The sequence below is a fragment of the Sphingobacterium alkalisoli genome (genome assembly GCF_005049105.1).
Classification (GTDB): Bacteria; Bacteroidota; Bacteroidia; order Sphingobacteriales; family Sphingobacteriaceae; genus Sphingobacterium; species Sphingobacterium alkalisoli.
The window spans coordinates 115,344-173,014 of record NZ_SUKA01000001.1 but is presented as its reverse complement, the minus strand read 5'-3'; the positions used below and the strand labels follow the sequence as shown (position 1 = coordinate 173,014).

At 41.3% G+C, this 57,671-nt stretch carries 45 protein-coding genes (2 of these 45 cut by a window edge); 23 read left to right on the top strand and 22 right to left on the bottom strand.

The genetic code is table 11. From position 1 onward, the window contains the following. From FAZ19_RS00760 to FAZ19_RS00735, 6 genes are all read right to left on the bottom strand, one after another. Positions 1-1,439, bottom strand: the 5' portion of a protein-coding gene (locus FAZ19_RS00760) for a fibronectin type III domain-containing protein (RefSeq protein ID WP_188876073.1). Its footprint begins 574 nt before the window's first position; only the first 1,439 of its 2,013 coding nucleotides appear in the window; the start codon lies at positions 1,437-1,439; its stop codon lies beyond the left edge, outside the window. A 12-nt stretch (positions 1,440-1,451) separates the two neighbouring features. Next, positions 1,452-9,506 carry a hypothetical protein gene (locus tag FAZ19_RS00755; protein ID WP_136818693.1) on the bottom strand — a complete coding sequence of 2,685 codons (8,055 nt, stop codon included), beginning with the start codon at positions 9,504-9,506 and terminating at the stop codon, positions 1,452-1,454. After that, positions 9,503-11,212, bottom strand: a complete 1,710-nt coding sequence (locus tag FAZ19_RS00750; RefSeq protein WP_136818692.1) for a hypothetical protein — start codon at positions 11,210-11,212, stop codon at positions 9,503-9,505. The genes FAZ19_RS00755 and FAZ19_RS00750 overlap by 4 nt, the downstream gene beginning before the upstream one ends. A 25-nt stretch (positions 11,213-11,237) precedes the next feature. Continuing rightward, complete coding sequence (locus tag FAZ19_RS00745; protein WP_136818691.1) at positions 11,238-11,435, bottom strand: hypothetical protein; 198 nt, start codon at positions 11,433-11,435, stop codon at positions 11,238-11,240. A gap of 247 nt (positions 11,436-11,682) precedes the next feature. Continuing rightward, positions 11,683-12,885 carry a PorT family protein gene (locus tag FAZ19_RS00740; protein WP_136818690.1) on the bottom strand — a complete coding sequence of 401 codons (1,203 nt, stop codon included), beginning with the start codon at positions 12,883-12,885 and terminating at the stop codon, positions 11,683-11,685. Beyond that, positions 12,885-13,469 (bottom strand): RNA polymerase sigma factor, encoded by a 585-nt coding sequence (locus FAZ19_RS00735; RefSeq protein ID WP_229707335.1) that lies wholly within the window; start codon positions 13,467-13,469, stop codon positions 12,885-12,887. The genes FAZ19_RS00740 and FAZ19_RS00735 overlap by 1 nt, the downstream gene beginning before the upstream one ends. 147 nt (positions 13,470-13,616) lie before the next feature. Here FAZ19_RS00735 and FAZ19_RS00730 point away from each other — a divergent pair, with 147 nt between their 5' ends. The 4 genes from FAZ19_RS00730 to FAZ19_RS00715 are packed head-to-tail and all read left to right on the top strand — an operon-like array spanning position 13,617 to position 16,426. Next, positions 13,617-14,462: a hypothetical protein gene (locus FAZ19_RS00730; RefSeq protein WP_211245407.1), complete on the top strand. Its 846-nt coding sequence runs from the start codon at positions 13,617-13,619 to the stop codon at positions 14,460-14,462. 21 nt (positions 14,463-14,483) lie between these two features. Next, positions 14,484-14,894 (top strand): c-type cytochrome, encoded by a 411-nt coding sequence (locus FAZ19_RS00725; protein ID WP_136818688.1) that lies wholly within the window; start codon positions 14,484-14,486, stop codon positions 14,892-14,894. Positions 14,895-14,904: 10 nt separating this feature from the next. After that, positions 14,905-15,453, top strand: a complete 549-nt coding sequence (locus FAZ19_RS00720) for a YceI family protein (protein WP_211245406.1) — start codon at positions 14,905-14,907, stop codon at positions 15,451-15,453. Between the two features lie 22 nt (positions 15,454-15,475). Continuing rightward, positions 15,476-16,426 (top strand): DUF5777 family beta-barrel protein, encoded by a 951-nt coding sequence (locus FAZ19_RS00715; protein ID WP_136818687.1) that lies wholly within the window; start codon positions 15,476-15,478, stop codon positions 16,424-16,426. 103 nt (positions 16,427-16,529) lie between these two features. Here FAZ19_RS00715 and FAZ19_RS00710 read toward each other — a convergent pair whose 3' ends face one another. From FAZ19_RS00710 to FAZ19_RS00685, 6 genes are all read right to left on the bottom strand, one after another. Continuing rightward, positions 16,530-16,757 carry a hypothetical protein gene (locus FAZ19_RS00710; protein WP_136818686.1) on the bottom strand — a complete coding sequence of 76 codons (228 nt, stop codon included), beginning with the start codon at positions 16,755-16,757 and terminating at the stop codon, positions 16,530-16,532. Positions 16,758-16,973: 216 nt separating this feature from the next. After that, positions 16,974-18,986, bottom strand: a complete 2,013-nt coding sequence (locus FAZ19_RS00705) for a RagB/SusD family nutrient uptake outer membrane protein (RefSeq protein WP_136818685.1) — start codon at positions 18,984-18,986, stop codon at positions 16,974-16,976. A 19-nt stretch (positions 18,987-19,005) separates the two neighbouring features. After that, positions 19,006-22,311 (bottom strand): SusC/RagA family TonB-linked outer membrane protein, encoded by a 3,306-nt coding sequence (locus FAZ19_RS00700; protein WP_211245405.1) that lies wholly within the window; start codon positions 22,309-22,311, stop codon positions 19,006-19,008. A 618-nt stretch (positions 22,312-22,929) separates the two neighbouring features. Then, on the bottom strand, positions 22,930-23,832 hold the full coding sequence (gene miaA, locus FAZ19_RS00695; RefSeq protein ID WP_136818684.1) for a tRNA (adenosine(37)-N6)-dimethylallyltransferase MiaA: 903 nt from the start codon (positions 23,830-23,832) through the stop codon (positions 22,930-22,932). After that, the gene (locus tag FAZ19_RS00690; protein ID WP_136818683.1) at positions 23,829-25,001 is read right to left on the bottom strand and encodes a Gfo/Idh/MocA family protein; all 1,173 of its coding nucleotides are present in this window, start codon (positions 24,999-25,001) and stop codon (positions 23,829-23,831) included. The genes miaA and FAZ19_RS00690 overlap by 4 nt, the downstream gene beginning before the upstream one ends. 133 nt (positions 25,002-25,134) lie before the next feature. Beyond that, a complete protein-coding gene (locus FAZ19_RS00685) occupies positions 25,135-25,890 on the bottom strand; it encodes a hypothetical protein (RefSeq protein WP_136818682.1) in 756 nt (251 codons plus the stop codon). Positions 25,891-25,967: 77 nt separating this feature from the next. Between FAZ19_RS00685 and def the strand changes: the two genes are divergently transcribed. Next, on the top strand, positions 25,968-26,555 hold the full coding sequence (gene def, locus FAZ19_RS00680) for a peptide deformylase (protein ID WP_136818681.1): 588 nt from the start codon (positions 25,968-25,970) through the stop codon (positions 26,553-26,555). Positions 26,556-26,605: 50 nt separating this feature from the next. Here def and FAZ19_RS00675 read toward each other — a convergent pair whose 3' ends face one another. Further along, positions 26,606-27,658, bottom strand: coding sequence for a sugar phosphate isomerase/epimerase family protein (locus FAZ19_RS00675; RefSeq protein ID WP_136818680.1), 1,053 nt, complete (start codon positions 27,656-27,658; stop codon positions 26,606-26,608). A gap of 130 nt (positions 27,659-27,788) precedes the next feature. Here FAZ19_RS00675 and FAZ19_RS00670 point away from each other — a divergent pair, with 130 nt between their 5' ends. After that, the gene (locus FAZ19_RS00670) at positions 27,789-28,214 is read left to right on the top strand and encodes a hypothetical protein (RefSeq protein ID WP_136818679.1); all 426 of its coding nucleotides are present in this window, start codon (positions 27,789-27,791) and stop codon (positions 28,212-28,214) included. Positions 28,215-28,254: 40 nt separating this feature from the next. On the opposite strand, the gene FAZ19_RS00665 is transcribed toward FAZ19_RS00670, so the two are convergent. Then, entirely contained in the window at positions 28,255-29,484 is a 1,230-nt protein-coding gene (locus FAZ19_RS00665) for a glycosyltransferase (protein WP_136818678.1), read from the bottom strand. A 201-nt stretch (positions 29,485-29,685) separates the two neighbouring features. Between FAZ19_RS00665 and FAZ19_RS00660 the strand changes: the two genes are divergently transcribed. The 3 genes from FAZ19_RS00660 (at position 29,686) to miaE (ending at position 32,710) form a co-directional block, all read left to right on the top strand. Then, complete coding sequence (locus FAZ19_RS00660; RefSeq protein ID WP_136818677.1) at positions 29,686-31,422, top strand: GMC oxidoreductase; 1,737 nt, start codon at positions 29,686-29,688, stop codon at positions 31,420-31,422. Between the two features lie 7 nt (positions 31,423-31,429). Next, positions 31,430-32,059, top strand: a complete 630-nt coding sequence (locus FAZ19_RS00655) for a gluconate 2-dehydrogenase subunit 3 family protein (RefSeq protein ID WP_136818676.1) — start codon at positions 31,430-31,432, stop codon at positions 32,057-32,059. A gap of 69 nt (positions 32,060-32,128) precedes the next feature. Beyond that, positions 32,129-32,710, top strand: a complete 582-nt coding sequence (gene miaE, locus FAZ19_RS00650) for a tRNA-(ms[2]io[6]A)-hydroxylase (protein ID WP_136818675.1) — start codon at positions 32,129-32,131, stop codon at positions 32,708-32,710. Here miaE and FAZ19_RS00645 read toward each other — a convergent pair whose 3' ends face one another. Next, complete coding sequence (locus FAZ19_RS00645; protein ID WP_136818674.1) at positions 32,711-33,349, bottom strand: DUF6266 family protein; 639 nt, start codon at positions 33,347-33,349, stop codon at positions 32,711-32,713. It lies immediately after the preceding gene. A gap of 289 nt (positions 33,350-33,638) precedes the next feature. Between FAZ19_RS00645 and FAZ19_RS00640 the strand changes: the two genes are divergently transcribed. The 6 genes from FAZ19_RS00640 to FAZ19_RS00615 all read left to right on the top strand — a co-directional run bounded on the left by FAZ19_RS00640 (position 33,639) and on the right by FAZ19_RS00615 (position 41,155). Next, the gene (locus FAZ19_RS00640) at positions 33,639-34,676 is read left to right on the top strand and encodes an LLM class flavin-dependent oxidoreductase (RefSeq protein ID WP_136818673.1); all 1,038 of its coding nucleotides are present in this window, start codon (positions 33,639-33,641) and stop codon (positions 34,674-34,676) included. A gap of 104 nt (positions 34,677-34,780) precedes the next feature. Next, positions 34,781-35,167, top strand: coding sequence for a Co2+/Mg2+ efflux protein ApaG (gene apaG, locus FAZ19_RS00635; protein ID WP_136818672.1), 387 nt, complete (start codon positions 34,781-34,783; stop codon positions 35,165-35,167). A gap of 173 nt (positions 35,168-35,340) precedes the next feature. Continuing rightward, positions 35,341-35,619: a Rossmann-fold NAD(P)-binding domain-containing protein gene (locus FAZ19_RS00630; protein WP_136818671.1), complete on the top strand. Its 279-nt coding sequence runs from the start codon at positions 35,341-35,343 to the stop codon at positions 35,617-35,619. Next, positions 35,616-37,484, top strand: a complete 1,869-nt coding sequence (gene abc-f / locus FAZ19_RS00625) for a ribosomal protection-like ABC-F family protein (RefSeq protein ID WP_136818670.1) — start codon at positions 35,616-35,618, stop codon at positions 37,482-37,484. The genes FAZ19_RS00630 and abc-f overlap by 4 nt, the downstream gene beginning before the upstream one ends. Before the next feature lie 53 nt (positions 37,485-37,537). Next, positions 37,538-39,397 (top strand): tRNA uridine-5-carboxymethylaminomethyl(34) synthesis enzyme MnmG, encoded by a 1,860-nt coding sequence (gene mnmG, locus FAZ19_RS00620; RefSeq protein ID WP_136818669.1) that lies wholly within the window; start codon positions 37,538-37,540, stop codon positions 39,395-39,397. A 201-nt stretch (positions 39,398-39,598) separates the two neighbouring features. Further along, entirely contained in the window at positions 39,599-41,155 is a 1,557-nt protein-coding gene (locus FAZ19_RS00615) for an Ig-like domain-containing protein (protein ID WP_229707337.1), read from the top strand. 22 nt (positions 41,156-41,177) lie between these two features. Here the strand turns inward: FAZ19_RS00615 and FAZ19_RS00610 are convergent, their stop codons facing one another. After that, entirely contained in the window at positions 41,178-41,696 is a 519-nt protein-coding gene (locus FAZ19_RS00610) for a gamma carbonic anhydrase family protein (RefSeq protein ID WP_136818667.1), read from the bottom strand. 3 nt (positions 41,697-41,699) lie between these two features. Further along, on the bottom strand, positions 41,700-43,292 hold the full coding sequence (nadB, locus tag FAZ19_RS00605; protein ID WP_136818666.1) for an L-aspartate oxidase: 1,593 nt from the start codon (positions 43,290-43,292) through the stop codon (positions 41,700-41,702). Between the two features lie 488 nt (positions 43,293-43,780). On the opposite strand from nadB, the gene nadA reads away from it, so the two are divergent. The 3 genes from nadA to FAZ19_RS00590 all read left to right on the top strand — a co-directional run bounded on the left by nadA (position 43,781) and on the right by FAZ19_RS00590 (position 46,367). Further along, a complete protein-coding gene (nadA, locus tag FAZ19_RS00600) occupies positions 43,781-44,779 on the top strand; it encodes a quinolinate synthase NadA (protein WP_136818665.1) in 999 nt (332 codons plus the stop codon). 31 nt (positions 44,780-44,810) lie between these two features. Beyond that, a complete protein-coding gene (gene thiL / locus FAZ19_RS00595; RefSeq protein ID WP_136818664.1) occupies positions 44,811-45,851 on the top strand; it encodes a thiamine-phosphate kinase in 1,041 nt (346 codons plus the stop codon). Positions 45,852-45,980: 129 nt separating this feature from the next. Beyond that, positions 45,981-46,367, top strand: a complete 387-nt coding sequence (locus FAZ19_RS00590; protein WP_136818663.1) for a lipoprotein — start codon at positions 45,981-45,983, stop codon at positions 46,365-46,367. A 51-nt stretch (positions 46,368-46,418) separates the two neighbouring features. Here the strand turns inward: FAZ19_RS00590 and FAZ19_RS00585 are convergent, their stop codons facing one another. After that, the gene (locus FAZ19_RS00585) at positions 46,419-48,026 is read right to left on the bottom strand and encodes an acyl-CoA carboxylase subunit beta (RefSeq protein WP_136818662.1); all 1,608 of its coding nucleotides are present in this window, start codon (positions 48,024-48,026) and stop codon (positions 46,419-46,421) included. A 233-nt stretch (positions 48,027-48,259) separates the two neighbouring features. Here FAZ19_RS00585 and FAZ19_RS00580 point away from each other — a divergent pair, with 233 nt between their 5' ends. The 3 genes from FAZ19_RS00580 (at position 48,260) to FAZ19_RS00570 (ending at position 51,152) form a co-directional block, all read left to right on the top strand. Further along, positions 48,260-49,411 (top strand): acyl-CoA dehydrogenase family protein, encoded by a 1,152-nt coding sequence (locus FAZ19_RS00580; protein WP_136818661.1) that lies wholly within the window; start codon positions 48,260-48,262, stop codon positions 49,409-49,411. Continuing rightward, the gene (locus FAZ19_RS00575; protein WP_136818660.1) at positions 49,401-50,255 is read left to right on the top strand and encodes a beta/alpha barrel domain-containing protein; all 855 of its coding nucleotides are present in this window, start codon (positions 49,401-49,403) and stop codon (positions 50,253-50,255) included. The genes FAZ19_RS00580 and FAZ19_RS00575 overlap by 11 nt, the downstream gene beginning before the upstream one ends. Before the next feature lie 192 nt (positions 50,256-50,447). Continuing rightward, on the top strand, positions 50,448-51,152 hold the full coding sequence (locus FAZ19_RS00570) for an enoyl-CoA hydratase/isomerase family protein (protein WP_136818659.1): 705 nt from the start codon (positions 50,448-50,450) through the stop codon (positions 51,150-51,152). Here the strand turns inward: FAZ19_RS00570 and FAZ19_RS00565 are convergent. Continuing rightward, the gene (locus FAZ19_RS00565) at positions 51,149-51,901 is read right to left on the bottom strand and encodes a segregation and condensation protein A (RefSeq protein ID WP_136818658.1); all 753 of its coding nucleotides are present in this window, start codon (positions 51,899-51,901) and stop codon (positions 51,149-51,151) included. The two genes, FAZ19_RS00570 and FAZ19_RS00565, sit on opposite strands and share 4 nt — an antisense overlap. A gap of 167 nt (positions 51,902-52,068) precedes the next feature. On the opposite strand from FAZ19_RS00565, the gene dxs reads away from it, so the two are divergent. Next, entirely contained in the window at positions 52,069-53,997 is a 1,929-nt protein-coding gene (gene dxs, locus FAZ19_RS00560; protein ID WP_136818657.1) for a 1-deoxy-D-xylulose-5-phosphate synthase, read from the top strand. Positions 53,998-54,357: 360 nt separating this feature from the next. Then, a complete protein-coding gene (gene dnaA / locus FAZ19_RS00555) occupies positions 54,358-55,785 on the top strand; it encodes a chromosomal replication initiator protein DnaA (RefSeq protein ID WP_136818656.1) in 1,428 nt (475 codons plus the stop codon). A 68-nt stretch (positions 55,786-55,853) separates the two neighbouring features. Here the strand turns inward: dnaA and FAZ19_RS00550 are convergent, their stop codons facing one another. From FAZ19_RS00550 to lpxK, 3 genes are all read right to left on the bottom strand, one after another. Then, on the bottom strand, positions 55,854-56,228 hold the full coding sequence (locus FAZ19_RS00550) for a hypothetical protein (RefSeq protein ID WP_136818655.1): 375 nt from the start codon (positions 56,226-56,228) through the stop codon (positions 55,854-55,856). Between the two features lie 180 nt (positions 56,229-56,408). Then, positions 56,409-56,798, bottom strand: a complete 390-nt coding sequence (locus FAZ19_RS00545) for a hypothetical protein (RefSeq protein WP_136818654.1) — start codon at positions 56,796-56,798, stop codon at positions 56,409-56,411. Between the two features lie 95 nt (positions 56,799-56,893). Continuing rightward, a protein-coding gene (gene lpxK / locus FAZ19_RS00540; protein ID WP_229707340.1) for a tetraacyldisaccharide 4'-kinase crosses the window boundary here: on the bottom strand, positions 56,894-57,671 show its 3' portion. The gene runs 266 nt beyond the window's last position; only the last 778 of its 1,044 coding nucleotides appear in the window; its start codon lies off the right edge, out of view — the gene reads right to left on this strand; its stop codon occupies positions 56,894-56,896.

Here is a 57,671-nt window from a genome sequence, read left to right as displayed (position 1 = left end):
AACCGCACGGTTTCGTTCGTACCAGACCGCAGTACTTCGATGACGGCGGAAGGTGGACTCAACGATTGGGTGGTAGATACGGCAGCAACCATGTAGTACGCATGGCCACCCGCTGCCCGTTGTGCAGTGTCTACATAAGTATTGAGGCCCGCCGTGGGGGGTAGCAGTCCGCTTACCTGCTCCAAGGGCGATGTGGGGGACGTGGTGCGATACACGTAAAAACCGCGCAGATTGACCGTATCAGCATAGTACCACGATAAACGGCAGCCTTCGGGCGTATCTTTGCCTTCGAGGTTCTGGGGCGGCAATAGCTTCACGACGCCCTGATAGATGCCAGAAACGCGCGGCGACGCTAGGGAAAAATTGGCCTCGCCCTGTATCAACAACTGGTAGTAATAGCTCTTTCCCCCGCGCACGTCGAGGTCTACGTAGGCGGTATCCGTTACGGGCACAGTAGCAATGGTTTCGTACCCCCCGTCGTACACAGCGCTTCGCAGGATGACGATGTTCTGCAGGCTATAGCGCTGCTCCAACGGCTCCCAATACAGCCGTATGCCGTTGTCTACCGCCTGGGTCTGCACATTGAACGCCGTTTCGATATTCCGACGCCCGCCTACCTGCAAGGTAACGGTATCCGAGGGATTGCCGGGGTTGCCAAAGATATCCCTGCTGGCAATGTAGTAATCGTACCGCACACCCGATAGCGCCGTGGTATCGGTGACCAAGTAGGTAAGCGAATCGCCCTTGGCATTCACGACTACGCCAGACGGCGTGAATAATTTTTCGAAATCGGTAGCCGTGCCGCTTACCCTTCGCCATATGTCAAATTGCATGGCCCCGTTCGCTTGCGCGGATTGCCATTCCAGGTATGGCCGGCTTTCTCCGGGGTCAACAATGGTGCTCCTCATCGGGGAAAATGCCGGCGATGTCCGTTCATAGTCCACCCACTCTGATCCAAAACGGGATCCATCGGCCTTGCCTGTGAATTGATAGGCATAGGTTTCGCCGCTTACAGCGCCGGTATCCAAAAAGCTCAGGCCCAGCGCCAAATGGATGATCGGACTACGCACACCCAATAACGAGGCCGCGTCCTGACCACTCCATACCTGCCACAGCGAATCCGCCAGCTCCGTAGCGGGTAGGCTGTATCCCGGAAACAAATCGACCACATCGCTCATCCGTCGGTAAAAATCAGCACCGCTGGTCGGCCGGGCAGTCCTTCCGACAGGCACATAATCGGCGTCCGCCTTGCTTTTCCGCATAACGGTCAGCCCCATCCGCGCCACCGCCACGTCATTGAACTCCACGTAGAGCCCTTGCACCGTACCGGTGAAGTAGGCCTTTTCGCCCGTCTTACGCTGCTGCGCCAAACCGACCGTGATACCGGCAAAGCCGGCCACCACTAACATCAACACACTTTTTATACTCGCAGATTTCATTGCTTTATCGTATTAATAATCAAAATCATTGCTTTCACTGCAGCTTTCATCGGAGAGGCGGGCATTGAAGTTCACGGTCTTTGTGCAATCCGCACCGACGCAAAGATCAAGCAATGCCAGGAATCCGATGTCAAACGATTTCTTTGCCACCAGCAAACAGGTAACCTCGGCCTTCATGTTAAGCGAGCCACACGCCCGGGCGTTGAACGTGACACCGGCCGGGCTGTTGGTAAAGGTGGTCTTCACACCCAACTCCGCTTTGACCTCGCCGGAAATGCCGCATCCCATGAGTAGTTGCGAAACCGGCGACATGCGGGCGTAAGCGCGCCCGAATGCCATCGCCCCGATACCCAATTCTTGCGAGGCTCCGCCGAAATTGGCATAGATACGGGCATCCAAGCCCGCCATGGCACCAACTTCGATCCCGATCCCCGGCACCTCGAATTTCACTTCCTCGATGATGTCTTTTCGCCCGGTCAGGAAGAAGCCCTGTATGCCGTTGGCCTTATACGTATTCGGCAGGCGCTTCACGTACGATACTTCGGTGATCCGCGCTTCCAGTGCCGGTGAAATCTCGGGATAGGAACCCACGCACATGCCTACGCCCAGTGGGAAAATCAGCGGCACGCCCCGTACGTTGATATTGGCGCCAGTGTAAAAATACCAGCCTTTGGGGTCAAACAACATTTCTATGCCCAGCTTGGTCAGCGTCACGGCACCTGCCTCCAGCTTGGGCATGCTGAGCGACCCGAACACGCGGCCATTAGCGAAGTCAAAATCAAACTTCATGTCTGAGAAGCCACCATTGCCTCCCGCTGCCCCGTCGGCGATTTTCTGTACCGGGATTTCATCCTGAATCCCTTTTAGCGCCTCCATGGCCACCATCTTGGCCGTTTGCTTTGCCTTGTCGGCAATATCGATACCCGAGAAGCCCTTGATGATGCCGTTTATCTGCATCGCGGCCCCGATGGGGTTATTGTCGATACCGTTGTTGACGATATCCATCCCCTCACCGATCAGCCGCCATTTGCCGGCAAGCTCCTGCATCGCCTGTTCGGCGGTTCCCCCCATCTGGAGCAACTGGTTGTAAGTGTCGTTTGCGCCACCCATGGCTTCTTCGAGTGTCCGGCGCGCTTCGGCCAGCGCGGGATCATTGGCCACCTCATCCACCAAATTCGCGGCCATCCGGCCTGCTTCTTCTTGATAGGCTCCCAATACGATCTCCGTTTGCCGCCGCGCTTCGTCGGCAGCCCCATTGAGGCCACCGGTGACCATGCTCACCAGGTTTGCCTTCAGCGTCGTGGACTGTCCAGGCAGCTTTATCGTGCCGGCAATCCCGATGCCCTTTTCATGAAACAGTTGTGCGTTTTCCTGCTTCAGGGTGGTGAACGTGGTGCCACCGCTGCCCGTAAAGGAAAATTCTAGCGGACTTACCACCAAGCGGTTGGTGCCGTTGCCTTCCGGATAGTAGGAAATGGTGGCCGACAGGTTGTCTGGCACATTGGGAATATGTAGACTAGCAGCTCCGGAAATGACCAGCCGGTCGAACGCGCTGTATATGCTTTGTGGTTTGAACGACAGTTGATTTTGGAACGTGATACCCTCCGCATCCGTGCTGAAGCCGAACACTTCTTCGTTGTTGCTCAACAGCGACATATATTGGATCTCCAACCGGTCATTCGGATTCGTCATCCCAGGAAGTCCTTTCAGGTGCGCCGCCTTTCCGTCATCGCTCCGCAGCGTAAACTTGAAATGCCCCTGTCCGGGTATACGGCCTACATCCGGATCGTAGACAAAAGCAATGTCTGCCCGGGGATTGACATGCAGCTTGATGTTCGCTTTGCCCCCCACCGTGAGGTTTTTGCGGAGATTTGCGGCCTCCGATCCGGTAGCGTTGTGGAAAATAAGCTCGCCGGGGATGATTGAGATCTTGCTCAATTTGATATCGGCTTTCCCGGTATACAGTGTATTGTTATTCAGCACGATACCGCCCGATGTATTAGACAGCGTCCATGACGTACTGTGCACCTCCCACTCCTCCAGCTTAAAGCGCACCTCATTGTCTGTCACCACCGGATCCATGCGGTCATGCCTGATTACGGCCTTGCCCGCCTTGAGGTCTAGGGTTATCCCACCCTGTATGCGCGCGGTTAGGTTCATGAACAGGTTCACGCTATCGCCCATCACAAAAGACTCCCGCTCGCCGGCGGTCTCCGTGAGTCCGTCGAAGCCGAGGTATTTGAATCGGATTGGGCTGCCATTGCCCGCGGTAATCGAAAATTTCGTCAGCGGATAAGGTTCACCTGTGCGGAAGACCGGAATGGTCAACTTCTGGGCCGTGTTGGCATTCCCATAATTCCCGACGTAAAAATCCGAATTACTGATGGTCATGTAACTCGTCGGGAAATTAAACGAATTGTCAACAATACGTACTTGTCCATTGAGTACGCCCGTGGTATCTGTCTGCCCCTTGGTCATCTTCAACTTACCGTTGCCCTGTTCAGCCAGCTGTCCGTTGAATACGTTAAACACACGGATCCGCAGCTGTTTCTGTTCAAACTGGATGTGGTCTTCCGTGGGTACAGCCAACGGAACTCCGTCATCATTTGTGATGGTGGAAGCGCCGACCTTGAGGTTTTCAAACGCCAGCACTTTCGGTCCCGATGCCGACCGGAGCGCAAAATTCGGGTTGTCTTCCAGGTCGTACAATTCACCGCTGACAAGGTATCCGCCGCTTGTCGGACGTAAATCGTTCAACCGCGCGGGGAATCCGTACAGCTTGCTGACATCGATGTCGCCCGCTTCGCGTATCGCGAAATCGACGGAAGTAGGCGCAGATTGAGGCACCTTGCCCCGCTTGGCCAACGATACGGTTTGGCCGATATAGGTGCGGCCCGGCGCCGAATAGGTGGCGGTAATCGCCTGTGGGAGCTGGCTATTGCCACTCGGGAATAATCCACTGGCGGCAGGTGCCGGGACAATTAGTTCGTAGGTACCATCCGAACGGGTTTCCGCCCGCATGTCTGACTCGCTGCCCCGCCCTTGGTCTATGTAGACCACGGCACCCCTTACCGGTGAGCTATCCGCGGCGAAGACCACACGGCCCGTCATCACGGTGGCGGGTTGGACAACGACCGTAACCCGGTGCACCACATTGTCATCGTTGCTCACAAAATTTTGCGTGCGGGGAACGAAAAGTACGTTTTGCCGCGTGGGGCTGACGATGTTGAGTTGCCCGTTCCCTGTTCCGTTAGCGTTGCCCACATTTCCGTCCGGCAGACGCAATCCACCGGTTTGCTGCGGCTGTGCACCTTTCGCTGGGGCCGTATCAGGGGCCGTTTCCCGTGCTTTACCTGTCTGCGAACGGGGTTGCGCGCCGTTGCTAACCCGCACGGTAAAGTTGTCGATGGAGTTATTTACATACGTAAACGATGCCAACCCCATGCTGTTCGTTTTCCGGAAATTATCGTCGCCCGCACCTTCTATTTCTACGTTCGCATTGGTCACCACTCCCCCGGTTGTTGTTTTCACCAGGATCTCAACGCGGTGCTCCCTCCGCTGCAATTTGAAATCGCCGAGATACGCGTCCGGACCGTCCGGATTCACTGCCACGGTTACGCCGATGTAGGCGGGATCATAGGGCAAGATCATGATCGAATCGGGTCTTGCCGGTAGGTCGATGTCAAACCGCTGTAGGTCGGTCACCCGGTTGAGTGCGGTGACGCCCACTGAAGGGCCCACCTGCATGTCCCGTATAGCCCCCATCACCTGAATATTGCTTCCCGATTCTTCCGACCGGGCCATGGCTGCCTGAACAATCGGTGAAACACTGGCTGCGGAGCTGGCTTTGAAGGTGGTTTGAGGTTTATTGTTTACCAAGGTGGTCACCAACATGCCGGCGTTGCCCAACGGTCGCGATACAGACTGAGTGCCACTTTGGGTGGCTAGTTGGATATTCGACTGCACCACAGCGTCAAATGAACTCGCGTAGTATCCATTGTACTCCATGTAATTCTTTTCTTTTGCGGGCTCATCCTTTTTTCCGGTGTAGGCATAGGTGTCTACCCAACGCCCGCGGTCTTTGATTTTCACCCGAGCGGTTACGCCCTTGGCTGGGTTCTCGGCGTCCACCACGTAGCCGAAGGCATTCCGCCCGAGCGGCTTCAGCGCGGTGGTATAATCTTCGCGCTTTCCGGTTACTCCCGGAGCGATCTGCACACCGTAGGGCTCGGCCGGCACTTCATATCCCGGTGCCGAAATTAAACGCACATAGAGGTAGCCTGTCTCTCCGGTTTTTTCCACACCATCGTTGCCAGCGTTGATCAGGAAATCCTTTATTTTCGAAGAGAAATCATAATACCCATCAGCATTCGTTTCCGTAAATTCAGAGAGGTAGTATGCATTATTGTTCACGCCGAAGCTGATGCTCACATGGAGCTTGACGCCTTTGATGCCTAACGTCGTAAAATCATCCGTAATCCGTCCACGAACTTCGGTGGGCTTGGCCAGTACGCGGAAGTAAACCGATTGATTAACACTCGGGTCGAACTCGCTATTGAAAACGAAGCTAGATGCATCCGTTCGGATAATCCCTTTATTATCCATGTCAATTCCGGGATTTTCCACTTCCCGCCGCGTAGGGATATTCTTCGTGGCCGGGAAATCGAGGTAGGCCGTCTCAAAAGCGGCCGCGGTAAGCCGGTCGCGGCCATCGGCTTCCAGCATAATCATGTCTTGGGTGATTGGCAGCGACTTTGGCACGTTTTCAAACCGTATATTCCCGTTTTCGTCACTGGCCCCCTGCCGATACAATACATAGGTTTGGAAATTCGTCACCACGGGCGAGGACACCAACGGCGCCGCAGACTGTAGTACGCCATATTGGGGCCGCATAGCCAGGACATTTGCAGCGGCCGGTTTACCGTCCGTCTGTCTGCCACTAAACGCGACCAAGCTGGCTCCGCTGTAAGTTGCATTGTAGTTGGGCGTAAACCGCGCGGTTTGGAACGCGTTGTTGAGCGTATTTGAATTGCCCGTATTGGCCATACTACCGGTCGCCATCGTTACAGTGCCGGCCAGCATCATGTTCCCTCCACTATTGAACGGATTCACTTCCCTGTTGATGTCGATACCCTGCATCACGGGCCAATATTTCCGGGTGGAGCTATAGGCGGGCTTATACAGGTTTACCGGCACGTTGGCAAAACCACCGAGGATATCCGGTTTATCCAGTCTGCCGATCTTTTCGACATGCACATCGATATTCACCGTTTGCACGAATGAAGTGAGGGTACCGCAGTCGGCATCCTCCCAAGGCTGTACGACGATGTTCTCATCCGGCGCGCAATAGTACCGCACGTCGGGAACGACGCGGTATACCCGCTTTACCTTTCCGTACGCCCGCAAGCCCGTCTGGTCCGGCACAGGCGTAGCCACCGACCCATCAAGCTCGGCCCCCGTAAATTCGCCGTTGGGAAAATCGAAGGTGAAGCGCCCTTCTGCATCCGTATACACCGTCTGTAGCACCTGCATATTGTCCTGGATGGTTTTACCGCCCACCTCGATATTGTTGCCGGCCAACCGCTCGTACCCATCCTCACTCCCTGCTTGAAGCTCGCCGTTCAACACGCCTTGGACAACCGAACTCGAACCGATGGCTGTAGCCCCCACCTCCGCGCTGATTCCAGGGACAAACAGTTTGGCGCCGCTTATGCTTCCCGACGCGCTGGCCTGTGGGCCTACCAAATCTTGATTGGCATACCGCATAGCGGCGGTTGAATAGAACGAGCTTGACGTCACGGCACCCACTTTAGCGGTAACTCCCTTTAATGTCTTGCCGGTCACCTCACGGCCCCTCTTATCAGGGGTCGACGACCCGTTCTCATCCAACAGGTAGAAGACCACCAACTTAACGGGCATATTCGCATATGGGGTAGCGGGCATGCTGCGGTCGGTTTTATAGGCATACTGCAATTTGCCGGTCAGCTTGGTCCTTGGCGGCGTCACCAGGTTTTTATCGAGCGTCAGCCGGGCCGTATCCGGCTCGTCGTTATACCGATAACTCAGCCAGCCACTCCTATTCGTGCTGGGCTTGGGTGTTGCGTTGGCAACACGGGCTTCTGCCTTGCCGTCCGATGTCTGCGCTTGAGGAGATTCGCCCTTGGGATTGCTAGGAGCCGGTTTGGCCGCCCCAGTTCCGAAAAGTGCAACGAGACCTTTTGTATCGATTGCCTTAGCCGTTTCCTTTCCGTCGGATTTTCCTTGCTTCGCGATGCGGTCGCCCAACGGCGAAACACCCAGCGCCATTTGCAGCTGGTCGAGCGAAGTTTCCATCAGTACCATGTTGCCGTTTTCGAGGCTGACCCGGTATCGGTACGGCTCGGCATCCAAGTTCCTGAATAGCCGTTCGAAATTGACCCGGAACGTTTCCGGATCGGCCGAACCTGAAGGGCTGGGCGTAGTACGCTCAGCGATCAGCACCTTATCAGCGGCCGTCGTGTTATTCAATCGCCCATCGTCCAACAGGTCGCCTTCGTATTTCGGGATACCGAGCCGCTTGTCGTTCTTGTCGGCCATATTCCGGTAAATCCGGATTTTAGCCCCCGCTACGTAATCGCCACGGAGTTGGTTGAACACCTCCTGCACATTTACGCTCAACGTATAGCTGTTGGCAGCTACCACCACGTCCGCCAGATCACGGGTACCGCCGGGGGTGATGGCCAGGTATTCTCCGTACGGTTTATAATGCGGATTGGTTGTCACCAACTGATACATCAGCACCAGGTTGTCAGGTACCTGACCGAAATTCCCGAATCCGGAAACCCGTGATTTCGTTGCTTGTCCGCCGGTAAACCAATCCCGCTTTCCGTCAGGGACGACCCCCGCGCTATCCAATGCCGACATCAGGCAGGTCAGTGTAAAGTTTCCATCTTCATCGGTTTCCACGGCCACACCGTCGAGCATGGCCGATTGGTCGTCGATGGCTAAAGACTCACGGGATGATAGCGGCACAAACCGCGCTACACCGTCGTCGTCCATTTCCTGCCGAGCGAACACCTTTTTCAGGTATACCCGCTCGTGGGCCACGGGGAATGTGCGCCCCTCGGCATCACCCGCAAAGCGATACCGGAGCCGCCCGCGGATACGCGTGGTATCTTTACGCAAGGTGTCTCCCTGATAGACAACGATGGGACCCGCCGGCTCCGCCTGCGTAGCACCATACGTGAATAGCACCACCTCGCTCATCCCTTGGTTGCGGAAGCTGATTGTGCCAAATGGGTCTATGGCCTGCACCATCAGTGCGTACTGCCTTCCCGGAGTTAATTGTGGGTACTGCGGGCCATACAACAACATGTTCATGTTGACCGTTTCCTCAAAAAAGGGCGGTGTAGTAGATGACTGAATGGCGTCGTTTGGGTTCCTGGGCACAATCATTTCCACCAACTTCACTTTATATTGCGTCATCGGCGATGCGCCCGGCGGTGTGCTCCATGTGATGGGAAACGCTTGCGGACCATCAGCGCGCAATTCTTGCTCGTTGAAAGGCGAAATGATCGTAGGTGGTTCCACACTGCTGATTACCAGCTGCGTGCAGCCGATAGGCTCTTCTGGACTCAGTGGATTGTGCGTATCGTAATCCAGCGCCTTCACACATAGTTGATAAGTTCCCTCCAACAACCCCACACCTCTTGTGAAATCCGCTTGACTGATGCCGGTATACTGGATCTGGTTATGGTCAAATAAAAAGGCAATGTCCGTCCCATTGAGGTTAAGCACTTGTCCCGGAGCCAGTTCGATAGCTTGTGGGCTGCGATACCCCGGCCTCACCCAAGCTCCCACTCCGTTGTCGCCACTTATGGATGCAGATAGTTGCACACGGCGTGGCGTGATGGATGTATTGGTGAGCGTGAGCAGCATTAGATCTGGCCGGGAGGCATACTCGGTGATCCGGCTTTGGTAAGGCGGTAACACCCTGATGTTTACATTGACCTGCGCGTCGACGTCATACGCCGTCAAAAACAACAGGATCAAACTAATATGACGAAATATCAATGGTAAGTTTTTCATAGTCCGAAGTTGATTTGATAGGCCAACTCACCACGTGTCTCGGTAAATGTAGGATTCACTCCCGTAATCACACTCCCTGGATTATTGTTGGTCAAAAAGAACGAGGCACGTATAGATTGCCAATTATTGACTCGATAGTTAAGATTCATCGATCCATTGATAATCATACTTTTGCCTGACGACGTATTGCCTTGCATCAGGCTGCCATTGAGGCCGGTCTGTAGCTTTTGCTTCGCCATACTATAGTTGCCCCCCAAGGTCACCCCGCTGTAACTCGTTTCCGTGCCTGCGCCTTCCATCGCGGTGTGGCTAAGACTTGCGAACACGCTCAATAGTTTGGAAGGGAAACTCACACTATAGTTCAGCAGGTATTGGCTGGTATTAATGTCCCGGTTGTTGGCCTCCTGCTCAAAGTAACTATTGTAATCTTTCATACCGCTTAGGTTTACAGAGAGCATGACCGTATGGGTCATTCGCTCCCCGATAATCGTGTATCGTGGCATGATATTCAGTGTCTGGGTAGTTTGCACGATCTTCAAGGAATCGGCGAACCGCAGCGTATTCGGCCGCTGGTTATTAGAGAAATTACTATAGTTGATATCTACACCCAGCTTATCGGTAATTTCCGCACCGATCACACCCGAACCGATAATCCGCTTATTGGTGGCTTGCTTTTGTAAATTCACGTTATCCTGTTGTATGCCTAGGCTTGCATTTACGCGTAGCTTTCCATTAGGCAGGGAGAAATTGGGGTTGATCGTCAAATTTTCCACATCATTGGCGAAAAAATAGGCACCCATAGTCTTAAAATCAGGCTCTATACGCCTGTAGTTTACCTTTATACCGTAGTTTTTCTCCCGGTAGCCGATGCCCGCATTAAATGCCAGAAACCATTCCGTTGTACCGTTGATGTCCAGGAGCCCTTTCATTCGCCGAAGCGTGGGGTCGGCTATGGAATCGAATGTAATCGGTGAATTTATGTCGCGGGTGTAGATACTTGCCGCACCATCGCTTTCTATAGAGAATTTCTTGAATAACGTAAACTTCATGCTATAACCCAACACCGTATTGGCCGCGGCCAGTACATTCGAACTGTCGGGTAACCGGACATCCGGCCGGGAAGTACTATCGTCCTTGGCATGCAGGAAGTTCAAGTCAAAATGGTTAGTGGAGGTTCCATACCCCAGCTTGGCAGCCATTCCCTTACGGCTAAAGGAAAACGGCACTAATGATTGCGTAGTTGTGTCTACAACAGTAGCTCGATTGAGTCGCCCGTACATGAATCCAACCCGCAATTTGCCAGGGTTGATCTCGAATCCCCCACCGAGCATCGTATGGCCTGCCAAGGTAAAGGGAGAGAAAGTCACATTTCTATACCCGGCATGCAAGGTGATCCATTTGTAGGTAGGGCTCATCCCAAATTGGTTGAAAGGCTGCCTAAACGCACGGTCATCTTTGCTCAGTGTAAAACTGAAGGGCACACTCCATCCGTAAAGACTCACCGTAGGGCTTCCACTCAGCAAATAGGTAAAAGGATCACGCCGATTGGCAATGCCGCTGGCATTGTAATAGATACCCCGAAGTTCGAGAGTGCCATTGAACCCGATGGGCTTCTGGGCTTGAAGGTTCGATAAGTCTTGGGCAAGTGTAGTCGAGGTCTTAACTATCAACGCTACCAACAGACAAAGCCAAAGGGAGAATTTCATGGCAAGGGGATTTTTTCAAACTAAATTAGTCGGCGACACGGAATGCCGCTTTTACACTCCTGTAATCGTGCCAATTAACAATGGCATTAGCGGAAAATCCACCATCTCCCCACTCACTTCGTTCGTCCCGGGGAACTGCCACACCTCCTTTTGTACAACTTAATGAATAGCTTCCAATGCGTATAACCATCGGGACAATCTTAATCAGGCTTTTAGTGTTCATAACAAATAGTATATTGCCACTATTTACATTACTTTTCATAGGGCTTGTTACATCAAAACAAACACATAAAATCCGAAAATATCAGGCTAATGAGCAGAGTGTGGCTTTCATCGAGCGAATGCGGTATATAAGTGAGTGAAAACAACTTATGTAATTTTATCTCTTTAACATCCGTATAAAGGAAGCACATCAGACCTACATTTCCTTGCGCCTTACTCAAATAAAAGATTAGAAAAACTTTAATTCATTATCGACCGAAAATATTCAATCCAACGGCTATAGCAACGCCTTTTGATTCTAAACGTGTCCGTCCATAGCCTATCCCGGTCAAAGGTAATTTCACAAAAGGTCTTATGCCGATATTGACTTTATCATTTATCTGACGATCAAAAGATATTGCAACGTCGGCTACCCCCATTATGTGTTTGTTCTCCCCGCGTACTTCGTAGTTATTGTACAACGTACTACTAGAATAACTAGGCTGTTCGTCATATGAAAAACGGTAATTTTCCCTCAACATAAAATAACTTGAAAGACCGGCGCTCAAGGTCACTTTCGTCTTTTTAAGATTTGCTACATTAAAATTAACCAATAGGGGGATATCGATCACATCACAAGAGGCATCTACATCAGAAGGAAGCTGAATACCTTCAGCTATTGACTTTGGTTTATAGAAACTATATGAAGATTCATAGTTTTTCTTCGCATAAAGGATTCCTGTCGAAATACTAATCTTCTTACTTAAAGAATGGGTATAAAGCAGACCGACGTTTTGACTCAATGAATACTGACCCGCACCACGGACATTAGACAAATCTGGAGCAGCTAATACACTCAATGTACCCTTTTGTTTAAAAGGGCTCTCTTTAATCAATTGCTTGGCAGAAATAGATCGTTGGTCTTGCTCTTCGAACACAAAGAGTGTATCCTCCGTGATTTGCATCTTTATTTCTCTCGGTGAAGCGGCAGGCGCGAGCTTTAAGTCTAATGAAGCTGCTGAAAGTCTATACGCCAAAGTTAGCTCCTGTATTTCCCCACGCCCAAAATACTGTCCTTCGCTTGCCGCAATTAGTCTGATTTTATTATCAAGCCCTTGACTCTTCTCTTTTTGTCCTACATTTCCTCTGTTCTTGACGACTTCATCTATCCTATGCCTGTCTTCAAATTTAGCATTCTTGGATACAACTGCTGTATCCGCAAGATATTCTGGTTTGCCTAACACAACATTTGAGCGGATAGGCGCGGGTTTGTCAATATGCAATAACAAAAATACAGCTATTGAGGCTGCAGTCATGGCAACAAATATACTCACTACTCTGGTCTTTCGTAGACGTCTCTTCCGCTCCAACTTCTGTTCCATCGCTTGCCAATTCATCTCATCAAAGGGTATTAATGGACGCTGCAATCCTTCTTGAAATAACTCATCAATATTCTTTCTTTTTTTCTCCATTACTCCTCCACATTCATTTTTTTTTCATTTGTCCCTAATTCCGCTAATTTGACCATTTCAGCCAGTTTGGCGCGCGCTTTAAATAAATTAGATTTTGATGTGCCTATAGAAACATTTAACATTTCGGCAATCTCGTCGTGGTTATACCCTTCAATGACATAAAGGTTGAAAACTGCTCGATAAGAAGGGCTAAGAGCATGAATCATGAGTATCAGATCATCATAGTGCAATTTGGCATATATCTGCTCGTAACGATCTCCGAGATGTTCATAATCGCTTATATCTGATGTATACGCAAACTTAAGATTGTGCCGATAAAAATCTATCGCGGTATTGGTCATAATTTTTCTAATCCAGGGCTCCATTGGTTTACTGGTATCAAATTTCTTGATTTGTGTAAAGATTTTATAGAAACCCTCGTTCATTATACTGGCCGCATCTTCTCTATTGTTGGCATATCTCGTACAGATAGCTATCGAAAATGCATAGAAAACACGATAGAGCTCTTTTTGAGATCTACGGTCTTCCTTTATACAACCCTTAATAATATTTTTGATGGAATTAATCTGCGTAATGGATTTCACCAATTCTCCTTTCTACTCTACCTACGTAAGGTAACTTCAAAAGGTTGCCTGCATTAGTAATTTTTTTTTAGAACTTTTTTTCTCCTCTTGGCAACCCTTTGTAATCCATCTCCGTACTGTATGTTACAACATTCAACATAGAAAGATATGATTAATTTTTTAAAAACGCCAGTTTATGCCTCGCTACTAGTGATGGCCTTTTCAACATTTATCTCGTGCTCAGATGACGAAAACGAATTGAAGAATGACCCAATGGGTTTACAGCTACGAGCTGATCCTGTTTTCGGGGATGTCCTTACGGATGCGAAGGGAAAAACTCTATACTTCTTTTCCAACGACGCAAAAGGCACTTCGACATGCACAGCTGGCTGCTTGACAACGTGGCCTAAATATCATAGTGCCGAAACGAGTACTGACATGGCAGTCGACAAAGCCGAGATTGGAGAAATTACCAGAGCCGACGGATCTAAGCAGACAACCTATAAAGGTTGGCCGTTATACTACTTTACTGGCGACAATAGTGCCAATACCATCAATGGCGATGGATTAGAAAAAATCTGGTTCGTAGCAAAACCAGACTATATGCTAATGGTTGTGAACAGCCAATTGGTGGGAGCTAATGGAAAAAATTATAAAGAAGATCTGTCTGAAGGAATGGGAAATACAATTTACTTTACAGACGATCGTGGACGCACACTTTATGCCTTTGCTCCAGATAAATTCAATAAAAACACATTCACCAAAGAAGACTTTAGTAACGATCCTATATGGCCGATTTATCAAATGATAAGCGGAGCACTACCTTCGATAATTGCTGACGACCTAATAGATAATATAGACGTATTTGGTAAAAAACAGCTTACCTACAAAGGATGGCCGCTCTACTATTTTGGTCAGGACAGCCAAACTGGAGATAATAAAGGAGTAAGCGTACCGCAACCCGGTATATGGCCGATTGTAAACGAAAACAGCTCCATAGCCCCAAGCAATTAAGTTTATACTAAAAGAATGAACATGAAATTAGTACAATTAAAAAACAAATGCAGACGCACCCGCCCGTTAACAAGCACGAACATCGTCGTATTATCCATCATTGCGATTATCACCGCTATAGTAAGCTGTTCTAAAGACCAAGCAGCAGAACCAAATCCAGAACCGTCTCCTGAAAGCGTAACTGTAGAAAATGTAAGTTATATCAACTTTGCAAGAGCTCTTTTTGAAAGCAAATGCAGCTCATGCCACGCGGCCGGAGCATCCGCGAGCGGAAAATGGACTTTCAGCGGATATACATCCGTTAAAAACAATGCTGCCACCATAAAAAACGTCGTACTCGAAAATCGCACCATGCCTTTGGGTGGATCATTAACATCACAGGAAAGAGAATTACTCGCGGCCTGGTTCACTCGTAATACACCCGAAAACTAATTGAACAAATATGCGGAAATTGATAAAATACATCATATTACTAACGAGTTGTCTACCTATGTTGGTTTACGCACAAAAAACGCTGACAGCTAAGCATGCGGAGATTTCTTTCTTTAGCAATGCTCCCTTAGAAGATATACAAGCTATTAGCAAAACTGCTGCCTCCGCTTTGAACCTCAGCACCGGAGATATTGTCTTTAAGGTAAGAAATACCTCGTTTGAATTTGACAAAAAACTAATGCAGGAGCATTTTAATGAAAATTATATGGAAAGCGATAAGTATCCGCTATCTGAATTCAAAGGTAAAATTGAGGAACCACAAAAGTTAAATAAAAACGGAACCTACGTAGTCGATGTGTCAGGTACACTTCTCATCCATGGGGTAACCAAACTCTATCAAACTAAGGCTAAGATTATTGTCAAAGACAATATACTATCTGCGACCTGCCGCTTTAACGTTAAACTTGCAGACCACAAGATTAAGATACCCTCTATTGTAGGTAGAAACATTGCCGAAGTCGTAAATATTGAGATATCAGCAAGCTATAACCCTCAGTAATATTAATTCCTCAATCATAACTATGAAATTATTGTATTTGAAAATCGTAACAGCCATTGTTCTAACCATGCCACTTTTGTCGTTTGCACAGGAAGACCTGGACAAGCTCATCGAGCTGGAAACCAATAATTCCGAGAAAATATTGGCAACCTTTAAATCAGGTAATTTGATCAATATAAAGACTACCGAAACCATTCATAAGAATGAAATGGACTTCCGTGTAGACCATCGCTTCGGAGATCTTGCCGGTCGAGCAGGGGGTGTAAAGAATTTCTTTGGGATGGATCATTCGACAGATATACGTATAGGTTTTGATTACGGTTTATTCGACAATGTGACAGTCGGCATAGCACGGGCAAAAGGTGCTACAGCTGCGACTCAACTTTATGAAATGAATGTAAAATATCGCTTTCTAGACCAAACACGGGATAATGTGAGACCAATTAGTATTGCTTTCTTCGCGAGTACAACGGCTGCAGCTGTAGGAGCTTCAAATGACCCAGTTTCTCCAATCAGTTATGGGGGATTCGGGGATCGGTTAACCTATATCAGCCAATTTATCATCGCCCGAAAGTTTAGCCCATCTTTTTCCTTTGCTATTCTACCAACCTATACGCACCGCAACTATACAGCTTTTGGAGATCAGAATAGCGTTTTTGCCATCGGAGCAGGAGGACGCTTGAAAATAAGTAAGCGTATGGCTGTCGTTGCTGATTATTTTCTGCCCTTCAGAAATCAAGAGAAAAAACAATACATAGAAGAGGTGAATCAACAGAAATTCTATAATGCCTTGGGTGTAGGTCTAGAGCTGGAAACTGGCGGACATATATTCCATCTAAATTTTACTAACGCTACCGCGGTGCAAGAGTCACAATTCATAACCGAGACAACAAGCACATGGACCAAAGGGCAATTTAGATGGGGTTTTAGTATCGCAAGACGATTCTCTTTCGCTAAAAATAAAGAAAAATAGCTTATTCCAAAACTTACTTTTAGTAAAATTTAGTGCCTTTTCTAAGCATTAACGTATTTAGAGAGGTAATCAGTCCTTTATGTATAGAGGACTGATTGCTATCTTACAACGCTCGGTACAGATAAACGTCATACTTATGGTGTCCTCTGCCCTTCTTCGTCTTTTTCTTCTGTTGTCCGGGGGCATATCGCTTTGCGGATTTATCCCCATAGACCTTCTTTGCTTTCCCCGGAGGTACATGTCCACGCGCATTTCGATGCGTGTAACAGGAGGAAAAGCTCAACAACATAGCGAACACTAGAATAAACCCTAAAATTTTTCTCATTTTCATACTCATCTTCTATGTCGCTATATAAACAAATACTAGACCACAATTTGTTTCGGCTTATCACACACTATTAAACCCTGCCCTAAATTGATGCTTAGGCCATCACCGAGGTAACGACGATTACTTTCAGTTTTAATATTTAAATCTGTCTGAAAAAAAAACCTGTGACTGAGCTGCATGTTGTAGCAGCCCAGTCACAGGGGCGAGGTAAAATAAGCCTTACTCAGCTGTTTCTTCGTCAGCTACCGCATCTTCCCAGTTATCCCATACGGGTACATTAGGGTCATAACCATCATAGCCATAGTTCTGGGCGAGTCGACCCTTTCTATTTGCGGTAATCGCTGCATTTGGAATAGGCCAATACATATTCTTTTTGTCCATCCTGTAGTGCGGATTGTTGTTGCCTGTAGCATTGATCTGGATCGGACCTTTATTGTACATGCTGTAGTTTACGATACGCTGGAACCAATAACTACCCCCCGCATTATCTGTACCAGTTTGTTTATCAAAGTTATCCAGATTGTAGGTATTACCCCATTCGTCGGGTCTGCCACTTCGGGCTAGACAAAGCGACACACGTTTTAATTCCACATTCCGCCATTCTTCCCAATACAGCTCACGGGCGCGCTCGTTCATGATGTCACCAATGGTCACTGTACCTGTGTAGAGTTCAGAGCATTGCGCACGTTGTCTTATGATATTGAGATCATCCTTAATGGTAGGATCGCTCGGATTAATATAAAATTTTGCTTCAGCTCGAAGTAAATAGGCTTCAGCTAGTCGGTACAGGTACCAGTCCGCATTACCGCCGTTGGTCGCTCCTTGATACCCGTTGGAATTTGGATTCGCTTCATTGATTGGGTCATCGAGGTAAAGTTTGTAGTGAGGCACATCAAACCAGCGGCGGATTGTATCGCTGCATAATAACGCTCCATTATCAGGATTAAAAAGCGTGAGCGGCTTACCAAATTCGGTTGATATCTTATTGTTGACTTTGTAATCTTCCATACGGACCCAGTTCCCAGCTTCCGAGCTATGGCGCAAATCCGTCTCGTCCATTACTCCATTGACGCGCCAGAGATCGGTCATCTGAAATCGTGTGGGACGAAATGTGGCGATGCCACGTCCGAATGCCCGCATATAATCGTACTGTGGATTATAGTCTGCGTTACTACGGATAATGTTGAGTAGCGCTTGCCGGCCATCTTTTGCTTGAACCCTGTTGTCAAAAACAAAAGGATAGAGAACACGCATGGTAAGCATCCGAACAAAGGATTCGGCATCTGAACCACGGTTTGGCATCCCCATAATTAATTCTCTGTTATCCGTGCGAAGTTTGTTTTCCGCACGGTGCATATCCCAAATTATATTACGTGTAATGGGCCAGGTTTGGGGTTCGCCACCGTCGTTGAATGTCCCAAATTGATCGCCTTGTAACAAGGAATAACCTGACTGATTGATCAGAATATCCAACTGTTCCTTGGCTTTTTCATATTCGCCCATCGCCAGATAGCACTTAGATAAGAGCATGCGACAAGCTCCCTTATTCACCATACCGATCAATCCGATTTCACTCTGGTTAGGCACCCACTCCACCGCGAATTCCATATTCTCCGTAATCATCTGCAGGATCGCTTCACGTTCTGTACTCCGGTAGTTTTGTTTGGAAACTTCCAACAGTTTGGTTACTAATGGCACATCTCCGTACTGAAAGACTAAAGCTAAATAGCGGAATGCGCGGTGGAAATAAGCCTGTCCTTTGAACCTATTTTTGGTCGCTTCATCAAGCTCTTCCACGTCGTCAACATAATGGAGGATCGTATTGGCATTCCTAATGCCCTTGTATGTTTCGTCCCAGAAGTACCAGAGGCTATTTGTTCGGCCAATGTTGTTAGCATTGCCATCATCACTGGTCGGTGAGAGCATCGTAGCGATATCAGCCATCATATTGAGCTGGTCTGTCGCGGCAGCTACCATCAATTCGGAAAACATGTACTCTGTACCTAATGAAAGAACTTCACCGTGGTCAGTCATCCAGTAGAGTTTAAGGTGGCGGTCGCATATAGCCATGGTCGCCTCTATGCCCGATCTTGTCTTGAATGTTGTTCCGGGTTCATAATACGAAAGGGGATCTGGGGTCAAAAAGTCCCGTGAACAGCCACCGCCAAGTAAAGTTCCGCCTATGAGTAATCCTAACGTTACGCTACGTAGTTGTTGTGTTATCTTTTTCATCTCTGTGATTTCTTATCGTCTATAAATTTAAATTTATCCCAAAAGTGAATGTCCGGGATGCCCAAGAGTCAGGAAAATCACCCACGTTTACCTCGGGGTCTCCATAAATCCATTCCTGCGCCCAAGTTGCAGCATTCCGGACTGCACCAAATACCTTAACACGGTTAAGATTGTATCGGGATGTCCATTGCTGCGGTAGTGTATATCCAATCGCAATATTGTCCAACCGTATAAAGGAAGCATTATACAGTTTTGGAGGTGTAGCGGCATCAGTGTTTCTTGGACCCGTGGCCTGTATACGTCCGAACTTATTGGTCGGATTCTCTGGAGTCCAGTATTCTTTAGCTTGTCGATTTGCAAGCCCGTGTTGCATGTTCCCGCCAGAATCATCGTTGTTTAGGTAATTGCCTGAAGTTCGTTTGTGTCCCATAAACGAGTAGATTTGGAAAGAAAAGGTCAGGTCTTTCCAAAACGTAAATTCATTACGAAATGACCAGTGGTACGGAGCGACCCCTTCACCTAAGAACTGTCGATCCCTATTGTTGTATACAGCTGTAATTGTTCCGTCGGAATTCACTCTATCATCTCCTGTATAGCTATTCTCTACTTTAGGATCACCGGGTCTTTGTCCATATCTTTCCGCTTCTTCAATTTCATCCACCTGCCAGATACCCGTTACCCGATAATTCCAGATGGTATTGATGGATTGACCGATAAACCATTGATTATTCTCATCATCAAGTTCTCTGCGGCCCGTCACGTTTCCATCGGCATCCAGTACATCTTCGTAGTCATAATACAAGTGCTTGATGCGGTTTCTATTATAGGAAAATCCAATACCGGTGGACCAACGGAAGTTTTCTTTTTCGATATTACGCGTGTTAAGTGCGAGCTCGATACCGCTATTGTTAACCTGTCCAAGATTGGTCGTGATGCTAGCAAATCCGGAGAATCCAGGTAACCGCTCATTCATAATCATATCATGGGTTTGTGCATGGTAATATTCCAGTGAACCTGAAATACGATCATTAAGGAACCCAAAGTCTAAACCAAAATTCCATGAGGCGGTTTTTTCCCACTCTAGGTTTGGATTAGCTAATCTCCCCATCATTAAGTAGCGGTACTGCAACATTTGACCGGAAGAAGAATTGATATATCCCTGCATTTTTCCCCCTCCACGATTCAAATCTGCCAGAGCAAGATAAGGGTGCTCTAATGATCGGTTACCATTTTCACCGTAGGAGACTCGAAGTTTTCCGTTGTTCATGATGTGACTCCACTTTTGGAAGAAACCTTCATTACTAAAGGCCCAGGCTGCTCCAAATGAAGGAAAAACACCGTAAGGATCATTCGTCGCAAATGCCGAATAGCCATCTCGACGGATGGTAGCGTTGAGCATATAGCGGTCGTCGTAATTGTAGAACAAACGTGCCATTAATGCGTCGGCAGTTTCGTTGATATCATTGCTGGAAAAATTAGAGTACTCTTTATCACCGAAGCCGATACCATGGAATCCTAAGGCATCGGAGGGCAGGATATTACGTGCTTCAATCCGTTCACTCCAATACCGCAATTGCTCGGCTTCTTGTACCAGAGTTACATTGAGTCGGTGCTTCTCTGCAAAGGTATGATCCCATGTAATCGTATTGTTCAAAGACCAATCAAAACGCTTCGCCGATTCCCGGTTGGCTCCTCGATTGATGGGATTGGATCCTGGTAGGTCGGCCGACATAAAATAGCGGTCGTGGAAAAATTGATAACGCGGTGAAGCATTAAAGGAGTACGTAATATTAAAAGGCAGCTTAACTTTGGCTTGTAATATGGTGTTAAATACCGTAAAACCTTTGTCTAATTCTAAAAATTGTCGCTGAAAATCGAAATTATACCCGCGTTGGCCAAATTGATCATCCAGAGGGAATTGTAGAAGATTACCGGCTTCATCGGCGTAGTCAGCAAAAGGGCTATTCTGCATTGTTTGTCCAAGATCAATGCCAATATTGCCGTCCGAACGATCTTGAAAGTTAACGTTTGCACCAATCTCCAACCAGTCGGTTACTTGCGTGTTCAACTTCATATTAGCGCGGACCGCGCGATAGTTATCACTTACAACAGCGCCTTGATTCTTCAAATAACCCATGGAGAAATAATAGTTTGACCGCTCACTTGCTCCGCTCACACTGGTATTATAATCTTGATCGAAGCCCGTGCGAAACGCATGCTTTTTCCAATCTATTACGTTACCATTGAGGAAGTTCTGTAGTGCTTTACCACTACCATTGCCACCTCCTAGGCCTAACCTTGTGGCCCAGATGCTTAGATCTGACTCTTCAGGATTATTAGTAGTATACCCCCGCCAAGCGTCCAATGAGACGTTGGACGGCAGCTCATCGGGGCGCGTATAGAATTCAGGCTGATTTGCTAACCCTGATTGATAGGCTCCATAGACGCCTGTTTCAGGGTTGAGGCCATAAGTAGACTGTAACAACCAATCTCGGCGGTGCCTCATATAGGCGTCAGGATCCCACCGCTCACGGAAATTACTTAGTCCAGTAGCTCCCATATTGGCCGTGAAATTGATCACAGGTTTACCAACCTTTCCACGCTTCGTAGTAATAATGATTACGCCATTTGCTGCTTTTGAACCGTATACAGCGGCAGCTGAAGCATCCTTTAAAACATCGATCTGCTCGATGTCATCTGGATTGATTTCCGATAGCTCTCCGTAAAAGAACATGCCGTCAAGGACAATCAGAGGGCTATTGTGATTGTTGGCTGTATAGACAGAACGCTGTCCACGGATCTGTAAAGACCCTCCTCCCTTCGCGGAGGGATTAAAACCCACATTAATGCCCGGTGTGCCGCGTAGGATGTCCTGAACGGTCCGTGGGTTTTCGTTTGCTATCCGATCCGGACGGATTTGAATAATCGAACCAGTCAGATCCTTTTTCCGCATGGTACCATAACCCACCACAACCACCTCTTCCATGGATTCGATACCGGCAGTCAATTTTATCTGAAGATCAATGTCATTCCCTACGGTTAGTGTCTGGGACTCATAACCGACAAAGGAAATCGTCAGTACCGCATTTGCCGGTACCTGTAAGGAGAACGTTCCGTCGACGGCCGTGCTCGTTCCAGCCGAACCGTTTTGAACCTGCACTCCAACTCCCTCCAAAGGCATTCCGGTCTGCGCATCGGTCACGGTACCTGTTATCGATCTGTTCTGTCCAAGTACCATGAACGGCACAAGGCAGGTCCATAATACTAAAACTAAACCGCGCGCGCTCATTTTCCACGGTCGTTGTAAGGATGTCTTTATCATCATAAATCTAATTTTGAAATCTTTTCTCTTTTTTAATTAATTGCCACATCATCCTCCGTATCGAGTTATTCGTCGGGGAGAAATAAATCTTTCAGTTTTTTTCCATAAGTCTATATATTACTGATTCGCATTACCCCTCTAATTTTTCTCGCCAATCTATCTTTATCCAACGAAGTCAAGGGCTGACCACCGAGAGAATTTCTCACGCTGTCTAAGCGTGTGTTGCATTGGCGAGAAAATTATTTTGCAGTGTTGTTTATAAATCTGTTACCTGTAAATCAAAAGTAAAGCAAGAAAACCATTGAGGGTTGTAGATTCTGTTCATCTTTTTGCTAAAATGAATCAAAATTGAAGCGAATGAGAAAACGAGAGCGTGCTATCTTTAAATGCAATCAGTGTAATTGCTGATCATGTTGTATAACGCTCCGTATGGATACGAAATATGAAGTATTTTTGACATCTGGGAGGAATTCTTTCTTTCGCAACCAAACTGTATCATTATCGTTAATATAGGTTAAAAACTTGACTATTTCCAGGTGGAACATTATCTTTGTTGCTCATAATTTAGGTTAATAATTGGTTAGTTAAAGGTTATCAATCTCCCCGGTTGATAACCTTTTTTTAAAACCAGTGAATCTTTATCCCATCTTTTTCCATCTTTCGAAAATAGGTCATCTGTCTTTTGGCATAACGATGAATTTCTGTTTCTAACTTAAGCGTAAAATCTGCATAACTCATTTTTTCTTGCAGGAAGGACGTTATATGCTTATACTCCAATCCATAATATTCTAACTCTTCTTGTGTAACGCCTCCGGCCAGTAAAGTTTTCACTTCGTCGACCATGCCGTTGTCCAAACGTGCAATTAAACGTTTCGAAATACGCATTCGCCTCGTTTCTACCGGCGGATTAAGTCCGATCACTGTTGCGGTGTAAAGAGGGATAGAAGTTATCTCTTCCCCAGGATTCTCAGCAAGCCAGGATAACACCTCCAATGCGCGGACTAAACGCTTATGCGAATGAAAGTCGATATCATACTCCTCTGGGATGTTTTTGGATTTGATCTGAGCTATGAGTTCATCTTTGGACCAGTCAGATCGTTTCGATCGAAGATCAGGGTTAACGGGAATATGCATGTAGGGTCTCCTGGTTAATAAGGCCTGCACGTAAAAACCTGTTCCACCACAGACAATAACCTTCTTTCCTTTTCGTCTAATTGCGTCGACCGCTTCTTTAACATCCTGTAGGAAAGAACTAACATTGTACTTTTCGCCCGGATCTAAAATATCAATGAGATGATAAGGGATGTCTTGGTATTCCTGCAGATCTTTACCCGTACCGATATCCATACCTCGGTACACCTGACGGGAGTCGGCACTGATGATTTCAGCATCAAATACTTGAGCTAGCGCTACGGCGAGTTTCGTTTTTCCACTGGCTGTGGGGCCCAATATAATTAATAAATCTTCAGACAGAAAAGAGGTTTCTGTCTGAAGATAATGGACTACAGAATGGATGTTTATCACACCACAAATTTAGTCCATTTTTCGTTACTATTGTTGCTTTCTACTACCGTATCAATGAAGGCCATCCCTCGTACACCATCCTGTACATTCGGAAAATCCAGCTCCTCTGGTTTAGGTTCAAGCCCATCTCTTTTTGCAGATACAGTGGATGCAAAATTTCGGTAGATATTAGCGAAAGATTCCAATAGTCCTTCCGGATGACCGGCCGGAATCCGTGTATTGTGTGTGGCAAAGGAACTTAAGGTATAAGGTGCAGCATATGCATTACCCGTGCGATAAATCTGTCGCGGCTGATCCAACATCTTTATAATTAAATTGTTTGGATCTTCATTGGCCCACTCGAGTCCGCCTTCTTCACCATATATACGTATGCGAACCGCATTCTCTTCCCCTGCTGATATCTGTGATGCCATCAAAACACCTTTAGCGCCGTTATCAAAACGGAGTAAGACAGAACCGTCGTCATCCATTTGACGCCCTTCTACAAACGTGGTTAAATCTGCACATAATTCAGTTATCCGCAAGCCGGACACATACTCCGCTAAATGAGCGGCATGGGTGCCAATGTCTCCCATTACCAAAGATTTTCCCGATCGTTTTGGATCTGCTCTCCAGGCCGCTCCGGAATTACCTTCGCGTTCCGATAAACGACTAAGCCACCCTTGTGGATATTCGACAACGATCTTCCGAATTTTTCCGAAATGTCCTCCGTTTACCATAGCCTTTGCCTGCTTTACCATGGGATATCCTGAATACGTATGCGTAAGGCATAAAGTACGTCCGGTCCGAATCGTAATATCTTGAAGTTGCTTTGCCTCTTCCAACGATACGGTCATTGGTTTTTCGACCACAACATCAAATCCATTCTCTAACGCCAATTTTGCAGGTTCAAAATGCAGAAAATTAGGTGTCACAATAGTTAGGAAGTCCATTCTTTCTCCTTCGGGTAAGAGCGCTTCCTGCTCAATCATTGTTTTATAGTCGGCGTAGATACGATTTTCTGCAACAAATAAATCTCTACCCGATTCAAGGGAAACCGTCGGATTTACACTAAATGAACCGCATACAAGTTCAATTTTTCCATCCATAAAAGCGGCAATTCTGTGTACCGCACCGATAAAGGCATCATTTCCTCCGCCTACCATTCCCATACGAAGTTTTCGTGTCATATGTGTGTGTTTTTTGTTTGTTTCTAAACAGGGTTTACTAACTAAGACTTTCGGCCCGTAACCGAAAAATAAACTTAGGCAAATTTGATCTTAAATGCAATAAATTGGCGGGCTATTGCTTAAAATAAAGAAATTAAAAGATCATCTTCAATTTCAGGCTTCCGTTATTTTCAACCCAATAATCGTTTTTTTGATCTTTAACCACTATATTCTTTCCGAATACACGGATACCTTCTCTTACAAGAATCAGCTGAGGTGGAGTTCTTTGTACGGGTATAAACCCGATTTTCTCCAAAGTGGAGTCTTGACACCAGTCTAGATCAGCATACGTCATAATGTCTCCGGGTTTAAAGTCTTTCCTAAAAGCCTTTATTAATTTAGACAATCCACCAATCACAATATCGGATCCTTTGTGACAAAAACGAAGCAATTCAAAAGATCGATAATCCAACGGTGTATCATTCATTTTTCTACCTCCGCTGAATACGGCTATTGATACCAGTTCCCCTTGACGATATAGACCATATCGATATTTTCCTGGTAAGGCCAATTGCAGATGATGCTCTTCCTGAAATTCCAGGGCTACCTTTTTATCAACCCGTGCAACCACCGTATCCCGCGCATAAATGCGATTCCCAAATCCAAAGATACTTTCTAACCGAGCTAATAATTTTTCGGACGAAGAGATTACTATATCGTAATCGATATGAATGGTTCTTCGAATGATCTCATTCGATAAACGTACGGATTGCGGATGATAGAAAACTACATGGAATTTTTCGGATAGCAAAGAAACTGTTTTCTCACGCACAAGTACCGTAAAATTCAATGGAATTCGTTGCCTTATTTTTTGAATAAATTCCAATACTATCTGCTTGTGATCGCTCATGGTCGTAAAATTACTAATTATTCGTTCAGAACCTTGTCACAAATAATTGGTAACTTTGCACTTTGCAAATAAAGAAAATGAAATTACCAATAGTAGCGTATGGCGATCCCGTGTTACGAAAAAAGACCGCCGAAATAGATGAAGATTACCCAAATTTAAAAGAGCTAATCGACAATATGTTTGAAACGATGTACTCAGCCCGTGGTGTGGGACTTGCTGCCCCACAGGTGGGTTTGCCGATTCGACTTTTTGTGATTGACGCATCTCCTTTTGCAGAAGATGATGAAGATGAAGCAGGCGATCCGTCGTTGAAAGATTTCAAAAAAGTATTGATAAACCCAATTATAGTAGAGGAGACCGGAGATAAATGGGGATTCAACGAAGGATGCCTAAGCATCCCAGATATTACCGAAGAAGTGCAACGCCCTGCCAATATTGTTATTAATTATCTTGATGAGGATTTCGAAGAACATGAAGTCGCTTTATCCGGACTTGCAGCACGTATTGTACAACATGAGTACGATCATATCGAGGGAAAATTATTTATCGATAAATTAGGTCCTGTAAAAAAGGCCATGTTGAAAAGCAAGTTAGATGCTATCTCGAAAGGTAATGTAACGGTATCTTACAAGATGAAATTCCCTTTTGTCAAAAAAGGACGATAACGCTAAAAAGGCCAATAAAATATTCATTGGCCTTTTTAGATGAATGTAATTTATAGTCCTAATATTTTCCTGTTAAAATTTGCATCGTTTTCAGCTCCAGCAAAATCATCAAAGGCTTTGTCTGTTACATGGATTATATTTTTGCGAATAAATTCTGATCCTTCGCGGGCTCCATCTTCTTGATTCTTGATACAACATTCCCATTCCATAACCGCCCATCCATCGTAATCGTATTGCGCTAACTTACTAAAAATAGTTTTGAAGTCAACCTGACCATCGCCCGGGGAACGGTATCTTCCTGCACGATCTGCCCAACTTTGGTATCCGCCAAATGTACCTTGTCGTCCCGTTGGATTAAATTCAGCATCTTTCACATGGAAAGCCTTAATCCGTTGGTGATAAAAATCGATGTATTGGATATAATCCAATTGCTGTAGTACGAAATGCGATGGATCATATAACAGGCAGGCTCTAGGATGTTGATTCACTTTCTCCAAAAACATTTCATACGTAATACCATCGAATAAATCTTCTCCCGGGTGTATTTCATAACAGACATCAACCCCACACTCTTCGAATGCATCTAAAATAGGTGTCCATCTTTTTGCTAATTCGGTAAAAGCCTCATCGACCAATCCCTCTGGGCGTTGGGGCCACGGATGAAAATATTGCCATAATAGGGATCCACTAAAGGTGGCATGTGCTTTCAAACCCAAATTCTGCGATGCTTGAGCGGCATATTTCAACTGTTGAATAGCCCATTCTGTTCTCGCTTTCGGGTTATTTTTCACTTCAGGCGCAGCAAAAGAATCAAATAATTCATTATATGCTGGATGAACAGCAACCAATTGCCCTTGCAAATGCGTAGACAACTCGGTAATGTCCAAACCATACGAAGCTATTTTACCCTTTAGCTCGTCGGCGTACGTCTTACTCTCTGCAGCAAGACGAAGATCTATAAATCGCTTATCTAATGTAGGCATTTGAATTCCCTTGAAGCCCAAATCAGCGGCCCATTTACAAATACCGTCCAATGAATTGAAAGGGGCTTCCTCTCCTATAAATTGTGCCAAAAAAACACCTGGTCCTTTGATTGTTTTCATTTAGTTTGTTTTTTGATTGCCTTATAAAGGTAAGAAATCTGATTTTAGTTTGAGCTAACATAAATCATTGTCTTTATATTTTAGGGGTTGGTACAATAGTTGGTATATAACTACAAATAATTATATACATATGAAAACTAAAATTACATTAATACTATTCATGGCGGTTTCCATAATCGGATTGTCTTCCTGTAGCAAGGAAACGATAGATAGCATCACTCGTGATACAGCTTTAAATATTATTACCGCCGGAGTATGGCAAAAAGCCACTAAGACAATATCTGGAAATTCAGATAACACATTAAATATAACGACAGAATTATTAGCAGAAAATCAAACACTGAATTTCGACAAAGATGGTAAAGCGTGGATAAAAACAACCGAATCTGATGTACAGACATCCAAGAATTATAACCTATCGTCTCCTAAAAAAATGACGTTTGATGGTATGGATTACGATATTAAAGAAAATATTGTACAGTCAATCGCCACGTTGACTTTAATAAATATCACGGCTAGCGTGCGAACCGAGATTGTATTTAAAAGAAAAAGGTAAGGTAGTAACAAACGTTAAATTAATGAGAAAAGAAGCGCAGCTAAGGTTGCGCTTTCTTGTTTTTTTCTGCTATCCAAAGCGCCATATATTTTGTAGCTTGATGATGCTGTTGACGGAGAATCTGACCCATAAAATTAGTATTTCTGTCTTCTATTAGACGGCTGCATTTATCCGTGCACAGCGATAAAAGCACTGTCCCATAAGTCGTGTTTGCATAACGCTCATTCAAAATTTGTACTCCTGTCCGTTGACTCGTATACCAAAGTTCTCTATGATTATAGAGCGCGACTCCCATTTCCACAAACTCGGGATATTCATCGCATATAAAACCATTCCATTTGCCATTTGTCGACATGGACTCAGCTCCTATGGATGAGCTGACACTTGGCGTCCCCGCCTGTATACTATCTATCAATTTGCCTTTTACTCCTGCCCCAAAAGGAATGGGTGCCAATAACACACGGTATCGTTCTAACACCTGTCGCGCATTACCAGCTCTGCCTTTTATGTAAAAGCCCTCCTGAGGTTTGTGTAATTGAAATACTTTTTCTGAAGCATAGGATCCGTAAACGTGTAATTCCGCAGAAGGTACTTTCTTTCTTAACACAGGCCAAATGATATTTTTTAAAATTTCTACGGTCCGCCAATTGGGCTCGTGGATGAAATTACCAATAAAGACGAAATGCTTTCGTTCCTCAAAATTCAGCCATCGGTCAATTCTATCCGCGGCAATTTCATCCTCCTGAAAGGGCAAATAGTATAAAAGATTTGGCGGTATATTAAATTCATTTTGTAAAACTTCCATTTCATTTTCTGAAATGATAAGCGAGATGTCGGAGCGTAAAATAGACGCTATTTCCCTTTTTGCCGTATCTGAATTTATATTTAGTGGTTGATTTTTCTTGTAGGCTTCTTGCCGGGCCAATCGCAAAAAATGCAGATCTTCCGTGTCTAATATACGTAATGCATTAGGGCAGTATTCTGCAACACGCCAACCGTACTGCTCTTCAATCATGAAGCGATCGAATAATACTGCATCAGGCTGAAGTTGACTGATAAACTTATCAAATGAGCTGTGATTTAACAGTATGCTATGCTCGTGAACTCCCAATGCAACTAAATCATGGGAGTAATCTGATTTGCCTGCGGAGGAGGCAAAATGTACTTCGTAGGAATAGGAAAACAACTTTATCAACTGTAACATCCTCCAACCTGCCGCAGAAGATGTCGGTTCTGGCCAAACCAGTCCTATAATTAGAATCTTTTTCATCCGCTTAATTTTGTTTAATCCCCAACAACATGGACAATCCCACAATAATTCCATCTTTCGAAAGTAGATATTTTATTTAGCAATGGAAAAAGTAATAATCCTGTTTCCTTTTCTTTAATTCGAATATTTTATCTAATTTTAATTTCGCTAAATTGTATTAGCATATATAGAAAACCTAAAATAAGACTGATATAACGTTTTATGATCAATTTACAAATTAAAGAAAATCCAGAAGAGTACGATGCCATAATTGTTGGGTCGGGTGCTGGAGGAGGAATGGCCGGTTATATATTGGCTCATGCTGGCCAAAAAGTTTTGATGCTGGAAGCTGGCCCCTATTTTGATCCGGCAAAAGATGCACTTCAATTAAGATGGCCTTGGGAATCGCCTCGTCGCGGAGCTTCTACTACTCGACCATTTGGTGATTTTGACGCGGCCTTCGGCGGTTGGCAACTCAATGGCGAACCCTATACTAAAGTCGCGGGCACAGACTTTGAATGGTTTAGAGCGCGCATGTTAGGCGGTCGTACAAACCATTGGGGAAGAATTTCTCTTCGAATGGGTCCTGAAGATTTTAAACCTAAGGATGGTGTTACGGATGCTTGGCCAATTACCTACGACGAGGTAAAGCCGTTCTATGACCGAGTTGATCGTCTGGTGGGAATATATGGTACGGTAGAGGGGATTCCAAACGAACCTGATGGCATTTTCCTGAAGCCGCCGAAGCCGAGATTAAACGAATTATACATTACAAAGGGTGCCAGAAAAGCAGGGGTAACGGTTATTCCGGGACGCGGATCCGTGTTAACAGAAGCTTTGCCGGGAAATAAAGATCGAGGTGTCTGTTTTTACTGTGGTCAATGCGGAAGATCGTGTAAAGTTTATGGTGACTTTTCATCATCATCTTGTTTGGTCTTTCCAGCCATGAAAACCGGAAACCTAACCTTAGTAGACAATGCGATGGTGCGGGAGGTTTTGACTAATGACGAAGGTCTTGCTGTGGGTGTTTCCTATGTAAACACTACGGATATGCAGGAATATACGGTTAAAGGAAAAGCTGTGATTTTGGGTGCCAGTGCTTGTGAAAGTGCTCGCATCATGCTGAATTCTAAATCTTCTGTGCACCCGGCCGGAGTAGGCAATAGTAGCGGTTTGGTCGGAAAGTACCTACATGATTCGACTGGAGCAAGTTTATCAGGTTTCCTTCCACAACTTATGGAACGAAAGCGGTATAACGAAGACGGAGTAGGCAGTGTACATATTTACTCGCCTTGGTGGTTGGATAATAAAAATCTTAGCTTTCCCAGAGGATACCATATTGAATATGGTGGCGGTCTGCACATGCCATCCTATGGCTTTTTAAATTGGGTTCCAGAGGTGAACAATCACGCAGCAGGAGCCACTGGGCAAGCAAAGGAAAAAGGGGGCTATGGATTGGGGTTGAAGCAGGATTACCGTAACTTCTATGGCGCAAATATTGGAATGGCCGGACGCGGAACAGCGTTAGCCCGTAAAGACAATTATTGCGAAATAGATCCAAATAGAGTCGATAAATTTGGTATCCCGGTGTTACGATTCCATTATAAATGGGCGAACGAAGAAATTGCGCAAGCAAAACATATGCAAGAAACTTTTCAGTCCATTATGCACGAAATGGGTGCCGTTATAACTTCACAAATTCCCGGAAAAGACAGCTTGTATGGTCTTGAAGCTCCCGGAAAAATTATTCACGAGGGAGGAACGACACGTATGGGTGACGATCCAAAAAAATCAGTACTTAATAAATGGGGGCAGGCACATGATTGCAAAAATCTTTTTGTAGTCGATGCGGGTCCATTCGTTCAGCAAGGAGATAAAAACCTGACCTGGACAATCCTTGCCTTATCCATGCGGACATCAGAGTATATATTAAATCAAAAGACTCAACTCAACAGCTAACGGCATCATGAATAGAAGAGACACTTTAAAAGCACTGGGGTTTTTAGCCGCAGGATCAGGAATTATTGCCAATTCCTGTAATAATAAAAAGATAGATACTGCCAAACTTAAACTTGCAGATAAATTACCGGGTGTTCAAGACTTTGAGCATGCCCGAAATATCCAAATTACGGAGCAAACATTCTTCAGCAAGCACGAATTTGCTACCATCACATTGCTGGTTGATTTTATTATACCAAAAGATGATATTTCGGGTTCTGCTTCCGAGGCAGGCGTCCCTGATTTTATTGAGTTTATGGTAAAAGATCTTCCAGAGGGCCAAATACCAATGCGAGGCGGTCTGAAATGGTTAGACGTACGATCTCAAAAGAAATATAATAACGTTTTCATTGAATGTAAACAGGAGGAGCAATTTGCATTATTGGATGAGATTGCCTATCCGAGTAAGGCAAATCCGGAGGTGCAGCAAGGGGTTGCTTTCTTCACACTATTGCGAAACCTAACAGCCTCGGGTTTTTTCACTAGTCAGATGGGTGTAAAAGACATTGGATATGTGGGTAATATACCGGGGGTATGGAATGGTGTGCCACAAGACGTTCTGAAGGAACATGGTTTTGATTTAGAGGGGGTGATTTAATTAGTTCTTCTATATTATTTTGCATATAAAATAACTTTATCTAAGTTTGGATTTAGAAATCGATTGACTATGCTTGGTTTAAAACTATTAACAGATCCTCGTTGGGCGAATATTGCGGAATCAAATTTAGAAGAAATATTAACCGATCACGCTTGGTGTGAGCAAAAGGCAGCATCGAATGCTATTTCGTTGATCACTCAGAATTCGGAATACGAAGATTTGGTACATGAGCTGACAGCAATAGCCATTGAAGAAATGGAACATTTTAAGATGGTAATCGACATCATCAAAGAAAAAGGCTATACCTTAGGCCGTGAACGTAAGGATGACTATGTTGGTCGACTGATGAAGTTTTCGAAGAAAGATGGATCGCGCAATCAAGCTTTCATTGATAGATTGTTATTTGCCGCCATGATCGAAGCACGAAGCTGTGAGCGTTTTCGGGTCCTGACTCAAAATTTAAAAGATGAAACCTTGGCCAAGTTCTATTATGATCTCATGGTCTCTGAAGCTAACCACTACACCACATTTTTAAATTTTGCGCGCAAATATACGATTGATGTGGATGTTGATAAGCGATGGAAAGAATGGCTAGACTTTGAAGGGCAACTTATTCAATCCTATGGAAATAAGGAACACATACACGGGTAATTACCCTACCACACCAAGATAAACCGAATCGGATAGCACGCCCTCAAACACATCCACAAAACCCGCATAAACATGTACAGGACTTTTGCTTTTCTTCAACAACGGAAAAGGTACTGTGCACTGGCCCAAATTTGCGTCGACTATAGCAATCTTTATATCTGCTTCAACACCAATTTCGTAAATGAATACATTGAATTTATAAGAAGAATCATTATACGCGGAGTTAATCCGCCAACGGAATTTTAAGCTATCACCATCTTGTTCAACCACACATTCCTGAGGGGACGATAATTTTCCCCGAAAAACCAATAGCTTCTCTGGGTTTACAAAAGGTTCCTGTCGATCATTTAATTCCATACATTCTTTTAACACATGCGATTGTGCCATTTGCACTGGGCCTACACGGCTCCCCTTGGGTGCTATGTCTTTATAGCCATACCGTACTGCGTGGTATATCATGCTCATAAATTCCCCGGCAACCTTCATCTTCTTTCGATTTAGTAATTCCGCTTCACTCGGTTTCCTCTTTTTTTTCTTTCTTGCACCCCGAATAATATTTTGTCCGTTCATTACGTATCCGAAAACGCTGCCTACTTTTCCGATAAAAGCTCCGTTTGGTCCATCTTTTTGTATTGCCATAATTCTTTATTGGGTTAGTTGTCTGTTAAAGTTAGGCATAATTTCGCTATTTGTCATCTATTTAATCTACTTTTAAATGATAATTATAGTGATATCATAGTGACAATACCCCTATTAAACCCCTGTTAACCCCCTATAATATCCCTCTTATATCCTTGTTAATATCGAAAATAAATCCTTCCTGTATCCTAGCAAAAGCAAAAAAGTTGAAATTCTAAAATTATTAATCTAGTTCAAGATTTATTAGAGATTCCGGTAGTACCTTTGTTTTCATAAAGGAGAAAAAATTATGTTAGAATTAGGAATAGGGATGTTTGGAGATCTGCAAATAGATCCCAAAACAGGAGTAATCCAATCTACTCAACAACGTCTTCAAGAAATTATTGAAGAAATCAAGTTAATGGATGAAGTTGGTTTAGATTTCTTTGGAATGGGGGAGCATCATAGACCGGACTATGCTGTTGCTTCGCCTGAAATTATTTTAGCAGCAGCCTCGACTGTTACCAAAAACATAAAACTAGGTAGTGCCGTTTCTGTGTTGAGTTCTACGGATCCTGTAAAACTCTATCAAGATTTTGCTACAGTAGATCTGCTTTCAAACGGTCGGGCTGAACTAATGGCCGGACGAGGTTCCTTTATTGAATCGTTCCCTTTATTCGGGTATGACCTTAAAGATTACAGTGAGCTTTTCGAAGAAAAATTAGATCTCCTTCTAAAAATAAATACCCAAAACCCGATTAATTGGACTGGTAAATTTCGTAAATCATTAATTAATCAGGAGGTATTACCCCGCGCTACCAACAATCATTTACCAATTTGGGTAGCCGTTGGAGGAACTACATCCTCTGTTATCCGAGCAGGTAAATTAGGTCTCCCCGTAATGTTTGCCATTATAGGTGGAAATTGGGAACAATTCAAACCACTATTTGAATTGTATGAACAGGCCTACACTGATAATGGCAATGATATGTCTAAATTTCAGGTTGGTGTCCACATGCACGCCTTTTTCGGTGACGACAGCCAGACAGTAGCTAACCAATATTATCCCGTTTATTCTGCTCAAATGGATAGAATAGGTGCTACTCGGGGTTGGCCCCCTTACCAGCGCTCACAATTTGACTTCGGACGATCTTCACATGGTCATTTAATTGTAGGGGATTCAAATGAAGCGATAGATAAAATTCTCCGCGTGAAAGAAACATTTAATTTAACCCGTTTTTCCGCACATATGGACGTAGGTAGTCCATCTCATAAAAATATGATGAAAGCGATTGAAATATACGGGAATAAGATTGCGCCGAAAGTACGTGAAGCAAGTAAAGTTTAGAAACAAATCTGCAGGTTTGCGAACCTACGAATCTGCAGATTTGTTCTGTTTGTTTACAGAACCACTATGAAAAGTCCCCGTAAGTTATTATTTTTGAATTAAATATGATTACGCAAACGACGTCTGGAATAAAAGTTTCTGTAGAATGCATCTATCAGCCTGAATATTCTAATCCTAATAATATGCATTTCATGTTTGCTTATCGGATCACGATCGAAAATGCGAGTGATCATACGGCTCAATTACTCAGCAGACATTGGGAGATTTTCGATTCTATTGGTGCACATAAAAAAGTTGATGGCGAAGGAGTTGTAGGTGAACAACCCACGTTAGCACCAGGAGATACTCATCAATATGTCTCGGGTTGTAATTTAAAAAGTGATATGGGCTATATGGAAGGCTTTTATACGATGGTTCGTGAAGTTGATTCTGCTATTATTCATGTTGATATTCCCCGATTCAATTTAATAGCTGATTTCAGATATAATTAACAGGTATTTGTAAAAACATAGTCTCTCCTACTATTTTCCACTCTTAAAAAGAATATTTCATTACTTTTGTTGTGGAGAAGTATGTCTGCGAGAAAATATTGCGTATTGGTATTGCGAACCAACGGATTAGTATATACTTAGCCAATCCCGATTCTAAAAATTTCTAATCACAAATGAAGGGAAAAACAGACCGAGATTTAATGGCAGAGGAAGTTGAAAGTATAAAATTTTTCCGCCCTTCTTTGTTCAACGGAAATAGAATCGACAAGAGGTTTTTAGAAAAAATCGCAGCTATTATTCATAGGCTAGCAGATATGTTATCAGTTAGTAGGTTTAAAAATCTACGCAACTTCGATTCCCTCCTAGTTATTTTGACGATAGTACATGTTGCTACTTTTTCGAGCAAACGAATTTATATTTATAAAACAGAAGAAATAAAAAAAATAGCGTGAGTATATTAGGTACAGAACAGGTAAGTCATTCTTTTAATGACAAATGGCTTTTTAAAGATTTGCATTTTGCGCTACAGCGAGGAGAACGGGTGGCTTTGGTAGGTATAAATGGCACAGGGAAATCTACTCTTTTAAAAATCCTCGCTGAAACACTTCCCCCGAATCAAGGAAAGGTAGTAAAAGAGAAAGGAATCCGCATAGGTTATCTTCCTCAGGAACCAAATTTTTCTAGATTGAATACAATCAATGATTTTATATATAGTGCCGACAACGAACAGCAACAATTAATAAAAGAATATGAACAATTAATTGATAGTGAGGATATTGACAACGATAAACTAGCTGATATTACGGATAGACTAACTTCTTTAAATGCATGGGAGTATGAACACAATATTAAGACTATTCTTAATAGACTACAAATTTCCAATTTTGATCAAAAAATAGATAATTTATCTGGTGGACAGAAAAAACGTCTTTCATTGGCTAAATTATTAATTGATGAGCCAGATGTATACATTTTAGATGAGCCAACCAATCATTTGGATATAGAAACCATCGAATGGCTTGAAAAACTATTAACAACAGGGAATAAAACAGTATTAACCGTTTCACACGACCGTTATTTTTTGGATAACATTTCTTCAGAAATCCGAGAGTTAGACAAAGGACAACTTTTCATCTATAAAGGTAATTACGCTTATTACCTAGAAAAGAAATCTGAACGGGAATACAATGATGTGGTTTCTGCAGAAAAAGCACGAAATCTGTTGCGAAAAGAACTAGAGTGGATGAGAAGACAACCTCAAGCCCGTGGAACGAAATCCAAAGCGCGGATAGAGGCATTCTATGATTTGGAAGATAAATCTAAAGGTCCTCGCCAAAACGACAAAGTAAGCCTAAGTGTTAAAGTTTCCCGTCAAGGATCAAAAATTCTCGAGATCGAAAATATAAACAAAATCTATAACGATAGAGACATTATATCCAATTTTAGCTATATTTTCAAGAAGGGCGATCGTATTGGATTAGCTGGTAAAAATGGATCTGGAAAGAGCACATTTTTAAATCTCGTCACAAATGAGATAATGCCAGATAATGGAAAGATCGAGATAGGAGAAACAACAAAGTTTGGATATTACAAACAAAGTGGCCTCCAATTTAACGAAGGTGAACGTGTTCTAGATGTTGTAAAAAACATTGCGGAATATATACAAATGGCAAATGGGGACACGCTTACCGCATCTCAGTTATTAACCTTATTTCTTTTCCCTCCTGAAAAGCAATTTGGCATGGTAAGTAAGCTAAGCGGAGGAGAAAAAAAACGACTTCATCTTATGAGAGTGCTCATGGCGAATCCTAATTTTCTTATTTTAGATGAGCCATCTAATGATCTCGATATAGATACCCTAAATGTATTAGAAGAGTTTCTAATTAATTTCCCTGGAGTACTCGTACTGGTATCACATGACAGATATTTAATCGATAAATTAACAGAACAGCTTTTTATATTCGATGGTGAAGGTGTTGTTACCATTTATAATGGCAACTATGCAGATTTCAAACTGGAGCAAGAACAAAAAATAAAAGAGGAAAAGGCTCTTATTAAGAACAAAGCTATTCCGGCTCTCCCACCTCCTATTGAAAATTTTCAAAAAAGAAAATTAAATTATAAAGAAATAAAAGAATACGAAAATTTAGAAACCGAAATATTAAAAACAGAAGATAGCATTGCTAATAAAACTAACTTATTATCTGAAATGACCGACCATATTAAGTTAGCTGAGATAGCAATAGAAATTGAAAATCTAAAATTATCGCTTGATAAAAAAACCGAGCGTTGGCTAGAATTAGCAGAGTACATGTAAAGTTTCACGTGAAACACCTGAATTTGTTTCACGTGAAACATCAAAATTAAAATATGTTTAAAAAATATAATGTTATTGTCGTAGGTGCTGGACATGCCGGATGTGAAGCAGCAGCAGCAGCAGCAAATTTGGGTTCATCCACTTTATTAATTACAATGAATATGGGTGTAATCGCTCAAATGAGCTGTAATCCAGCTATTGGTGGCGTTGCTAAAGGACAAATAGTACGTGAAATAGATGCAATGGGAGGTTATACAGGTATTATTGCTGATAAATCTACGATTCAATTTCGTATGCTTAATAAGTCTAAAGGTCCGGCGATGTGGAGCCCTCGAACCCAAAATGATAGAATGCGTTTTGCGGAAGAATGGAGATTACAATTAGAATCCATATCTAATTTGGATATGTGGCAGGATACAGTGAAAGAAGTTATAGTAGAAAATGGACAGGCCAAGGGCGTTATCACCTCGCTAGGTATCCGTATTGAATCCGACGCTGTGGTACTAACCAACGGGACTTTCTTAAATGGTCTTATCCATATCGGAGAAAAGAAATTTGGTGGAGGTAGAACGGGTGAAAAATCTGCGACAGGCCTTACCGAACAATTGGTATCCCTTGGCTTCGAATCCGGCCGCATGAAAACAGGTACCCCACCTAGAATAGATGGTAGAAGTTTAAACTACTCCGTTATGGAAGAACAATGGGGGGATGAAAAAAAAGGTAAATTTTCCTATGCAAACGTAGAGATACCCTCCGAACAACGTTGCTGCTGGATTACGTATACCAACGAAAAAGTGCACGAAGTACTTAAGACCGGTTTTGAAAAATCTCCAATGTTCACCGGAAGAATTAAAGGTCTTGGTCCTCGCTACTGCCCTTCCATAGAAGATAAAATTAACAGATTTGCAGAAAGAGAACGACATCAAATATTCGTAGAACCAGAAGGTTTTAAAACTGTAGAAATTTACGTCAATGGATTTTCTACCTCTCTCCCCGAAGATATACAGTTAAAAGCACTGCAGTTGATTCCCGGATTTGAACGAGCTAAGATGTATAGACCAGGCTACGCCATAGAGTATGACTATTTCCCTCCTATGCAACTCGATCTTACACTGGAAACCCAACGCATAAAAAAATTATTCTTCGCTGGTCAAATTAATGGAACCACCGGCTATGAAGAAGCCGCAGCACAAGGTTTTGTCGCTGGCGTAAATGCACATCAACGTGTGAATGATTTACACGAACTGATCTTAAAAAGATCTGAATCCTATATCGGCGTATTAATCGATGATCTAGTAACAAAGGGTACAGAGGAGCCTTACCGTATGTTCACTTCAAGAGCGGAACATAGATTATTGCTTAGACAAGATAATGCAGATATTAGACTAACACCTCTAGCACATCAACTTGGCTTAGTATCTGATGAAAGGCAACAAATGGTTAAAGATAAAATCGAAAATTCTGACGCCATCGTGAAGTACATGAAACAAAAAAATGTAACACCTGATCGAATAAACCCTATACTTGAAAAACTAGGATCAACCAAGCTAAGCCAAACATCGCGTCTATTTAATATACTAACGAGACCCCAAGTGGGCATATTGGATATAGCCCAGGCTGATACAGAATTTCAACTCTTTCTCAATTCATTCGATGAAGTAACGATTGAACAAGCTGAAATTAAAATAAAATATGAAAGTTATTTTGAAAAAGAAATGGAAATTGTTAATAAAATGAAAAAAATGGAGGATAAAGAAATAAATCCCGACTTTGATTATTCATCTTTAACTTCCCTGTCTATTGAAGCCCGTGAAAAATTATTTAAAGTAAAGCCCCGCACACTTGGTCAAGCCTCTAGAATATCGGGGGTTTCTCCCTCGGATATAAGTGTTTTAATGATTCATATGAATTAAAACACTTTAAATCAGGTGTTTATATTAAAAAATAACAGTAATTGAAATTGAACGATATAAGACAATATTTTAAAAAAAATGAAGCCGATATCCATATTGTATAAAAATAGCTCAGAAAGCGCAAAAACGACTAAATATCAAACATTAGTCATTTTTGGCTTTTTTATTCTTATATCACTTACCTTTTTCCGCTGTGCTAATATGCAAAGGCCCACAGGCGGGCCTAAAGATTCGTTACCTCCAAAATTATTAAATGAATCACCTTCAAATCTGACTACCAATTTCAATGCGGCAGAAATTGTACTCACTTTCGATGAATTCATTAAATTAAACAATCAGTTTAAAGAATTCAGTATATCCCCCGATGTTGATAAACAACCGGAATACAAAGTGCGTAAAAAAAATCTCATTATCAAGCTACCTGACAGCATTGAGAACAATACAACCTACACGATAAACTTCGGAAAAGGATTAGTAGATTATAACGAAGGTAATCCAATTATAAACTACACTTATGTATTTGCTACCGGACCAGAACTTGACTCCCTAACAATAAGTGGGTCAGTAAAAAATGCCTATACAAAAACATTCGATGAAAAAGTAGACAAAGATGTTCGTGTGCTATTAATTCCCACTCGCCAAGACTCAATATTCGGTAAGAAAAAAGCTTCCATATATACCAGCGTAGATACCAGCGGAAATTTTCTATTTAGGAATCTAAGGGAAGACACCTACCGAATTTATGCTCTTCAGGAGCAAAATAATGATAGAATATATAATAGTCCTGATGAAGCGATCGGATTCTTAAAAGACAGTATTGTATTGTCAACCAATATATCGGGTATACATTTAGAATATTCTAAAGGAAAGCCGCAAACCCACCGTACATTAGAAAAGAAAATAGAAAAAGACGGCAGAATATTACTTACTTTTAATCAACAACTAGACTCCCCGAGTATCATAATTATCGATCCCAGCGCATATGACGATGAAAAAATCGTTAATTACTCTACTAATAAAGACTCCGCATTTATATACCTAGAAAAATTAGATTTCGATTCGGTTAAATTTCAGTTATCTAATAGCGGAAATATCATCGATACTATTTTACTTCGCAGGGGAAAAAACGATAAATATGAGCGTTTCATCACACCTTTGTTAAATATCTCCAATAAAGTTGATAAAATAAATCATATTACCTTAACAAGCAAATACCCTATTGCTTCCATCGATAAAAACAAACTGAAATTGTTGGAAGATTCTGTATCAAGAAGAAATTTCCAACTACAACAAGATAGCCTAAATAATAACCTCTACCATATCAGATTCAACTGGAGAGCAAATAAAAATTATGAATTGGTACTAGAAGAAAAGGCTATCCTCAGTCCCTTTGATGATTTTAATAAAGAGCTCATAACTAAATTTACGCTTGATGAATCCGATAATTACGGAGATATTATTTTCCAGATAACAGGTCTAGATACATCATCAAATTATATCGTCGAATTAATCGATGAAGCTAAAACAAAAGTATTTAATAAACGAATTATAAAAAATCAATCCACATTAACATATAATAAATTTCCTGGCGGAAAATATTCCATAAGAATAATACATGACATCAATAACAATAATAAATGGGATGGCGCTAATGTATACGTATTAGAACAAGCAGAACCGATTTGGTACTTGAACAAGACTTTTAGCATTCGTGCAAACTGGGAACAAAACGAGACAATCGAAGTCAAATTTGATTAGACTTGTGGACTCTCCCGAGCCACTAGACTTGATCCATAAACCAAGAGCTATATAACACATAGTTATGTGGTAGTTTACGCAATAAATTAAGCTGGTCATCTGTTAATGGCTTAATTCTCTTTGCTGGAACTCCTGCATACAAATAGCCAGCCTCGCATACCGTATCTTCCAATACGACCGCACCAGCAGCTACAATAACATTGGATTCAATAATAGCTCTATCCATGACGATAGCACCCATTCCAATCAATGTATAATCATATATTGTACAACCATGAATAACGGAATTGTGACCGATATTAACATAACTACCTATATTAGTACCATTGCGTTCATAGGTACCGTGAACAGTCACATTATCTTGAATGTTAGTATAACTACCTATTTTAATATAATTAACATCGCCTCGAATTACAGCGTTAAACCAAACAGAACAATGTTCACCTATTGTAACATTTCCTACAATCGTGCAATTGGGAGCGAGATAAGTATCCGATCCAATAAATGGAAAATGTTCTTTAACGGGTAATATAACAGCCATATATTATAAAATAGTATCTTCGAGTACATCTACGTGATCAGGATAATCTGTTGTGTAATGCAATCCCCTACTTTCCTTCCGTTTCATTGCAGATTTCACTACAAGATATGCTACCTGAATAACATTTCTTAATTCACATAGTTTTACAGAAAGCTTTGTTTTCTTATAAAAAGATTCGGTTTCCTCATATAAAAGTCCTAATCTACTCATTGCGCGCTCCAATCGAAAATCTGAGCGTACAATACCTACGTAATCACTCATAAACTTCTGTGTTTCGCGTAGATTATGTGTCACTAATATATCTTCATTCAAAAGCCGTGTATTGGAATCATCCCAATCCGGAACATTATCTTGAAAAGTCAACATATTGAATTTAGTGCTGGCATCTAAAAAAATACGGTGCGCATACACCGCTGCTTCCAACAACGAATTAGAAGCCAACCGATTGGCACCATGTAACCCGGTAGAAGAACACTCGCCACAAGCATACAAATTTTGGATCGATGTTGCTCCAAATTCGTCTACCAATATTCCACCGCATAGGTAATGTGCTGCTGGTGTAACAGGTATAAAATCGCTCGTCATATCCAGACCAATTGAAAGACATTTCTCATAAATATTAGGAAAATGGGAGAGTAAATCCGATTTACTACGATGTGTGATATCCAAATAGACGTAATCTAATCCTGATTTCTTCATCTCGGCATCAATGGCACGTGCAACAATGTCACGTGGCGCTAACGAACCGCGCTCATCGTACTCTTCCATAAAAGAGTCTCCGTTCGCCCTACGCAAAATACCTCCAAAACCGCGCACTGCTTCCGAAATAAGAAAAGCTGGATACTCCCTCGGATTATATAATGAAGTAGGATGGAACTGAATAAACTCCATATTTCTTACCTTACCCTTAGCTCTGTACACCATAGCAATTCCATCACCAGTAGCAATGATAGGATTAGTTGTACTGGCATAGACATGTCCAGCTCCGCCCGTGGCCATTAAAGTTATTTTCGCAAGGAATTTCTCTACTCTATTTGATCTAGTATTAAAGGCATATATACCGTAACAATCTATATTCTTCGATTTCTTATCCACATGCTGTCCTAGATGATGCTGAGTAATCAAATCCACTGCAAAATAATGAGTAAGTATCTCAATATTTGCGTTTTGATGTACCTGATCTAATAACGCACGTTCTATCTCATATCCCGTAATGTCTTTATAATGCAAAATACGATGTTCCGAATGACCACCCTCTCTAGCTAAATCATACTCCCCAGAAGCTTCTTTATCAAAAGAAGTTCCATAAGCTATCAGTTCTTCAATTCGAGCCGGCCCCTCCTTAATCACGTTTTCCACAACCTGTGGATTACACAATCCATCTCCCGCAGTATGCGTATCGTAAATATGCTTATCAAAGCTATCTGTCTGATCTGTAACGACCGCTACCCCACCTTGAGCATACTTCGTATTTGATTCGTCTTCACTCGCCTTAGTGACAATCAACACTTTTCCCAATCTTGCCGCCTTTAATGCAAAACTCAAACCAGCTATACCAGACCCAACTATTAAAAAATCAACCTTTCTGAAAGACATATTACTCCTTATATATATCCATTATTATATAAGACAACAAATTAACAAAATATGTGGAAAACGTGTAGATAAATAGTGAATTAAATTTCAAAACTATTTAGTCTTCCACAATCCACTTTAAATACACACATATGTTATGTAATTATTACCTCAATTTGAACCTAATATTAACAAATTATAAACTTAAAAAAGTCAACATAAAAATATGGAAAATAAAAACGTCATATTTTTACTTGATTGATAATCAGTACCCAATAATATTCAAATTGTGGATAACATGTTGGTAAAAACATCTTCTCCATATATAAAAAAAAAGTAGCTCTAAATTATCCCCATTTTCCACACGCTAATAAACAATAAGATTCTCTTTTATAAAAAGAATTATTATTTATTGAAAAAAGGGAATGTGGATTTCGTTTGAATTTCTTTGTTTACTTTTGTGAAGTTAATTAGTCAAAGTAATTAACGATAATTTTAGAGAAGAGATAATGAACACGACTTTTGAAAGGGATTTAGAAGCAAAAGGATTTATAGATGTGGATATTAATCCTACTATCGATCTGATTGCAGAAATAAATAGATTGAAGAAGGAAAAGAATGCAGTTATTTTAGCTCATTATTACCAGGAATCTGAAATTCAGGATATTGCGGATTACATCGGAGACAGTTTAGGTCTTTCACAACAAGCGGCCAAAACTGACGCGGATGTAATTGTATTTGCTGGTGTACATTTCATGGCTGAAACGGCTAAAATTCTTTCTCCAACAAAAAAGGTACTATTGCCAGATCTGAAAGCTGGGTGCTCCTTATCAGATAGTTGTCCTCCACATCTGTTTGCTAAATTTAAAGAACAATATCCTGATCACCTGGTTATTACCTATGTAAATTGTACTGCAGAATTAAAAGCTTTATCGGACATTGTGTGTACTTCGAGCAACGCGGTTCAAATAGTAGAAAGTCTACCTATAGATCAAAAAATTATATTCGGTCCTGATCGGAATTTGGGAGCATATGTTAAAAAGAAAACAGGACGTGATCTGGTATTATGGAACGGTGCCTGTATGGTGCATGAGATTTTTTCTCAGGACAAGATAGATGCCTTACATACGGCGTATCCAGATGCAAAATTTATAGCACATCCTGAATGTGAGGATCATATTTTAGCTAAAGCTGATTATATTGGATCTACGTCTGGAATGTTGAAATTTACGATTGAAGATTCCAGTCAAACATATATCGTGGCCACAGAATCCGGAATTTTACATCAGATGCAAAAGGCTAGTCCAACCAAGACTTTTATTCCTGCTCCTCCAAATAACATGTGTGCTTGTAATGATTGTCCACATATGAAGTTGAATACATTAGAAAAATTATATAATTGTTTATATTACGAGCAACCCGAAATTAGCTTAGCGGAAGACGTTATCATTAGGGCTCAGAAACCAATTGAACGTATGTTGGAAATTTCAGCACAATTGGGATTATAACATATAGATCTCAGTTTTTTAAACTTTTACGATGTTTGATAATAAAGATAAAACGGATATTAATGAATTAGGCGAATTTGGTCTAATAAAATATTTGACAGATGCTGTGGAAATTACAGTATCATCAACAACAAAAGGAATTGGTGATGATGCAGCCGTTCTGGATTTTAATAATAAGAAAACATTAATTTCTACCGATTTATTATTGGAAGGAATACATTTTGATTTGCGCTACGTTCCGCTAAAACATTTAGGGTATAAAGCTGTTCAGGTAAATTTAAGTGATATATATGCAATGAACGGCCTAGCTTCGCAGATAACTTTTTCTATAGGGCTTTCTTCCAAATTTCCATTGGAGGCTGTAGAGGAAATATATGAAGGTGCACTTATTGCTTGTAAAAAATACAATGTAGATTTAGTTGGAGGCGATACTTCTGCTTCTGCACAGGGGCTTGTGATCTCAGTTACAAGTATCGGATATGCAGATGCAGATAAGATTGCATATCGTTCAGGTGCGAAGGAAGGTGATTTGTTATGTGTTTCGGGAGACTTAGGTGGCGCCTATGTAGGACTACAGCTGTTGGAACGCGAAAAGAATATTTTCCTTGAAAATCCGGAAATTCAACCTGACTTAGAAGGTAAAGATTATATCATTGAAAGACAATTAAAACCAGAAGCTAGAAAAGATGTTGTGGAATTGTTTGAAACATATGGTATACAACCTAACGCAATGATCGATGTTTCGGATGGTTTAGCATCAGAAATTTTACATATTTGTCATGCTTCTAAAGTTGGGTGTAGGCTGTATGAAGAGAAAATTCCTTTGGATCCAATGACGTATGAAACTGCTCGGGAATTTGGTCTAGATCCTACGGTATGTGCATTGAGTGGCGGGGAAGATTACGAGTTGCTGTTTACCGTTTCACAGGATCAGTACGATAAAATTAAAAATCAGCTTGATATTTCTATTATTGGCTATATTACAGAAGAGCATGCCGGATGTGAAATGATTTCAAAATCAGGACATGTCCATCCTATTACAGCGCAAGGATGGAATGCTTTTAAGAAATAATGTATTAATTTAGAGGTAGAATATTTTAAGACTTTATGGATCTTCATCAGTAAAATCTACGTTCCAGGTTTTAAAAAGCGATTATGGAAATATGAAAAACTACTAATTTTAATAAGTAAATATAAAACTATGAAGAAATCTATATTCTTTTTATTGGTTGCGTTAGCGTTAGCTTCTTGTCAATCCAAAGAAGGTAAAATTTTTTCTTTCGTCGAGGATTTTAATAATTCAGAAATTGTCAATCCTCTGATTAAGCAATCCAAAGCTTATTATATTAATAAAAGAGAAGCTAATATAGATTTTATTTTTAATGCTGAAGATTCAGTCATAACGAACGATATACTGAAGAAATCGTTTTCGAGTATTCTCGGTCAGGTTATTAATGCCCATCCTGATTTGAATACGTTAGTAAACGATGGAGTGATTTTTAATCTGCGAATATTCAACCAGTTTGGAACGAAGGTAATTGAATCGCCGCTAAATAAAGATAATATTAAAGATTTAAACGTATTTTAAAACTTCTGTTTAAATACGTTTAAATTCAATTTTTTAGTTTAGAGCTCATTTCTAAGTCTGGATTACACCTACATTATAACGGTCCATATGTGAATTTTGATTCGCTGCTTCGATACCCATTGATATAATTTTACGGGTATCTTTAGGATCAATGACACCATCAACCCATAAACGAGCAGCTGCATAATAGGGACTTAGTTGTTCATTGTATTTGGTTTCAATATCTTTCAGTAGTTTATTTTTATCCTGTTCTGTAAGCTCTACTCCGCGAGATTTTAAAGTTGCTTCCTGTATTTGAAGCAACGTTTTCCCAGCAGATGCACCGCTCATAACGGCTATTTGCGCAGTAGGCCAAGCATAGATTAATCTGGGATCATATGCTTTTCCACACATAGCATAATTACCCGCACCGTAACTGTTTCCAATTATAAATGTGAATTTTGGTACAACGGAGTTGGCCATTGCATTTACCATTTTCGCCCCATCTTTAATTATTCCGTTATGTTCTGAGCGACTTCCCACCATAAAACCCGTTACATCCTGAAAGAATACTAGTGGAATTTTCTGTTGATTACAGTTCATAATAAAGCGAGCGGTTTTATTTGCTGAATCGGAATAGATTACTCCCCCCATCTGCATTTCGGTTGTATTTCCTGGCTTCTTAGCCTTCACAATTTTACGCTGATTCGCTACAATTCCTACTGCCCAACCATCTATACGTGCTAACGCACATACGATCGTTTTACCGTAATCTTTTTTATACTCTTCTAATGAATTATTATCCACAATTGCTTCCAATATCTGTATCATATTATAAGGCTTGAGCCTATCTTCTGGTAAATGTTGATAAATGTCCTGAACCGGAAATGCTGGCGATTTCGGTTCAATGCGAGAAAAGCCGGCATGAGAATTATCCCCAAATTTGTCGACGATGTTACGAATGGCGTGTAAACAACTTTCATCATTTGGATATTTATTGTCCGTAACGCCGGATATTTCGGAGTGTGTACTTGCCCCGCCTAAAGTTTCGTTATCAATTATTTCCCCTATTGACGAGCGTACAAGATAAGATCCAGCAAGAAAAACAGATCCAGTTCCTTCCACTATCAAAGCGTAATCAGACATAATGGGTAGATAGGCCCCGCCCGCTACACAGGATCCCATTATTGCCGAAATTTGTGGAATTCCCATGGCCGAAATCTTTGCATTATTTCTAAATATTCGACCAAAATGTTCTTTATCTGGAAAAATTTCATCTTGCATGGGTAGATATACACCAGCAGAATCTACCAAATAGATAATAGGTAGACGATTCTCCATTGCAATTTCCTGTGCTCTTAGATTTTTTTTAGCTGAAATTGGAAACCATGCTCCTGCCTTTACTGTGGCGTCATTTGATACAATGACACACAGTTTATTTTTTACGTAACCGAGTACAACTACGACACCAGCATTTGGACATCCGCCATCTTCTTTATACATTCCATCTCCCGCAAAAATTCCAATTTCGGTATGTGGTTTATCTTCGTCTAAAAGATAGTTAATCCGTTCCCGAGCAGTTAATTTTCCCTTTTCTTTAAGTTTTTCTATTTTATGTAGACCACCTCCTAAATGGAGTTTTTCAGTTTTTTCCTTCAATAAAGTCAATAGTTTTTTCATTAGTGCAAAATGTTTATTGATGTATTTTGTTCTTTAGCGGAAACAATAAGCATCCTTTTTCGTTTCTTTTTAAGTAGAATGATTATACAGAATCTAATTCGATGTATTATAAAAATATTAATTTTACATCCATAAAAGAATATATTTTTATAAATATCATAAAATATTATTTGTTTTTTATAATATTTGTAAATATTATAAAATACCTATATAAACTTAAGCAATATTTCATTATGTACGAATTAAAGAATACGGAACAGATGGCTTTAGTACGTGAAAGTGCTCGCCAATTTGCACAAGCTCATATCAAACCCTATATTATGGAATGGGACGAAGGTCAGTATTTTCCTATTGAACTATTTAAAAAAATGGGGGAGTATGGTTTTATGGGTGTTTTAGTTCCAGAAAAATATAATGGTACGGGTTTAGGTTATCAAGAATATATAACTATTTTAGATGAGATATCTAAGGTATGTGGTTCTATAGGTTTGTCTGTTGCTGCACATAATTCCTTATGTACCAATCATATATTATCATTTTCGAATGAAGAGCAGAAACAAAAATACCTTCCTAAATTAGCTTCGGCAGAATGGATTGGGGCGTGGGGGCTGACAGAAACTGGTTCAGGATCGGATGCAGGAGGATTGACTACAACAGCGATAGCTGACGGCGACTTTTTTATTATAAATGGATCGAAAACTTTTATTACCCATGCGATTAGTGGCGACGTCGCCGTAGTTATGGTTCGTACTGGAGACAAAGGTGATAAGCATGGGGTAACTGCATTTATTATTGAAAAAGGAATACCTGGTTTTACGGCGGGAAAAAAAATTGATAAATTGGGAATGCGTGCTTCCGAAACAGCTAGTTTGTTTTTTGATAACTGTAGAGTACATAAAAGTCAAGTAATTGGAGAGGTGGGTAAGGGGTTTATACAGGCCTTAAAATTATTGGACGGAGGAAGGATTTCTATTGCTGCATTATCGCTAGGTATAGCACGTGGAGCTTACGAATGTGCGTTAAGATATGCAAATGAACGTGAACAGTTTAATCGGAAAATATTTGATTTTCAGGATGTAGGTTTTACTTTGGCCGAGATGGCGACAAAAGTAGAAGCCTCGGAACTGTTGATTCGGCAAGCGGGATATATGAAAGATCTAGGTAAGAATGTGACAAAAGAAGGTGCAATGGCTAAATTGTTCGCTTCTGAAACTGCCGTAGAGGTTTCCAATCAAAGTGTACAAATTCATGGTGGTTATGGTTTTACAAAGGATTACCCCGCGGAAAAATTTTTCCGCGACGCAAAATTGTGTACGATTGGAGAAGGTACGAGCGCAATTCAAAAAATGGTTATTTCCAGAGAAATAAAGAAGGATGTTAAATAGAGCAGATATTCAATTGGTGGATTGTCCTAGAGATGCTATACAGGGTATAGCTCATTTTATACCGACGGAAAAGAAAGCAAAATATATTAATCAATTGATAGCGAGTGAGCTTTTTGATTATATTGATTGTGGAAGTTTTGTTTCATCAAAAGCGGTCCCTCAAATGAGGGACACTATTTCGCTTATCGATCTAATTCAAAAGGATGATCATGTCAAATTAATTGCCATTATAGCCAATGAAAAAGGTGCTGAAATTGGTTGTCAATTTGAAAAAATTGACTATTTGGGATACCCATTTTCTATTTCTGAGACGTTTCAACAACGAAATACAAACTCATCTATATCCGACACCTATGGTAAGGTGAGAGCGTGTAAAGATATTTTGGATCGCACTCCTGCTCAGCAATTATTGATTTATATTTCTATGGCTTTTGGTAATCCATATGGAGATAGATGGGATATAGATATTGTGCTGGAGTGGGTTGGAAAGCTTAAAGAAATAGGTATTCGCAGATTTTCAATTGCTGATACCACATCGCAGGCCTCTCCTTTACTGATAAAGGAACTTTTGGGGTCATTATTTGCAAACTTTCCAGAGTTGGATTTTAGTATTCATTTGCATAGCAGTGTCGATTTGGCACTTTTAAAAATAAATGCGGCCTATGATGTAGGATGCAGGACATTTGAAGGTGCGATACTGGGATATGGAGGATGTCCTTTTGCCCAAGATGAGTTGGTAGGCAATATACCTTCGGAAATGCTTTTGGATAGGTTTGGAAAAGGAAATCTAACGCAACGAAGATCATTATTAGTAGGTTTTCAAGAGTTGATAAGTAGATGTTAGATGTTAGATGTTAGATGTTAGATGTTAGATGTTAGATGTTAGATGTTAGATGTTAGATGTTAGATGTTAGATGTTAGATGTTAGATTAAAAATAAAGGATAAAATTACAAGATTTAGTGGAATCCACGAAATAGAATATTCGCTGTAGCATATAAAAAAGTATATCTTTAGATTAAGCGGGGGTATCGAATAATGAAGTATAATTTTATAAAAATAGAAAAGAAGGATTTTAGATTTATTCTGACATTGGCTCGCCCGGAAAAAAGAAATGCGTTTACACCTACAATGGTCAATGAAATAGCACATGCGTTTGAATTGGCCAATGCTGATGATGCCATCAAAGCCGTAATAATTAAAGCAGAAGGTCCGGTTTTTTGTGCAGGAATGGATCTTCATACGTTTGAAAATGCCGCGCTTGATACTCCTAATCTGTCCATTCCTAATCAGGATATTTCCTTAGGGCAGGTATTTGATAGTCTTCTAAAGCCTTCGATAGCGATCGTAGAGGGAAATGTTATTGCGGGGGGTTTTCTCATTATTCTAGGTTGCAGCTACGTCTATTGTAAAAAGGAGACGCTGTTTAAACTTCCTGAGTTAGCCTTGGGGCTTTTTCCATTTCAGGTGATGGCAAGTTTGCTTAAAGTAATGCCCGAAAAAAAGGTATTACAGCTATGTCTACAAACCGAATATTTTGATGTGGAAGAAGCCATAGCCCTTGGTATTGTCGATGGGTTTATAGATGATAATACCATTGAATCGCTTACCACCTCCTTTGAAAACCGTAATACTAAAGCGTTGATGGCCGGTATTCAGGCTTTGAGACAGATACCCAGCAAGACGAAGGACGAACAATTTGCATATCTCAAAAACTGCTTAGATAGTTTGAAGAAACATTAATTTAATTCAATTGCTCTTTTCTCCACTGAAAAATTATTATATCCAATCCCCACTTCAATTTCCAGTAGTTTTTGCTGAAGCATCTCAAGAATAGCAAGGAAATTAAAGACAAAATGTACTTTGTTTTCTGAATTCTTTAGAATGTTTTGGAAATCGAGTTTTTTGTTGAGTTCTATTAACTGGGAAATAGCTTTCTTCTGCTGTTCGATGGTGTAGGGAAATTTGACAACGGTATGTGTTACAGGAAGTATGCGGTGCGTAAAATGATACATCATTTTCTCATAAACCATCATCAACTTATATAAATCAAAGGAGGAAAGTTCTTCTTCTGTGATCTGACGTTTTGTATTCTTTAAATCATGGGTAATGTTACCCCGGATATGTAGCTTTGATCTTTTATCCTCAGCTTCTTTGAGATGTTCACATACGTCTTTGAATTGCTTGTAGAGAATCAATTTTTGTACGAGTTGTTCTTTTAAATCTATTTCGTTTTCATTCTGATCAAGATCAGGTCTTGGAAGTAGCATTTTTGCTTTAATACGCATTAAAGTAGAGGCTACAAAAATAAATTCACTTGCCAATTCCATATTTAAAGATTGCATTTTTTGGATGTAATCTAAAAAGTCATCTGTAATTCTAGAAATTGGAATATCATGTATATTTAATTCATCACGCTCAATAAAGAACAATAATAAATCAAAAGGACCCTCGAATTGTTCTAATTTGATTTCGTAACTAATAGCTTCCATAAACTCTTTCAAACTTAGACAAACTTGATTTTTTTTACAAATAATATTTTTAGCTGCAAATGGTTTATATCGAGATACAGGTGGAGCTAAACTTTTATTTGCTTATATTGTTCTAGTATTTATAGAATAAATTGTTACTTTGTATCTTATTTTGAAATTTTCAAGTTATGCAAATAGAGGCAGGAGCGCTCCTACGGAATATAATCTATCCATCTGATTTACGACAACTTAAGGAATCTGATTTAGAGGAAGTATGTAGAGAGCTGAGACAATATATAATTGATATCGTATCTGTTAACGGAGGACATTTTGCTGCTAGTTTAGGAGTTGTTGAATTGACAGTTGCGTTACATTACGTATTAAATACCCCTTATGATCAGATTATATTTGATGTAGGGCATCAGGCATATGGCCATAAAATATTAACAGGTAGACGTGAAAATTTTCATACGAATAGAATATTTGGGGGACTTTCGGGCTTTCCTAAGCGTAGCGAAAGCGAATATGATTCATTTGGTGTAGGACATTCTTCCACATCGATTTCGGCAGCTTTAGGCATGGCTGTGGCTTCTGAATACAAAGGAGAGACAGATAGACAACATGTTGCAGTTATAGGCGACGGTGCGCTGACTGGGGGTATGGCTTTCGAAGCATTAAATCATGCGGGGATAGAAAAATCAAATTTATTGGTTATCCTTAATGATAATTGTATGTCGATAGATCCAAATGTAGGTGCATTAAAGGAATATTTAACCAGTATTACAACATCAAAAAGCTACAATAAATTTCGCGACGATTTGATTTCTGTATTAGCTAAGATTTCAAAAAACGGACCAGATGCATATGGATGGGCTAAAAAATTGGAGCAAAGTATCAAAGGAACGTTATTAAAAAATGCAAATCTATTCGAATCACTCAACTTCAGATATTTTGGTCCTGTGGATGGGCATGATGTTAATAAGTTGGTAAAAACGATCGAAGATCTTAAACATATTCCTGGACCAAAATTATTACATGCCGTTACGGTAAAAGGAAAAGGTTATGCGCTGGCTGAAAAGGATCAAACGAAATGGCACGCTCCCGGTTTGTTTGATAAAATTACAGGGGAAATTAAGAAGTCTTTATCGGATAAACCTCAACCTCCAAAATATCAAGATGTTTTCGGATATACATTAGTAGAACTGGCAGAAGTTAATGCTAAAATTATGGGTGTGACCCCGGCTATGCCTTCGGGTTCTTCTATGAACATCATGATGAAGGAAATGCCTGCGCGTGCTTTTGATGTAGGTATAGCGGAGCAACATGCTGTTACATTTAGTGCGGGTATCGCAGCACAGGGATTGGTTCCCTTTTGTAATATTTATTCATCTTTCATGCAACGGGCCTACGATCAGGTTATACATGATGTAGCATTGCAGAAGTTAAATGTTGTGTTTTGTCTTGATCGAGCTGGTTTAGTAGGAGCCGATGGTCCTACACATCATGGAGCATACGATATCGCCTATATGCGTTGTGTTCCCAACCTAATTGTTTCTTCGCCAATGAACGAAGAGGAACTACGTAATCTGATGTATACATCGCAATTGGACGATAAAGGTCCTTTTGTAATTCGTTATCCAAGAGGTAACGGGGTGATGGCGGATTGGAAAAGGCCTTTTAGAGAAATTAAGATTGGAAAAGGAAGAAAGATTGTAGATGGAGAAGATGTTGCTATCTTAACTTTCGGACACATTGGTAATGAAGCAACGAAAGCAATAACTGTACTAAATACAGAAGGCATTTATCCTGCTCACTATGATTTGCGTTTTGCTAAGCCCTTAGATGAGGAAATGCTGCATGAGGTGTTCCATAAATTTAATAAGGTGATCACAGTGGAGGATGGTTGTTTACCTGGCGGAATTGGATCTGCCGTGGTAGAGTTTATGACAGATCACAATTACCAAGCACAAGTAAGGCGTTTGGGAATTCCGGACAGTATTGTAGAGCATGGTGAACAGTCCGAATTATGGAGTATCTGCTATTATGATGCAAAAGCTATTACTGAAGAATGTCGCAGAATAGCAAAAGCAATGCCTACGGATAGTATGGTAAGTTAAGGGCTATCTATTCGTAAAAATCAATTGAGCCACAAGTATTTGTGGCTTATTTTTTGTGGTAAAACTTTGACAAATTTTATAGTTAGAGTTTTCCACATTTTTAATAACTACCATAGATTCAAACATAAAATTTACTAAAATTTTTACTAAAATTTTGGCTGTTGAAAAGTATAAGTTGACAGACATTAATTCGCTGAAAATAACACTAAAATTACTTTAAATAATTGTAATATAGTAAGTTGTGTTTTTTTTAATTTTTTAATTTTTTAGCTGAAAAATTTTTGTCATCTTCGTTGTAAGGAAAAGTTATAAACACTTTTTATATCATTAATTGGTTATCAAGTTATTAACAATTTAGGAATGGAAAAAACGTACACAAGTGTTTGGAATAGTTGTCTTCAGGTTATAAAAGACAATATCCCAACACAAAGTTTCAAGACATGGTTCGAGCCGGTAAAAGCTGTTCGTTTGGAAGGAAACGTTTTGACTATTCAAGTACCAAGTTTGTTTTTCTACGAATGGTTGGAAGAGCACTATGTGGGTATTCTTCGTAAGACAGTTAAAAAGTTTTTAGGTGAACAAGGTCGTCTAGAATACAATATTGTAGTAGAAAAATCTTCGACTAATATACCATATACGACTAATATTCCTTCAACTGGAAATGGTGCGGAAGCAAAAAAGCAGTCAATTCCGGTTCCTGTAGCGCTTAATAAGAATATCAAGAATCCTTTTGTTATTCCTGGATTGAAGAAATTACAAGTAGATCCGCAATTAAATCAAAACTATACATTTGATAATTTTATTGAAGGTGAATGTAATCGTTTGGCCCGTTCAGCTGGATATGCTGTTGCTAATAAACCAGGAGGTACTTCTTTTAATCCACTAATGATTTATGGAGATGTAGGATTAGGTAAAACTCACCTAGCGCAAGCTATTGGAAATGAAATTAAGAAAAATCTTTCAGATAAGCTCGTTATTTATGTGTCTTGTGAAAAATTCTGTCAGCAGTTTGTTGATTCACTGAAAAACAATACCATCAATGATTTTGTAAACTTCTATCAAGCGATGGACGTGATTATAATGGATGATGTACACAATTTTGCCGGGAAAGAGAAAACACAAGATATATTCTTTCATATATTCAACCATTTACACCAATCGGGAAAGCAGATTATTTTGACTTCCGATAAAGCGCCCAAAGATTTGTCGGGTTTAGAAGAGAGGTTATTAAGCCGTTTTAAATGGGGATTATCGGCAGATATACAGATTCCTGATTTGGAGACTAGAATGGCTATCTTGAAAAAGAAAATGTATTCTGATGGTATAGAATTACCCGATAGTGTAGTAGAATATGTTGCTACACAAATTGATAATAGTGTTCGGGAATTAGAAGGTGCCATGGTATCTTTGTTGGCTCAGTCTACCTTGAATAAGAAAGAAATAGATTTGAACTTAGCAAAGTCTATGTTAAAGAATTTTGTTAAGAACACAAACAAAGAGATTTCTATGGAATATATCCAAAAGTTAGTTTGTGAATATTTCGAAGTACCCGTTGAGATGGTCAAATCAAAGGTGCGTAAGAGAGAGATCGTACAGGCCCGTCAGATTTCTATGTATCTAGCTAAAAATCACACAAAATCTTCCCTGAAATCAATAGGTAATTTTTTTGGTGGCAGAGATCACTCCACTGTTATTTATGCCTGCCAAACAGTAGAGGATTTAATTGAAACGGATAAAAAGTTTAAAACTTATGTGCAGGATATCCAAAAGAAATTAAAAGCGTCATAAGGTGCAAATGTCAATAAAAAAGGAATTCATTTTTATGAATTCCTTTTTTATTGACGTTACATTTTTAATTATTGTACTGGTTGCATAGAAGAGGTTTTTTCAGCTTTTTTAGCATTACGTTCTTCGATATATTTAACAAATTCGGGTTTTTGTTCTTCAGTAAGCAACTCTGATATTTTTGCATCCGCTGTCGAAGTCAATGTCGAGATTTGTTCATTAATCACATCTTCAGATAATGTAGTATCTGCTTTTAGCGCATATTTTGCTGTCTTTTTCTCTAAAACAATATTATATACGGAAGCCTGCTGTTCTTCAGTGAGCGTCAATTTTTCGGTAAGCGTTGTTACTACTTCCGTTGCTTTTTCCTCTGGTGTACCTTGTTGAGCAAATGTTAATGTAATAGCAAATAAGAAGCTCAATCCTGTTAAAATTAATTTTTTCATAGCATTAAATTTTTAAAATGTTTAAATATTATATTTTTAACCGTTGTTGATATAATAACAGCCAAAAACACAAATATGTTGTATTAATGTATCTATTTTGTTACATTTTAACATGATTTAACAAATTAAAAAGGGTGAATAATTTATTATTCACCCTTTAACTGTCTAATATTGAGATTATTACTCTTTACTTCTCGCTTGCCTGCGTTGTACTCGCCCTTTTTGTACCTCTTCATACTTTTTGATTTGATCTTCGGTCAAAAAGGATTTGATCTTTGTATCGTATTCATTTCGAGAAGATTTCATTTGTTCTAAGCGTTTTTCCCTGTCTCCACCCCCTTGTTGAAATAAGGCCTGTTGCTTTTTAGTCTGTTCAAGGGAATGTTTATAAATAGAATCACGTTGACTTTGATCTAAATTTAAGGCGGTACCGAGTCTTTCTACTTCTGCTTTAGCTCTTTCTTCTGGCGTTCTATTTTGACCCAGTCCTTGACGATTACCCCTTTCTTGGCCTACAGCTGCAGAGGCAGATAGGGTTATAGCTATTAATACTAATATTAAATTTTTCATATGCATACTATTAATGATCTTATGTAGAATAAAAATCAGGAATTTATTCTATAAAAAAGCACAAAAGGAAGAAGTTTAGTAAACATTAACCTTTATTAATGTTCATTAACACTTTGAGCATGAGAAAGGTAGTTTAATATATGCTGATCAAATGTACTCTGATCGGTAATAAAGTCTAATTGTACGGGAATATAATATATTGGAATAGCCGATAAGATCTTGTCCTGGAGGCGGTGTATATCTTTTTCTGTGGTAATAATTATTTTATTTCCCGTAATGTTTTGAAAAGCAGAGTGGATTTTAATATAGTCCGTTTCACTAAAATTATGATGATCGGGAAAAGTTAATTGTTTAATGGAAATGACTTTATCAACAAGATATTCTTTTAGGGGTAAGGGATTGGCTATACCGGTGAGTAAAAGGATATGATAAGCCGATAGATTAAATTCTACTGGCAAATGCGTACGATCTCTTAGTTGCTCGTATTTGATGGCAGAATAAAATATTGGTGCCTCAGAATGCTTTCTGATGCGATGCTTTATATGTTGTCGCTGTTCCAATGAAAGTTGACGAGGGCATTTGGTGATCACGATTAAGTTTGCCCGAGCTGAAGCCGAGAAGTTATCTCTAAAATTTCCCGTCGGGAGTGTAATAGTTGTAGAAAATAAAGAAACAAAATCAAAAAGTAAAACGGTATATCCGGGTTTTAATCTGCGATGTTGATAAGCATCATCTAAAATAATAACCTGGTGACTATTCTTCAATATTTCGATCCCCTTACACCTATCTTCGCTAACTGCCACAGTGAGCTTTGGAAATTTGGTTTTGAATTGTAGGGGCTCATCGCCTACTTCTATAGCTGTTGAAGTCATC

Bases quoted from the DNA above. Each gene is read 5' to 3' on its own strand.
- FAZ19_RS00720 (WP_211245406.1), top strand. From the start codon at position 14,905: ATGCGGAAATTGATAAAATACATCATATTACTAACGAGTTGTCTACCT.
- FAZ19_RS00640 (WP_136818673.1), top strand. From the start codon at position 33,639: ATGTTAGAATTAGGAATAGGGATGTTTGGAGATCTGCAAATAGATCCC.
- mnmG (WP_136818669.1), top strand. From the start codon at position 37,538: ATGTTTAAAAAATATAATGTTATTGTCGTAGGTGCTGGACATGCCGGA.
- FAZ19_RS00670 (WP_136818679.1), top strand. From the start codon at position 27,789: ATGAAAACTAAAATTACATTAATACTATTCATGGCGGTTTCCATAATC.
- FAZ19_RS00545 (WP_136818654.1), bottom strand. From the start codon at position 56,798: ATGAAAAATTTAATATTAGTATTAATAGCTATAACCCTATCTGCCTCT.
- dnaA (WP_136818656.1), top strand. From the start codon at position 54,358: ATGGAAAAAACGTACACAAGTGTTTGGAATAGTTGTCTTCAGGTTATA.
- FAZ19_RS00550 (WP_136818655.1), bottom strand. From the start codon at position 56,228: ATGAAAAAATTAATTTTAACAGGATTGAGCTTCTTATTTGCTATTACA.
- apaG (WP_136818672.1), top strand. From the start codon at position 34,781: ATGATTACGCAAACGACGTCTGGAATAAAAGTTTCTGTAGAATGCATC.
- FAZ19_RS00660 (WP_136818677.1), top strand. From the start codon at position 29,686: ATGATCAATTTACAAATTAAAGAAAATCCAGAAGAGTACGATGCCATA.
- FAZ19_RS00745 (WP_136818691.1), bottom strand. From the start codon at position 11,435: ATGAACACTAAAAGCCTGATTAAGATTGTCCCGATGGTTATACGCATT.
- FAZ19_RS00570 (WP_136818659.1), top strand. From the start codon at position 50,448: ATGAAGTATAATTTTATAAAAATAGAAAAGAAGGATTTTAGATTTATT.
- FAZ19_RS00645 (WP_136818674.1), bottom strand. From the start codon at position 33,349: ATGGCAATACAAAAAGATGGACCAAACGGAGCTTTTATCGGAAAAGTA.
- nadA (WP_136818665.1), top strand. From the start codon at position 43,781: ATGAACACGACTTTTGAAAGGGATTTAGAAGCAAAAGGATTTATAGAT.
- FAZ19_RS00730 (WP_211245407.1), top strand. From the start codon at position 13,617: ATGATTAATTTTTTAAAAACGCCAGTTTATGCCTCGCTACTAGTGATG.
- FAZ19_RS00755 (WP_136818693.1), bottom strand. From the start codon at position 9,506: ATGAAAAACTTACCATTGATATTTCGTCATATTAGTTTGATCCTGTTG.
- FAZ19_RS00580 (WP_136818661.1), top strand. From the start codon at position 48,260: ATGTACGAATTAAAGAATACGGAACAGATGGCTTTAGTACGTGAAAGT.
- dxs (WP_136818657.1), top strand. From the start codon at position 52,069: ATGCAAATAGAGGCAGGAGCGCTCCTACGGAATATAATCTATCCATCT.
- FAZ19_RS00705 (WP_136818685.1), bottom strand. From the start codon at position 18,986: ATGAAAAAGATAACACAACAACTACGTAGCGTAACGTTAGGATTACTC.
- FAZ19_RS00585 (WP_136818662.1), bottom strand. From the start codon at position 48,026: ATGAAAAAACTATTGACTTTATTGAAGGAAAAAACTGAAAAACTCCAT.
- FAZ19_RS00610 (WP_136818667.1), bottom strand. From the start codon at position 41,696: ATGGCTGTTATATTACCCGTTAAAGAACATTTTCCATTTATTGGATCG.
- FAZ19_RS00655 (WP_136818676.1), top strand. From the start codon at position 31,430: ATGAATAGAAGAGACACTTTAAAAGCACTGGGGTTTTTAGCCGCAGGA.
- FAZ19_RS00725 (WP_136818688.1), top strand. From the start codon at position 14,484: ATGAAATTAGTACAATTAAAAAACAAATGCAGACGCACCCGCCCGTTA.
- FAZ19_RS00700 (WP_211245405.1), bottom strand. From the start codon at position 22,311: ATGATGATAAAGACATCCTTACAACGACCGTGGAAAATGAGCGCGCGC.
- FAZ19_RS00710 (WP_136818686.1), bottom strand. From the start codon at position 16,757: ATGAAAATGAGAAAAATTTTAGGGTTTATTCTAGTGTTCGCTATGTTG.
- FAZ19_RS00590 (WP_136818663.1), top strand. From the start codon at position 45,981: ATGAAGAAATCTATATTCTTTTTATTGGTTGCGTTAGCGTTAGCTTCT.
- FAZ19_RS00675 (WP_136818680.1), bottom strand. From the start codon at position 27,658: ATGAAAACAATCAAAGGACCAGGTGTTTTTTTGGCACAATTTATAGGA.
- FAZ19_RS00630 (WP_136818671.1), top strand. From the start codon at position 35,341: ATGAAGGGAAAAACAGACCGAGATTTAATGGCAGAGGAAGTTGAAAGT.
- FAZ19_RS00615 (WP_229707337.1), top strand. From the start codon at position 39,599: ATGCAAAGGCCCACAGGCGGGCCTAAAGATTCGTTACCTCCAAAATTA.
- FAZ19_RS00750 (WP_136818692.1), bottom strand. From the start codon at position 11,212: ATGAAATTCTCCCTTTGGCTTTGTCTGTTGGTAGCGTTGATAGTTAAG.
- FAZ19_RS00690 (WP_136818683.1), bottom strand. From the start codon at position 25,001: ATGACACGAAAACTTCGTATGGGAATGGTAGGCGGAGGAAATGATGCC.
- FAZ19_RS00715 (WP_136818687.1), top strand. From the start codon at position 15,476: ATGAAATTATTGTATTTGAAAATCGTAACAGCCATTGTTCTAACCATG.
- FAZ19_RS00740 (WP_136818690.1), bottom strand. From the start codon at position 12,885: ATGGAGAAAAAAAGAAAGAATATTGATGAGTTATTTCAAGAAGGATTG.
- def (WP_136818681.1), top strand. From the start codon at position 25,968: ATGAAATTACCAATAGTAGCGTATGGCGATCCCGTGTTACGAAAAAAG.
- FAZ19_RS00685 (WP_136818682.1), bottom strand. From the start codon at position 25,890: ATGAGCGATCACAAGCAGATAGTATTGGAATTTATTCAAAAAATAAGG.
- nadB (WP_136818666.1), bottom strand. From the start codon at position 43,292: ATGTCTTTCAGAAAGGTTGATTTTTTAATAGTTGGGTCTGGTATAGCT.
- thiL (WP_136818664.1), top strand. From the start codon at position 44,811: ATGTTTGATAATAAAGATAAAACGGATATTAATGAATTAGGCGAATTT.
- FAZ19_RS00665 (WP_136818678.1), bottom strand. From the start codon at position 29,484: ATGAAAAAGATTCTAATTATAGGACTGGTTTGGCCAGAACCGACATCT.
- miaE (WP_136818675.1), top strand. From the start codon at position 32,129: ATGCTTGGTTTAAAACTATTAACAGATCCTCGTTGGGCGAATATTGCG.
- FAZ19_RS00565 (WP_136818658.1), bottom strand. From the start codon at position 51,901: ATGGAAGCTATTAGTTACGAAATCAAATTAGAACAATTCGAGGGTCCT.
- FAZ19_RS00575 (WP_136818660.1), top strand. From the start codon at position 49,401: ATGTTAAATAGAGCAGATATTCAATTGGTGGATTGTCCTAGAGATGCT.